This is a genomic window from Drouetiella sp. (genome assembly GCF_059504425.1).
This window is the reverse complement of sequence record NZ_JCACIN010000036.1, coordinates 1-57,671: the sequence shown is the minus strand read 5'-3', so window position 1 is coordinate 57,671 and position 57,671 is coordinate 1. Positions and strand designations below refer to the sequence as shown.

Below are 57,671 nucleotides of genomic sequence, written 5' to 3'. Positions count from 1 at the left end.
CACCGTAATGCCATTTTGGCTGCTCGTCTGATGACCTGCCCGACGATATTCACCGACGATCGCCTTTTCGCGCTCGGTGCGAAAGATCGCTCGAAATACGGCTACGTGAACTTCGTAGCCCAAGGCAATCAACATTTGGGCGATGCGATGAACCGATTCGCCAACGCCTCCGACATCGGGTGGAAATTCTAACGTGGTGATGCAAACTTTTAGTTTCATAGGGTTTCTGGGCAGTGAGTGTTTCTGGATAGTGAATTTGTATGTGGATTAGGCATTGCTGATTGTAGCTATGAAATTTATTTTGGGAGGCGCACTCCGCCCGCCTCCCAAAATAAATTTCATAGCCGGATTAAGCAGTACCGTGGGTTAGACCCCATGAGTGATCTCTAATTTTGCGACAAGAGAAGCCTTCTGGTTCAGCATCTGCGATCGCTGTTTCTGATAGCGGTAATAGACGTAGCGGTTGACCTGTCGTTCCAAAGCAATCAGCAAATTTTCTAGAAAAATGCTGCCTTTGCCAAAGGTAAAGCGCTGCACCAAAGGCTTGATCAGCAGCTCATGTCGCCTTGCGCCGATTTTCTGATAACGCTTCTTAAAATAGTCGTCTTCAGTCAGCTTCCATTTGTCGCGGATGTGATGCAGGCTAGCAAGATCCCAAGCGTCATTCCAGCGCAGCATGAAGTAGGGCAAATCAGACCATTCAAAATCAGGGAGTTGTGCGGCTCCAAACCATTCTGTCAAGCCCGTTTTATTGCTGTCTATACCGATGGTATCAGTGGTCACTACGGCTTCTCTTTCACTGTAAATTTTGCCACCTGCCTGCGTCACCATGAAACAGAAATCAATATGTTCGCGGGTTGCCAACATTCCTTCATCCAGCAGTCCCGTTTTGTCGAACGTTTCCGTTCGCACCAGCATACAGTGGAATTCTACATAGTCTGTTCGCTTGCGATGCAGGCGATCGCTCACCTCCGAAACAGCCTTACCCGTTAGGGCAGCGCTTTGGTGGATGTAGCGTCGCGTCTGTTGCTCTTTGACTTCGGTCGTAATGTAGGACTTACCACCCGCATTATGAATCACCTGATGAACCGGATTGCCGATACAGGTTAGTGGACCAACAACTGCCGCACCTGTTGCTTCAGCGCACTCTACTAGCTTCGTGAGCCAGCCTCGCTTCACAATCACATCGTTCTCAATGAAGACGACATATTTGTACTCAGTCTTGGCATGATTTAGCACATATTTCAAGCCTACGTTCTTCGCCTGAGTGGGAGAGACATAGTAGTCTGTGTGCAAAAGCTGAAATTGTCGCTGTTCCGCCTGCTGTTCCAAATACTGACGAATCGGCTTTGGCGTACAGACATCAACATAGATTAAATCAAAGGGATAGTCGGTATCGGCATAGATACTTTCGAGCGAGGTTTGCGTACAGCTAAATCGTTCGCGCGGTCCGACAATCAACACCACTTTAGGCTGAGTCGTCATGAGTTTCTCCTGTTCTCTTTTACAGCGCTTTGCGCTTGGTTAGGTGCAGGTTATTTTTTAGAAGCCGCGCTCCGCGCGGCTTCTAAAAAATAACTGTGGTTTACGCAATTAAAAATTGCTGTAAGATTGAGCTACCGCCAATTGACCATACAGTAGAGCTTTGAGCCGAACTGCAGAGCGGTCTGCCCCCTGTAAATTGAACGAGTGAGGAACAGGCGGCTGTTGCAGAGCGATCTGCACCCTTTGAGCCAAACGGGTGCCGTCAAGATCATCGATCGACAGCACGCTCAGCACGCCTTTTTCGGCCAGTTTTTCGGCTCTGATCGTTTGCTCTCCAGTCTGTTCTTCAGCAGCGCCCGGAAAGATCAGCGATCGCACTCCGGTACGGAGAATATTCATCGTGGTGTTGTATCCGCCCAAGCTGATAGAGAGATCGGCTTGTGCCATGTAATCAAGTAAGTGGGGCGTGTACTGACGCAGGGTCACGTTGGGTCTGTCCTGTGCCGCAGCCTCCAGTCTGGAGGCTTGCTCCTCTGGCATGAATGGCCCGGTAAAGGCATAAATATGGTGGGGAATCTGCTGCTCTAAAATGACGCTTGCCTGCACCACGGCATTGAGCAAATCGTAACCAAACCGCCCACCGCCCGCGCTAACAACGATCGTGGGAACCTTCTGATGCAGGGCAGCGTGATCCTCTGGCAAAGGGGACTGTTGGGGCGGTGACTGCGCTACGTAACCCGTGTAGTGAACTTCGCAGGTGAGCCGATCAATCTGAGGAAACTGTTCATCTAATCGCAGCAATTGCGAATCGCCGTGAACCAAAACGAGATCATAGTAATGATTAATCCATTCACACACTTTGTCATATCGCTTCGCCCAAAATTGAGGAGAGCGTGATTGCGTCATGATCAAATCTCTGAGGCTGCAAACCACTTTCACCGAATGGGGTGCAGCTTTAGCCCGCTCCAGCAGCGGCAGCAGTTCATACTTAAGCTTGTGTTTGCTGAACGGAAAACATTCGGTGATGATGCAATCTGGCTGAAACTGCTCAAAAGCAGCTAACAGCATTTGGCAGCGTATCGCCTTCACGGTTTCGATCGGCAGGGACGAATCCACTGACTTTAGTTCACCCGCTTCCTCAATGATGGACGGCAAGTGAACAATTTCCAGGTCGGCAGGCATTTCAAAGTCGGCGATCGGTATGCCGCCGCTCACAAAGCACACCTGAAACTCTTTCACTAGGCTCCGAATAATCTCAGTGCTTCTCACTAGATGCCCCATACCTGCTAGGTACTGGCAATAAAAAAGAATTTTTTTCATAGGATGTTCAGTCGATGGGAGATGCTGTCTTACGCGGTTGGGCAAACCTAAACAGCAATTTGCTGATGCTGAGCGATCGCCTTTACCCAATATGCCGTTGTCTCAACGCCACTTACGTTGAAGCTGGTGGGCGCAGGCGGCTGCTGAAGACAAGCCACAATCTTTTGGGCAAGGCGTTCCGGCTGAAGTTCTTCGGGTTGAATAACGCTGACAACACCGAGTTCCTGCAACCGCTCAGAACGGATGCGCTGCTCTTGATCATCATTTCCAGTAAATGGTAACAGCATTGCCCGCACGCCAGTCGTCAGCACATTCATGGTGGTGTTGTAGCCTGCCATGCTAATGGAAAGATCAGCTTGCCGCATATAGTGCAGCAACCTGGGCGTGTACCGCTCTACCGTTAGGTTTCGGCGCTGGGCGGCGATCGCCTGGAGCGGCTTGAGCACATCATCCGGGGAAAAAGGGCCTGTGAACATTTGGATATGATGGGGAATCTGATCTTCCAAGAGCGCACTGGCTTGGGCAACACAATTGAGTAGCTCATGTCCAAACCGTCCACCGCCGACAGTGGTGAGAATCAGCGGATGGGGCACATGAAAAGCTGGAAGATTCTCAAGGTCTTGCTGCACCACGTAGCCCGTGTAGTGAACCGGGCAGGTGAGATCGGCTACGCGGGAAAAGCTGACTTCCAGCGGCATGAACTGCGAATCGCCATGAATCAACAGCAGATCAAAGTAGCGATTCATCAGGGTACAAATCTTTTCCTCATGGCGATCGCGATCCTGTTTTGTCACCACAATATCGCGCAGGCTGCACACAATCTGAGTTCCAGCTATCTTAGCGGTTTCCAGCAGCGGAATTAGCTCTGGTGAGAACTTGCGTCTACCAAAGGGGAACAGCTCTACCATGAGAACATCAGGTTGATGGCGATCGAAGACCTCCAACAGCCGTTGTTTTCGCACCTCAAACACCGCCTCTAAACTGGTAAAACCACCAGGAATGAGAAGGGATTGAAACTCGGCATCCGTCTTGATCGGCGGCAGGTTAATCACATCAATCTCAGAGGGAATCTGCAATCCCTCTATCACTTCACCTCCATTGATCAAACAGATTTGAAAGTCAGAAGTCAAGCCCCGCAAAATCTCCAGGCTTCGGATCATATGTCCAATTCCCAGGATATGCTGGCAATAAAACATCAAGCGTTTCATTTAACAGATACCTCTAGCGTAAATTTAGGAGAATCTAAAGGTGAATAAGCTGAGACTGGAGAAGAACCATAGAGGAGTCCAGTCAGAAGCTGAGCAATTCGCGGCAGCGCATTCATCTCTAAACCAGGCTGTAACGGCGTGGAGTGGTTGCAGCACAGCTCATCAAACACAGACTCCATGAGCAACTCTGGCGTGAGGCGATCGGGGCAAATGGTTTTGAAGGCACCCAACTGCGCCATGCGCTGCGCTCTAATCCACTGTTCCAGCACAGGCTGCGTCCGGGGAATTACGATCGCCTTTTTTCGCAGCGTCAGAATTTCGCCAATGGTGTTGTAGCCCCCCATCGCCACCACCACATCCGCTGCATCCATGTAGCTCATCAAATCATCGGTAAATTCTTCAACCCAAATGTCAGGATTGCCCGCCGATCGCTGAAGAATCTCAGTTCGCTGGGCTACAGACATTTCTGGCCCTGAAATAATTACGCTCTTGAGCTGCCGCTGAGGAAAAGTTGCCAATCCTCTCAGGTAGGTGTCTACCAATCGGTATCCGTCGCCGCCGCCGCCCGGAGTCACCAACACCAACGACTCGTCAGGTTTGATGCCCAACGTCTGGCGAAGTTGCGATCGCGACTTTAGCCCCCGCTCCCGCAGGATATAGCCACAAAAGTGGGTTTTACGAACGAGCGCCTCTGAAAATTGATACTCACGGCACAGATCAAAGACTTCAGGCGTTCCCACGACCCAGGCTTGGTCATATAGCGTTTCCAGAGTGCGGTAGTAGTCATGCCTCTGCCATTGAGCGATCGTCACTTCAGCACGATCGAGAATATCCCGCAGCAGGAGGACTAGCTTCGTCTGAGGAAGATGAGCTTTGAGAAATTTTATGGTGCTCTTAAGCTCACCCTGTAAGCCATCAGGCTTTTTGTCTACCAAAAATGCATCGGGCTGGAAGTTCATCGTCGCTGTCAAAATCAAATCCGATCGCAGCTTTACCGTATCTTCCATCTTGCTGCCAAGATACTTAGCTGACATATCACCTGCTTCATCGCGTCCCATACAGGGCAGCTTGATATAATCTAATCCAGCTGGCAGCCGTAAGCTGTGTAGCACAGGTGAACCTGAGACGACCAAGATAGAAACCTTAGGAAATACTTTCAGAAGATATTGACAGATTGCCAACATTCGACGAATGTTACCCAGCCCAAATGCATCGTGAGAATAAACCATTAATCTCATGGGGAAGGCTCCGATGCGGTTGAATAGAATCGTGAGTGAATACTGTGAGCCATCAAAAGAGAACAGCTAAGCGACTTGCACGACCTTGATGTGGGAGGTAGAACGGCTGGGAGACTGCTTCACGGTCAATGGGCTACTAAACATGGGGCGACCGATGCCAATGTAATAGAATCCAGCCTTGCTGAGGGATTTCGGATCTAAGAAATTTCGTCCATCAATCATGACCGCTTGCTCCATGCGATCGGCCAGCTTTGCGTAATCGAGCTGCTGAAACTGCTTCCACTCGGTCAAAAGGACTAGGGCATCACAGTCAGTTGCCAGATCTTCGGGTGTTGCCGTCAGGGTCACCTGATCGGGCAGCGTATGAAATCCAGTGTTGACCTCGGTATACATTGGATCGTAGGCTTTGACTTTCGCGCCTAGCCGATTGAGTTCTTCAATCAGGTCGATCGCCGGGGCATCGCGTAGATCATCCGTATCAGGCTTGAAGGTAAGACCCAATAGCCCGATCGTTTTTCCATTGAGGATCTTCAACACCTGCTGAAGTTTTTCCAAGGGCAGCAGCTTTTGCTGGGCGTTTGTCTGGACTGCGGCTTGCAGCAGGGTGGCCTCATAGCCATAGTCTTGAGCGGTATGTACCAGCGCCGCAACATCCTTGGGAAAGCAGGAGCCGCCCCAGCCGATGCCTGCTTGCAGAAACTTGCTGCCGATGCGAGAATCTAGCCCGATGCCCTGAGCCACCTGCGTCACATCTGCCCCAACGCGATCGCAGATATTTGCCACTTCGTTAATGAAGCTGATTTTTGTGGCTAAAAACGCATTGGCGGCATACTTAATCATCTCCGCCGAAGTCAGATCGGTAACAACAACTGGAACGGGCGGAAGACAGGGGTTTTCAGCAAACTGACGGGCGACAATTGGGGCGTAAAGATCTTCCATCTGGGCGATCGCCTGCGGGCTGCTGCTGCCCAGTACGATCCGGTCAGGATTGAAAGTATCATGGATAGCCGAGCCTTCTCGCAAAAACTCAGGATTGCTCACCACATCAAATTCCACTGCCCCCATCTGCCGCTGAGCCATCTCTTCAAGAATCAGGTGACGCACCCAATCTCCAGAGCCGATCGGCACGGTCGATTTATTGACCACAACTTTGTAGCCCCCGCTCCAGAATTGCCCGATGCCGCGCGCCACGGCCTCTACATAGCGGGTGTCGCTCTCGCCGCTGGGCAGAGGCGGTGTGCCAACTGCAATGAACAGCACCTCTCCATGAGCCACGCCTGCGGCTAAATCCGTCGTAAAAGTGAGGCGATCGGCCTGCATAGCAGTTTGCATTAATGCCGATAGTCCTGGCTCATAAATCGGCGATTCTCCGGACTGCATCAAGCGAACCTTCGCCTCGTTGTTATCGACACAAATAACATCATGTCCGCTATGAGCTAAGCAAACCCCAGTCACTAAGCCAACGTATCCCGTTCCAATTACGCAGACTCTCATAGAGTTCCTCCAATTATTGCCAGGGGGTCAAGGGTAGTGGTACTTAGGTAAGGACTACCGGGTCAAGAACGACAAGAACAGTGTCAATCAACCTGCTGCAATAGGCTTTTCACCTGTCCTTGTTTCATACATTAAGGTGGCTCAATGAAGTAAGCATGAACGATAGATGAGATAAATTTCATGAGAAAATCTCATGAAAATCGGGCTTGAAATATAGCCATACAGCCATCTACCTTATTTTTCTATTTACCGATGCGATACAATGCACCATGAATGGCATCGTTATGTAAGAGAAATCCTGTGAACCAGTTCTCTGATCTAGATCAACCACAAGCAGCGGGACTACTGGCTTCTGGATCTCGCTGGCGCGCGCTTTGGCGGCAGACGCGAACTCGTATCCTATTACTCTACTTATTTTTGATGCTGCTGCTGGCGATCGGCGCTACGCCAATTTTTCGCTGGCTGTTGTTTAGCAACGTTGACAGTCGCGTTCGTCAAGATCTAGCAGATGAAATGGCGGATTTTCAGCAAGATTATCTAGCCTGGGAAGATGCTCCAGAGCAGTCTGTGGATGACTTGAAGCGATTCATTAGCAGGTTCTTGGCTGACAAGTTGCCAGAAGACGACAATTTTTACATCGCAGTGGTTGAAGGACGGTTTTATCAGTCAAATCCCGCAGCGCTGGTGGAACCGCTCCTGCCTGACTCGGATCTGGTTGCTTTTTGGTCAGGAGTGACGCAGCCCACCTCTGGAGAAAGAGAGATTAAAAACACGAACATCGGCAAAGTTCTCTACCTGATCCAGCCGCTAATGGTTGATGGACGAATTGAAGGCGTTTTTGTGACAGCCCATCTGACAGCGGGCGAACAGAACGAGGCGCTAGTTGGAGTCTACTTGTTTGCAGGGCTGGCGACAGGCGTGGTGCTGTTGTCCTTTGCGGGAACATGGCTGCTGACTGGACGAATGTTTACCCCTATTCGTAGATTAGCTGGTATTGCCCGCTCGATCGTCAGCGAATCTGATTTAAACCAGCGGATTGAACCGATGCGTGGTGATAGTGAGATGACGGAGTTGACCAATGTATTCAACCAGATGATGGAGCGGATTCAAAAAGCTTTTGATTCCCAGCGCGACTTTATTAATGACGCTGGACATGAGCTGCGAACTCCAATTACCATTATTCAGGGACATCTAGAGTTGATGAATGATATCACTCCAGAGCAACAGGTAACTATCGATCTCGCGATGGACGAACTCGATCGAATGAATCGATTTGTTAACGATCTGATTCTGTTGGCAAAGGCAGAAAGAGCTGATTTTCTCCAGATGGAATCGATCGATGCGGCTGCATTTGTGGATGAATTGTCCTCCAAAGCCTCTAGCCTTGCCGAGCGCAAATGGCATTTGGTCAACCGCTGTAGTAATACCTTTAAGGGCGATCGCCAGCGATTGACGGGAGCCTTGCTCAACCTAGCGCAAAATGCCATACAGCACACGCGACCCAATGACTTAATTGAGGTGGGTGCGGTGTCCGATGGCAGTACGGTTCGCTTCTGGGTGCGGGATACCGGAGATGGCATTTCCCTAGATGACCAAAAGCGAATTTTCGATCGCTTTGCGCGGGCAGCCAACAGCTATCGCCGCTCGGAAGGGGTGGGGTTGGGGCTGGCGATTGTGAAGGCGATCATCACAGCCCACCACGGCAAGATTGAGCTGGTCAGTCAACTGGGCGCAGGCTCAACCTTTACGCTTATTATTCCGCAGGAGCCGCCAATACCCATGCGCCAAGCCGTACTGCCAGTAATTGACGCTGTGCCCAGAGTTGCTCCACCCGTAGAAATGAAATAAGGCAATGCTATGGGTCGTATCCTGATAGTTGAGGACGAGTCTCGGATTAGCGCGTTTTTGGAGAAAGGCTTGCAGGCAAACGGTTTTACCACAACTGTTTTGCGAGACGGTCGAGATGCAGCACAAATGATCTTGGGCAACGATTTTGATCTGGTTATTCTTGATTTGGGCTTGCCCGGTAAAGATGGATTCATGGTGCTGGAGGAGCTGCGCGGGCAGGGAGCAACAACGCCTGTGATTATTTTGACTGCCAGAGATGAGGTGACTGATAAAGTTGCTGGGCTTGAAAGCGGTGCAGATGATTATGTCACAAAGCCCTTTCGATTTGAGGAACTGCTGGCGCGGGTGCGGGCAAGGCTGCGGACGGTCGGTGCGGCTGTAGATACTGAAGCGCTGCTGAAGTGCCGGGAGGTGACCCTAAATCTGCGGACACGTCGGGCACAAGTGGATGATCATGTTGTTGAACTCTCGTCGCGCGAATTCATCCTAGCCGAAACTTTTTTCCGTCATCCCGATCAGGTGATGAGTCGGGAGCAGTTGCTCAATCATGTCTGGGGGTACGACTACGATCCAGGCTCTAACATCGTTGATGTGTATGTGGGGTACCTGCGAAAAAAGTTGGGTGAAGGGCTGATTGAGACGGTGCGCGGCATAGGCTACCGCTTAAAAATATAAGAAGATTTTCATCTTGAATCTATGTTCACTTTATCCTATGCTGTGATGTTAATTAGCGAGTTCGCTCGCAATAATGAAGAGATTTTAGTGCTGCTTAGCGGGATGGTTTTTGGTGGGAGTGGGGGGCAGAGCGCCCCACTCCCACCAAAAACCATCCCAAGTGTCGGTAATGCCAATATCTTTGAGCAAAAGGCTCAATAGCACCTTACTGGGTTAAGGTAGCTGTCACGCAACAGACTCTGGTGAATCAGTGAGTCAAGGAAAGCATGTATCGCATTCTCATCGTTGAAGATGAACCTCGCATTGCAGAGTTTTTAGAGAAAGGTTTACAGAGATACGGTTTTGAAACTGCAACGGTGAGTAACGGCAATGATGTCTTTCCCGGCATCCAGCGCGATCGTTTCGACCTAATTTTACTAGACTTAGGTCTGCCTGGAAAAGACGGTTGGATGGTGCTAGATGAACTACGCCATGGTGGTACAACCCTACCAATCGTGATTGTCACGGCTCGTGAAGGGGAAGACAATAAGGTAGAGAGCTTTAAGCGAGGAGCCAATGACTACATCATGAAGCCCTTCCGATTCAAGGAGCTTTTGACCAAAGTGAATATGCTACTGCGCTAATGCAAGGTATAGGCGTAGCTCCAGCTCATCCTGACTTTATCGATGCAACGATTCGTGGCTTCACAGACTGTTGAGGGCGGAGCCTACATACGCTAAGCATCTTTATCAACATAAGAAATTTTCAACATAAGAAATCTTTCATCGAAACTTCATCTTAATCTCACATAGTCTTATTAATATAGGCTTATTGCTTAAGTGAAGGGATACAGATGTTTCAAAGAATTAATCTTACCTCACAGCTTGATGCAGTGAGATGGCGATCGCTAAAATCTGAGCTGCGATTGGGAAAAGGCTGAGATTAGGTGACGAGCGCAAAGTAGCCCATTCGAGTAACCCTGCAAGAGATTAATTTCTGCTTTCACGATGCAGTGTTTTCCACAGTGAATGAGGTATGAATTAGCTTCTCGGAGCGCAAAATTTTCGCTCTCAATCTTGCCTAATTAATTCTGCTTGAATCGTCTGGGTAGATTTTTCCAGCCGTCCTAAAGTAATATAATGATATAGGGGAGATCTGACGGATTCTTATTAGGAAGACGAGATCTGGGGTTATAGAGTTCCTAACCTCGCAGGCACTATCATTTCGAACATCTTTTACGTTGTCTTTACCTGAATCGATCGCACTCCTGTAAATCCTGTCAATCCGTTGCCTTTGAAAATCGCGCTCTGGAAAGCTAGACTCGCTATTGCACACAGCCTGTCCATTTAAGGGCTATTGTGATAATTTAAGCCCATAGCTAGATAGCGATTCGGAGTATCTCTCATACCATGTTTGTATCAGAGAGGCACTAAAGCGTCTTGCACGGCTCCGATTTCCGGCGCGCTTTGTTTGTGGTCAAAAAGTTTGTGGTCAAAAATATTTTAGAGGCAGCGATCGTCACTCAAAATACATTTCGAGTCCTCAATCTTTAGGGCTTTAGACTAACATTTGAATCGGGAATTTAACAAGATTAGGGAGGGTAAAAGCGAAACATCTGATACTTTTCAACCGTCTTTTAGATATCGGTCAGTTTTGAAGCGGTTTGTGGGACAGCTCTTGTAGGCATATCCAATTCTTAGCTATTGAAATTGTAATTCTTTTTGCAGACTGTTAACAGCGCTACTTTTATTCGAACATTGCTATTATGACTATTCTGGTGGCATCAGGAAACGATGAGTTGGCTAAGGAGAAGTTAGCTCAGCTCATTAAAGAGTTAAGGGGTCACACAACGCAGCGAGAGTTTGCCAAACTACTTGGAACCTCCTATACTTCAGTTCAGGATTGGGAAAAACAAATTCGTCTTCCCAAGGAAGATAACCTTAAGCGCATTGCTCAGCTTAAGGGGTGGACTCAAGAAGAACTTTTGCGCCACCTATTTTTTCTGGATGATCAAGCTGAAGTCATTTCGACCAATCCGATGGAGGTGCTTATTCCTCAAATCCAGACCTTATCTCTGCCCCAGATGCAGCAGTTGAGCGATTATCTCACTGCCCAGTTAACCCAAGCTAAAGTGACCCAAGCTCAATTGCCCCAAGATCAGAGCACCCAGAAGAGTGACAAAAGCCGTTTGCTGAGCGAAATGCAGAAGCACAATCTGCATCTGCTGTTGAGAGCTTCCCTCAAGAACCAAAGCCCAACGGAAGCTATGGCAAAGGTTAGAGTTAAACCTGATGTATTCACCAACATTTTTCTGAGGAATTATACGAAACAAGTAGTTTCATATAACGATTTACAGAAACTCAGCAGTCTATGTTGTCGCGTCATTCAGTGGAGAGCCGTTCAACCACCAGAAATAGACTGTCGTGAAACCTATCTGGGTGAAACGGAGTTACTCTTCCAGGTGTTAGCTGAAAGCCTTGACGGTTAGTAATGTGAAAAATTATTTTCTATGGGCTAGCTGGCTGCTCCATCTGCTGCTGTAGGTCTGCTGCCATAGGTGAAGTGAAATAGGGTGAACTCCACCTGTAAGCTTCCAGGCATTTCAGGAACTTTGCTAATTTCCCGATTTTGCCGGATAGGTGACAAAGTTCAGGGCTGTGCCTGATTAACCTCAAGTCCCAAGATCGCCCATCCAGAGTAACCGGGAGCGCTCTTAGCATTTACTTTGCATGTTATCCGGCATCCATCAGCATTGTGGAGTAGCACTGGCTGACGAGACTTTTCTGCTGTCTGGATCTGCTGATCGATCCACCTGTGAATCTCCTGGTCAACACTAAAGTCAAGTAGACGAAGACCTACAGCATCGATTGCCAGCAGTTCAAACGCAGGTAAGTTAATTGACAAAATAGAGCCTGATGGGCGATCGACAATGATTGCAGGAAGCCGTTTTTTGTCTAAGACTGCGCGAAGGTGGAAGAAGTAAGCTGACAGGTAAACTGCTGCTTCTGCGGCGCAAGTTGGCTGGTTTCTCCAATGCCGATCAAACGCTTTTGGAGTAATGCTTAGAGACTTGTAATACATTTTTCCGTGGTAGAGGCACAAAAAATTTGCTGTTCAACAGGATCTCGAATTAAGTAACTCTCAGATGCTGTCTCATCCTATATCTTTAGCGAAAGGCAGAGGAAATAGTTCAGTGGAAGTTTTGCTGAAGCTTACCGAACGATCGTACACCTAAGGTATGCTTTTAATCAGAGCATTTTATTTGCCAAATGATAGTGTATTCTCTGTGACTTCTTCAAAAGTTTATAAAGCTGATGCGGGTTCTACTGACTATTGCTCATTTCTTTAAGCCAAATGGCGGGCAACATGGCTCTCAGCGAAAAGATCCCAGACCGCGCTTGCAGGCATTAACCCTAAGCCTTAGTGCCTTGCATCAGCTTTTTAGCAAGTCTCAGGGAATGATTGACATTGCTCAACGGTCAACGCTGCCCGTTAATCAATCGCAATCCTGTGATCTAGATATTGTCATTTGCACAACTCAGAATCATCACCTGCTAAATCACCTTTCCGTTCCATACCATTTTTATAAGCATCACCCAACCCAAGCAGATCCCCTAGCATTGGGATTTGAATGTCAGGCAGTCCTGCAGAATTGTCTCGGACAGTATGATTATTATTGTTTTTTAGAAGACGATTTAATTCTTCATGATCCTTGGTTCTTCGTCAAATTGGACTGGTTTACTAAGCAAGCAGGGGACTTGAGCCTGCTCCAGCCGAACCGATATGAAGTTTCTGCTCATGCTCTAACTTGTAAAACTTACATTGATGGCAATCTAGCTCCACAAGTCACTGCACCCTTTCAAAATGTGCAAGAGCAATCACAAATTCAGGGAACTTTCCTAGGGCTTCCGATTCGTTTCCAACGTGCCCTCAACCCCCACTCTGGCTGCTATTTTCTCAATGCGAACCAAATGGAGCATTGGGCAAAACAGCCTGATTTCATGAACAAAGACTCCCAATTTGTCGGGCCACTAGAAAGCGCTGCCACATTAGGAATCATGAAAGCTTTTCGAGTTTACAAAACGGCACCAGAGCAAGCAAACTTTCTAGAAATTCAGCACTTTGGGAAGGTTTTTTTGAGCCTTGTTGGACAGAAGGTTGATCTGGTATCGCCCTCTCCAAAAAGTTAACTGCTGATTTATGGTGGTTCTACTTGACCAACAAGGCTTCCTTGGTAAGTCATGGATTGAACATCGCAAAACCAAACGCTAGAACTGGTTTTGCTGAATAATGCTGACGATAGTTTGAGAGACATCCAGCTTTTCAGGAGTTTTTGAGGTTCAGCAATAGTTCTTTTTTGAGCTTACTACATCTGAGTTAAGTCCAGAAAATTGTATCAGCAAAAGGTATCCCAGCCGTTCTCCTACCGATTTAAACGAATTTGTGGGCACATTGAAGTCAGAAGGGGCTTGGCATTGCCAAGCCCGTACCGGGATCTGTCGTAGTTCCAATTCAAATTGGTATCATTTTATTCCCCAAAAAATAGGTTTGATCCTAAAAATCATCAGAGCTATTTTTCGATCTGTTTTTTTGGTGAGACGTTTTCATCCCTATAGTTTCCTAATCTTTTCCTAGAGAATGCTTGGGAGTAGCCTCAAGGTATGGTCAACCTTATCATGAGAAAACTCTTATATTGCTTGACAGATATAGTCTGTCAGTCTTAAATCTTGAACAGGAGCAAAAACAGCGTCGTTGCCGATCGCAGAGATAGGTTTTAGGTAGGAAGATCGCAAGCGGTATTCTCACATAAAAGTTTATTTCCTGACTGAGCAACCCTATAACAGTTTACTGAGCTTATTTTATGTAAGCCTGGTGAACTGCTGAGTTTCTTGAGAATTTATAAAGATGGCCTTCCGAAGATATTTCTGCGGAAAACTTCTTACCTAAGATTTTCTCAAATCTTTGACTTTCAGAGGTGTACATCCAATCAAACTGAAGGCGATCGAGTATCTAAACTAATCCCATTTTTGGTTTCAATTCACTTCCCAGACTATATTTTGAAGAGTTAGAGCCTCTTCCAGAAATTTACTAAACTTTTCCAGGAAAGTGCGAGATTGCATCTTGTAAAAAGTTGCTGTGCTCTCATCCTCAGTAGCGATGCGGTTTTCATGACCGCACCCCTGTTTTGCCATGCAAAGGCATTGGTAAAGCCATAGTTTTTGGGCGATCGCGATCGCTTAATTTTGCATGGAAACAAATGGAGCTGAGTAACGCCTGAAGCGCAGCTTCTAGCCTTACTCAACAAAAAAGCTTTCACAACTATTTCAGCCCAATATCTAAGGAGTTAAAGAGATCTAATGGTGGCATATAACTACAGCGAGCAATACTTAATCGGCAATGACTTTGGTGGTCAAAACCTGAACGGTTCGACGTTTTTTAAGGCAAAATTGGAAGGCGTTCGTTTTAACGGGGCGCAGCTCAGAGGCACTAACTTTGAAGAAGCGTCGCTACTCAATATCACCGCAACAAATGCAATCTTTGCCGCCAATTCCAACTTTGGGCCTGCCAATTTTTACAAAGCAACTTTAGAAAATGTCAACTTCAGAGGTGCGAACCTAACAGGTGCAAATCTATCGCTGGTTAATACAAAATTTATTAACCTATCCAATACCAATCTGACTAACGCTATTCTGCGGGAAACTAACCTCAGTGGCGAACAGTCTGAGCGTCCAAACCTCTCAGGCGCTAACTTTACGGGCGCTGATTTCTATAAAGCAAAGCTAAAAGCGGCTGACTTTTCAGGAGCTATACTCAGAGATGCCAAGTTTGAAGAGGCTGATCTAGAAGCTGCCCTGCTGGTGAACATGGATGCTACAGGAGCTGATTTTAGACTAGCGAAATTCGTTGATATTACTTTGCAAAACGCGATTTTCGACCTGGCTAACTTCAGCAATGTCGTTTTGAGCGATGCTCCGCTAGAGCCAGGTCAGGTGGGCAATGTCAAGTTTCGGGGAGCAAATCTCAGCGGTTTTCTGGCAGATGATGCGACTTTGACGGGAGCAGATTTTAGTGCCCATGTGGCCGCGAATGGAACTGTGACAGCCACACGCCTGACAGGAGCAAAATTTGACGACACTGATTTGAGTGGAGCAAACTTCACTCAAGCCAATGCAGAAGGCATCTTCTTTAATGGACTGGCTGTTGGCGCAAATTTCACCAATGCCAACCTGAGAAACGCCAACCTATCTAAAGCTGACTTTACGAATGCGACGTTCATTGGCGCAGATTTGACCGGAGCGATCGCCGTAGATGCAATTGGCTTAACGTTGGGAACCTCTGGCGCTGATACCCTCACCGGAACTGAAGCCAAAGATAACATCTTCGGTTTGGATGGCAATGACAGCTTCAGCGGGCTGGGGGGAGATGACTATCTAGATGGGGGATCTGGCAGCGACAACCTTAGCGGCGGCGGCGGCAGCGATTACCTCAATGGTGGGGCAGGCAATGATGCGCTGAATGGCGGAGCCGCAAACGATACTCTAGCAGGCGGCGCGGGCAACGATAGCTACACCGTCAACAGCAGCGATGATGCCATTATTGAAGCCGCCAACCAGGGGACGGACACTGTGCAGTCGAGTGTTGACTACATCCTGAGCAACAATGTGGAACGGCTGACGCTAACGGGTACGGCGATCGCAGGCACAGGCAACCAACTCGCCAACACCCTCATTGGCAACGGCAGCAACAATAGCCTCAGCGGCGATGGCGGCAACGATAGCCTCAGTGGTGAGGCGGGGGATGACACGCTCAACGGCGGATTGGGGAACGATACGCTCATTGGCGGATTGGGCAACGACACCTATGGAATTGATGGGGCTGGGGATGTCATTACCGAAAATGCTGACGAAGGCACAGATACGGTAGAGTCGAGCTTTGATTACACCTTGGGAGCAACCCTAGAAAACTTAATTCTGACGGGTGGCGCATCAGTGGGTACGGGCAATGACTCCGCAAACAGCATCATCGGCAACGGTAACAACAATACCCTGAACGGTGGATTGGGCAACGACAGCCTTCTCGGCAATGGCGGTGCCGATCTCCTTCAGGGCGCAGGTGGCAACGACAGCCTAGAGGGTGGAGAAGGCGATGACAGTCTCAACGGCGGCTTCGGAATGGATACCCTAATCGGCGGTGCAGGAGCTGACACGCTGACCGGAGGGGATGGCAACGATCTGTTAACGGGTGGTGCAGGCAACGATATCCTCAACGGAGGGGATGGCAGCGATACCCTTATCTTTACATCAGACTTTGGAGCCGATCGCATCAACAATTTCGCCAATGGTGCAGATCGGATTGATCTGAAAGCATTTGCGACTAGCTTTAGCGCTTTAACAGTCACCCAAAGCGGCGCAAATACCGTTCTTTCCGGTTCGGTGTTTGGGGCAGGCAACACTATTACTTTGGCAGGTTTCACGGCCAGCAACGTGGATGCTAGTGATTTTATCTTCGCCTGATAGCCTCATAGCCTTCTTGTATCGCCTTAATCATCAGGTTTAGGACATTTAGGGCGCGGAGCGCGCCCTAAATGTCCCCGTCCTAACCGCCTTGGCGGTTGCTGTAACAGTAAGTAATTGAGTTAGGGCGAGTTATTTTTTGAGAGCCGCGCTCCGCGCGGCTCTCAAAAAATAACTCATTGAATCTAGGCGCGCAGCGCTGTAATGATTTTGATTGGGTGGGCTTTGCTCACCCAATCAAAATCATTACATGAAGACTACCGAATAATGTAGCCACGTCAAACAATGGCAGCGTTGAGAACTCTAGACATTTGCGCCACCTCAGCTTGAATAGCGTCTAAAAGGTGAGGCAATTCAGTTTTGAGAGATTCTAAGTCTTGCTGAGTCACAGAGTCTTGAATGAAGCGATCGGTTTCTGGATAACGTTGCTGATATTGTCTGAGCATCTCCAACAGCATATAGCTGTAATCAGTGACATGACTCAGATGATTACCCATAGAGTTAAAGAGAAGGCTAAACTCAGAGATAGCTTCAGCAACAGTGGGTTCAGGGCTGGGTCTCTTTTCAGTTTGAATGAGCTTGGTCTGGGTTTGGTGCAAATCTTCCAGGGTTTGCTGCAAAGACTGATTTTTTTCCTTAAGCTCCTGGGTGCGTTCCTGTACCTTTCTCTCTAGGATCTGGCTGTACACCTCCAATTGCTCATTGCTGTCTTTTTGGACTTCTAAGAGCTGCTGCACTTCTTGAATCAGGCGGTTGAGTGACGTGGCTAGAATGCCAATTTCATCTCGGCTAGTGACGGGTGCGCGTAGGTCAAAGTTGGCTTTTTCAGTCACTTGTTGAGCAACATAGGTCACTGCCTGGATAGGGCGGGCGATCGCCCGACTCATATAAAGCACCAAGAGAGTGGCGATCGCAGCCGATATCAATAGGCTGATGGTAATAATCTGCAATCTCAATTCTTCTGCTCTTTTCAGCTCAACCTTGGCTTGACTGTACTCCGCTGCCGTTACATCTACAAGGCTGGCAATATCATCCAGAAATTCATCCAATGTGAACACTTGAGGGCTGTGCATGAAACTGAACAGCCGCGATTGGGTGGCGCTGATGGCAGTCGGAGATAAGTTTCTGGGATTGCTGTCTGCAAATAGAACTTCCGACTGGTTCAGGTAGTCATCAAAATCATTCTTTGTCAGCATCAATTGGTCATAGGCCGCTTTTTCCGGGAGCGTATCTTTTAGCTGCCGCTGTGGGTTTCTAAAAGTTGCCTTAAAATCTATCCACTCATGGCGGACATCAGCAACAGCTTCCAGCAGCTGGGGATACTTTTCCTGCCACAGATTGGGTTGTCCCATGTAGAAAATCAGCTTATGCTGCTGAGTGCGAACCCGAAAAATACTGCTTTGTAAACGGTAGACCTGGTAGAGTTCTTCAACGGCATCTATTTCCTCGTGAAGTGCGTCTTCATGGTAGCGATCGGCCACTATAAACCCCAGCGCAGTTCCCAGCATGGCAGCACCGAGAACAAACGCGTATCCCAGGGTTAGCTTTTGTCCGACTTTTAGATCTCCCAACCAATTTCCCAGCCCACCCGAAGGCGGAAGCTGCGAATCACTCAAGAGGAAGTTGGCCATACTATCTCCAGACAGTTATGAAAGCTGTAATTTATGAAAGCTGTAGTGGTTCAATCCTTCAATGGCAGAGGAGGAGGATGCAGCTTAGGATTTTATAATCTTTTATTCTCTCACAAGTTTCTTGGGGTAGCTGCCGCCATTTTGCTGATGACATCTGGGGTAGCGCGTGGGGGCTTAATCCGGCTTAGAATCTTGGTCAGGGTCGCAGACGATAGCCCATGCCCCGTACAGTTTCAATCAAATCACTGCCAAGCTTTTTGCGGAGATAGCCCACGTAAACATCCACGACGTTAGAACCTGGGTTGTAGTCATAGCCCCAAACGCGATCTAATAATTGTTCCCGGCTAAATACCTGTCCGGGTTGGCGAAAGAACATTTCTGCCATCGTGAATTCACGAGCGGGCAGATCCACGTTACACCCGTTGACCGTGGCTCTCCGGGTTCGTAAGTTGAGCATTACTCCCCCGGCCTCCAAGATATGAATTTCTTCGATCTTTGCCTGCGTCGAATGCCGCAGTTGCACCCGCACCCTTGCCAGCAATTCTTCAAATCGAAAGGGTTTCGTGACATAGTCATTGGCTCCGCCTTCTAGCCCTGCAACTTTGTCATAAATGTCGTCTCTAGCCGTGAGAATAATGATGGGCAAAGTTTGGCCCTGCTCACGCAAGTTTTCTAGAACCTCCAAACCATCTTTTTTGGGTAAGCCTAGGTCTAGAATCAGCAAATCGAATTGGTTGGCTTGAGCCAGATCCAGCGCCTCCAAGCCATCACTGGCAATCATGGTCGTAAACCCCCGCGATTTAAATCCCTTTTCGAGAAACACCGTAATGCGAGGATCATCTTCGGCGATGAGGATATGCGACATGGACAACAGCCTCCTGCGGCGGATCTAAGGGTAAAACAAGGGTAAACATTGAGCCGGAGCCGAGCTTGCTCCGCAACAGAACCTGTCCACTATGAGCTTCTGCGATCGCTTTCACAATGGACAGTCCTAAGCCGCAGCCCTCCAGACGCTGACGGCTATTGGCAGCGCGGGTAAATCGGTCAAAAATGCGCTTTTGGTCGGGTAGCGGTATGCCTTCGCCTGTATCCCTGACCCAAAACCGAACTTTGCCTTTGGCAATCGTTGAGCCAATAGCGATCGTATCTTTCGCCTGAGTATGCTGGGCAGCATTTTGTGCCAAATTCATCAGGGCTTCTGTAATTCGCTCGCGATCGACCACAATTTGCCCGCGCGCAGTTTCATCCAGCTGCCAGTCGCGCCCTGCCAGCGCTTTGGCTTTGGTAAACAGCTCTTTCGTCAACTCTGCTGCATTCACTACAGTCAGATGCAGAAAATCGCTGCGCTCTGCTTTGGCTAACACAATCATGTCATTCACCATGCGGCTCATGCGATCCAACTCGCCCATGACCAATGACAGCGTTGCCCGTTGCTCATCGGGATCATTTCCCATAAGCTCCAAGTTTCCCTGAATGATAGTAATGGGAGTCCGCAATTCATGTCCAGCATCATTGACAAACTCTCGCTGCGTATCAAAGGCGGTCTCCAGGCGATCCATCATACTGTTAAAGGTGGCTGCCATTTCAGCGAGTTCTCCGCTCCCCTGCACGGGCAACCGCTTAGATAAGTCCGTTTCGCTAATCGTTTGAGCCGTTACCGTCATTATTCTTAGGGGAGCCAGCACATGACCTGCGGCTAACCAAGTTAGCACTAGAGAAATCGCAAATAGCGCCAGCGACACTTGGATAATCACGACCACCGCTTCCAGAATTTCTGCCCGCTCTCCTGCGGTGGTATGCGCGATTACAAGCACCCCTCGTGTCTGCCCATGCATCTGGACTGGCTCAAGCATATAAAGAATAGCGCCCGTCTCAAAACCTTTGGTTTCTGCGACTCCTTGAGACGGACGGGTCTGGCTGCCCCAATCCTGCATTAGGGTTGAGTCTCTGCTAAGGATTTGAGGGCGACCTCTGGGGCTAGATTTGAAAAATTTACCGTCCATAAATGTGATGAAAAACGTATCATCTACCGGGACGCGATAGCGCAGATATTGTTCAAAAAACTCCTCTAATTCTTCTTCTGATGCAGGCGGAATCATATGGCGAGTCTCAATGGGAAAGGATTCTTTGAGCCGCTCCAGATCCTCTGGATCATATTTTTCGGGGTTTTGTGGAAACGACTGACCTTGGGCAACCAACTCTCGAAATGTTTCCATTTCTTCTACCATGTTCTGGCGAACGCGCTCGTCCACCCGCTGAAACAGCAAATATCGGAACGCCGGGATGCCCAGCAGAAAAATGAGTCCCAAAATGAGCAAATACCACTGAAGAATGCGTGTCCGGGTTTCTCCAAAAATATGCTGATAGCCGCGATCGAACGAGCCAATACCAGAAGAGGGAATACCAGGAGGAGATGGAGCGCGCTTAGAAACGAGGTTTTCCGCGAGGCTCCTACTCTGAGCTTTCAATGGCTTTACCGATGATCTTTTCCCGCCTATATCCATATGCTATATCCCTATATGTAGCAGTTCTAAATGGTTGGTGAGATGGGTTGCAAGGTGAGAGAGCCATAGTATCTGCCTACCTTGCAATTCACTGATGGGTAGTCCTCAAAATGTAATGATTTTTTGTGGTGTAGGCAAAGCTCACATTACAAAAAATCATTACCTGTATGCCGCCCATCTATGATTACTATATGTAATTGCTATAGAAGTCCTCTACCACTTTCTATGCGAGGCTTTGTCGCAAAAATTAATAATTGGAATGAACAAGTATAACCAGATGCCTCAGCTATTTCTCCAAGCACTTTACTACTCTATATCCTGCTCTGACTGCATTTCAAGAATGTATTCACTCATGGAGATTTCTAAAATAGGACTGACGCCGCTTTGCGCGGGGTTAGTGTAGTTTCTTGGAAGCCGCGCTCCGCAAAACTTCTAAAATAACTGTGGCTCACGCAATTAGAAGTGTAAATGGTTGCTCTTACGAATGTATTCCAGTTGTTATCCCAGCGATAGAGTGGGTCGCTAGGTGTTGCCGTTGCCTCCGAAGGATGACGCTTCGTATCTCAACCCAGACTATTGGTGGAAGCCTCGTCGAGGGCGCTGCATATCAAACTTATATATCGATCTAATATCGATTAAGTAAGGCTGATAGTCATAAAGTCTGAGATTGATGAGAATTCTCTTAGATTAAAGACACCCGTATTAGAGTTTTCTTAGATTTGTTGACAGGTAAATTCTGTCAGGATTAAATCACTATTGTTGACAGGAAAAGCCTGTCAGCCTAAATCACTGCCCCATTGAAACTGGTCTGTGTTTTAGAAAGTGTAATTAAGGGAATGAAAGCAGAGATTGAGTCGAGCTTAATTTCAGTTTTCAGATTAGAAAATTTCTTCAGGGAATGAGTTGTTTTTGATTGCGATCGCTGTTGTCGCACGGATTTTCTATGGAAGAAATGTGCAGATTTAGCGGCGATCGACTTTAGGGCAGCTTTAGGGATGACACATGAATGCACTACCGGAGATTTAAATGGTTGTACTAAATTATGAAGGTCAAAACCTCGTTGGGAATAGCTTTCGGGGTCGCAATCTTAACGGTTCTACATTCTTTAAAGCTAGGCTGGAAAACGTTCGCTTTGATCCTAATGGTCAAGGAGTTGCAACCCAGCTAAGAGGCACTAACTTTAGTGAATCGACTTGGATTAATGTTAATGCAACCAACGCTATCTTTGCCCCAAGCGGCAGCTTTGGCATCGCAAACTTTTTTAAGGCAACTCTAGAGGGCGCTAACTTCACAGGGGCAAATCTGACGCAGGCAGACCTGTCATTTATCAATGCGAAGGCTATCAATTTCTCGAATGCCAATTTGACTAATGCCAATTTACAGGAAGCTAATATCAATGGTGAGCAATCCGAGCCACCTAACTTTACGGGCGCTAACTTTACGGGCGCTAACCTGTTTAAGGCAAATCTCAAAAGTGCTGACTTTACTGGCGCAACGCTAGTCAATACCAGTTTTGAAGATGCCAACATTGAAAATGTGATCTTCGTCAATATCAACGCAACTGGAGCCAATTTTCAACTGGCAAACTTCACGGATGCCACGCTGCAAAATGCAGTTTTTGACCTAGCCAACTTGAGTGGCGTCACCCTGACAGATAGCAGTCCGGCTGCTCCGGGTACTATCAGTGCTAGCAGCTATCGGGGAGCCAATCTCAGCGGGCTGCTTTCAGAAGATGTAAATTTCACCGGAGCAAACTTTAGCCCGTTTGTTGCCGCCGACGGCGCTGTTACCATCACGAACCTGACTGGAACTCAGCTAAATGATAGCGATGTCAGTGGCGCAAACTTTACCGAAGCCAATGCTGAAGGGGTGTCGATCAACGGGCTGGCGATCGGCGCTAACTTCACTAACGCCAATCTAAGAAACGCCGATTTATCTAAAGGAAACTTCGCCAGCGCCAACTTTTTTGGAGCCGATTTGACCGGGGCATTCGCTACAGATGCCATCGGTCTTTACATTGGTGATGCCACCGACAACGTCTTGAACAGCAGCGCTGATGCCAGCCCCAACGACAACCTGTTTGGCAATGAGGGGAATGACACCCTGAGCGGCGGCGGTGGCAATGACTACCTGGATGGCGGTGCGGGGAGCGATCGCATGAACGGTGGGGGGGGCAATGACACTTATGTCCTCACAGCAGGTGATTTGATCATTGAAAATGCCAACGCAGGCACCGACACAGTTCGGGCTTCAGCTAACTATACCCTAGCTGCCAATCTAGAAAATTTGGTGCTGCTCGGTAACGTGTCAAACGGTACGGGCAACGGTTTGGACAACACGATCACAGGCAACGGTGCCAACAACACGCTCAACGGCGCTGCGGGCAACGATGTCTTGGTGGGAGACGCAGGGAATGACACTTTAATTGGCGGCATCGGTAACGATACGCTCACGGGCGGAGTGGGTGTTGACACAATTCGCTACAGCAGCGGTGACGGCAGCGATACCATTAATGGATTCACTCGCGGAGCTGGCGGAGACATCCTCTCCTTTACCGGAATTACCGCTATTGATGTTCGACCTGTCAACGGCAGCGCCCAATTCTATATTGGCGATGGGATTGCAGGTAACGCAGGTTTTGCCACAGGCGAGCTGTTACTCACCCTCTCCAATACTCTCTTTGGATCAGGCAATGTAGCCGCAAATATTGATGCCGTTAACCGTCCAACTGTGCGGTTCTCATAGTCTTTTGGGATGGGGCTGCTGAGCGATCGCACCCCCATTTCTTCGATACAGGCTTTCTAGATCCAGCCAAATAGCAATTGGTTTACGGCAGTGAATAGCCGTAGCACATCCGCGCAGGCTGGATACGCCAAAAATTCATCTAATCATCAGGACTAAGAACATGGCAATTAGGAACGGCACTGAGCTAAACGATACGCTCAACGGCACCAATAACCTCGACACGCTACGGGGCTTTGGTGGAGATGACATTCTCAATGGTTTAGGCAACAATGACCTGATTCTGGGCGGAGAAGGTGCTGATCAGCTGTATGGTGGGGCTGGCAATGACAGGCTATTTGGTGAATTAGGCAGCGATACCCTGGACGGTGGTTTAGGGAATGACACCCTGGATGGTACAGGCGATGAAAGCGGTGACACCCTCCTGGGTGGAGTGGGCAATGATTTCCTCTTCGGCAGCACCGACGATGAGCTGCGGGGCGGAGAAGGCAACGACGTTCTGTTGGGTGAAGGGGAACTCTACGGCGAAATAGGTTTAGATACGATCACAGGCAGCTTTTTTGAGGATGTTCTGGAAGGCGGTGGCGATAGTGATTTCCTGGATGGCAGCCTCGGCAATGACTTCCTCTTGGGTGATGACTCCCTCAGCGCCTTTGGCAATGACACGCTTCTAGGCGGCGATGGTAACGACACGCTGGAGGGCGATGCGGACAGCTTGAGCGGCGGCGGCAGCGACTCGCTCTTGGGTGAATCTGGCGATGATCAGCTCTTCGGCTTTGCAGGCAACGACATCCTTGACGGCGGCGATGGGTTTGACACCCTGGAGGGCGGCGATGGCAACGACATCCTCGGAGGCGGATTAGACTCTAATCTACTTTTGGGTGGTTTGGGCTTGGACACGATCACGGGTGGTTTGGATGCCGACACGATCGAAGGACAAGAAGGGGCTGACAGCCTCTTGGGTGGAGGTGGCAACGATACCCTATATGGCGACGGTGACGGCATCGATACGCTGTCTGGCAACGACTACCTCAATGGTCAAGATGGCGATGACGAGCTTGATGGCGGTGCTGGAGTCGATAACATTTTGGGCGGGAACGGCAGCGATACCCTATACGGCGGCGATGACCTGACCAACCAAACCCAACGTGACACCCTGACAGGCGGTGGCGGGGTTGACTACTTTGTCCTGGAAGATTCTGGCTTGGCTGGGCAAAATGGCGACTTCATCAGCGCCTTCCAGAATAATGTGGACTTTCTGCAAACGGGGTACAGCTTTGAAGCGCTCACGGTCAGCCGCATTAATCTCAACATTGGTGGAGTGTCAACAGGCAGCACCCGCGTTAGCGTCACGGCAACAGGCGAAGAATTAGCGGTTTTGGCTGCGGTTCTTCCCGGACAAATTAACGCCGCAGACTTTGTACCTCTCTGATTCTAAAGTCATTCGCATGGCGATCGCCCTCTCTTCCATGAAAAAAGCAGATTAATGCACAGCGATCGCCATCCCTTAGCAATCAATTTAGCCTCTAAATGAAGTGAATCGAGTTTGTTTTTCAGAGAGACAAAATGTTTAGACATTGGCTGGTAGTAATTTCGTCAGGATATCTTCCTAGACTGCTCATCTTTAATGTTCTTTCCCTCTTCTAAAGATACGGAGAGGGGGACAACAAGATGAACAGATGAAAGATAAAAATGCTTTAGATGAGGAGATGCATCTATCATCCTCAGTTTCTAGGCAAACCACATCAATTTAGTAAAGCACTGAGGTAAATCATGGCTACTAGAAATGGAACCGCTCTTGGCGACACATTAAACGGAACCAACCAAGCCGATACCTTTAACGGCTTTGGCGGAGATGATATCTTGTATGGTTTAGGCGGTGCTGACACCATGCGGGGTGGACTAGATAAGGATCAAATCTACGGTGGTGAGGGCGCTGACCGCCTGTTTGGTGATTCCGGCGAAGATTCTTTATTTGGTGAGGGGGGCAACGACATTCTGTCCGGTGGCTCAAGCATCAACGATACCGATAATGGCTTCAAAGACTATCTGGATGGTGGCGAGGGCGCTGACCGGATCTATATTGGGCTTGATGATACTGGACTGGGTGGCGCTGGTAACGACACCCTCTATGGCAGTTTCACTAATGACTTACTCTATGGTGACGATGACGAAGGCTTAGTGTTTGGCGGAGCCGATTCTCTGAATGGTGGCGATGGCAATGACACCCTGTTTGGAGAAGCTAGTACTCTGTCGGGTGGCGGCAGTGACACTCTCAACGGTGAGGGAGGAGATGATAGCCTCTTTGGTTATGCCGGAAATGACTATCTCTATGGTGGCGACGGCGTTGACTATCTCGATGGTGGCGATGGCAACGATATCTTAGACGGTGGCGCTGGCTTCAGCACATTGCTCGGCGGCGCTGGCTTAGAAACCATCACGGGCGGTGCTGAAGGCGACTACATTGATGGCGGCGAGGGCGCTGATAACCTCAGCGGTTTGGGTGGTAATGACACCATCTACGGCGATGCCGACGCCGCTGAATCTCTAGCGGGCAATGATGTCCTCAACGGTGGCGCAGGCGATGACTTCCTTGATGGCGGTGCAGGCACCGATCGCCTCATTGGTAGTGCAGGTTTTGATGTGCTATTTGGTGGTGAAGACTTAGAAACCCAAACGACCCGCGACACGCTGACTGGTGGTACAGAAACCGATTACTTCCAGCTGTTGTTCACCGATTTTGTACCAGAGCCGATTCAGCCCGGTGAGCCAATTATCTCTCCGCCTGTTGGTGACTATATCACCGACTTCCAGAATGGCACTGACTTCTTTGTCATTGAAGGCACTGACTTCGCATCTCTTGGGTTCCAGAACACCACTATTAATGGTGTGACGGGTACTCGGATCTATGTTGTTCCCGATGTAGGCATTCCAATTGCGCAGGCAGAAACTCTAGCCTTCGTGGCAGGGGTAAACCGAGGAGCATTTGATACCTCAGACTTCCTGACTTCTATTTAGGCAGGAATTATGGCATTACGTAATTGAGTTAGGACGAGTTTTTTTTGAGAGCCGCGCTCCGCGCGGCTCTCAAAAAAAACTAATTGGATCTAAGCGCGTAGCGCTATACCTAGATATCAACTGAGCAGTCTGGCAGATATTTTCCGATCAGATGCTCTAGCCATTACCTCCTGTTGTCCTAATTTTTTAGGACAACAGGAGCTTCTCCCTTAGAGGATGTCTGAGAAGTGTAATTTGCTACCCGAACCGCCCCCTAAATCCCCCAATTCTGGGGGACTTTGAATAAGAACTGGTTTGAAAGTCCCCCAGAATTGGGGGGTTGGGGAGCGAATGCAGAACATTTGATACTTTTCAGATATCCTCTTACTTAGATTGCATGACCTGGACTTAAAAAGTTAGCAGTAGTCTCAAGCCTTCTCAACACCATGCGAATCTTATTTTTACATCCTAATTTCCCGGCTCAGTTTCGTCATGTGGCAACCGCGATCGCCAAAGATAAGCGTCACCAAGTTGTCTTTGGCACCACACGCCGCGAAGGTCATTTACCGGGTGTTTACAAAGCGCTGTACAAACCCTCACGAGAAGCTCACCCTGGAACTCATCACTATGTTCACACGCTAGAGAATGCCGTTATTCAAGGGCAAGCCGTCTACCGCATGGCGCAGCAGCTCAAGACGCGAGGATTTGTCCCCGATGTGGTCTATGGTCATTCGGGCTGGGGACCAACGTTATTCTGCAAAGATATTTTTCCAAAGGCTAAATTGCTCTGCTATTTTGAGTGGTTTTATCACGCCCACGGCTCAGATGCCGACTTTGACCCCAGCGACCCGATCGATGCCAACGCTGAAGCCCGCATTCGGATGAAGAATTCGCCGATTTTGACGGATCTCTATAGCTGCGATCGCGGACTTTCCCCCACCTACTGGCAACGTCAGCAGTTTCCCAGTGAGTATCACAGCAAAATCTCTGTCCTACACGACGGCGTAGACACGCAATATCTCTGCCCCAATCCAGGTGCAAAGCTGGTGCTACCGCGCATCAATCTCGATCTCTCTCACGTTGAAGAGTTGGTCACCTATGTGGGTCGCGGCATGGAACCTTACCGGGGCTTTCCTCAGTTCATGGAGGCAGTTGCGTTACTTCAGCAGCGACGTCCCAAGTGTCATGTCGTGGTTGTAGGGAGCGATCGCGTTGCCTATGGTAAACAGCTCCCGGACGGCAAAACTTACAAGCAGCAGATGCTCGAAAAACTGCCGCTCGACTTGTCCAGAATCCATTTCACAGGTTCACTTCCCTATCCCGAATATCTGCAAGTTCTCCAGGCTTCCACAGCCCACATTTACCTCACCCGCCCGTTTGTGTTGTCCTGGTCAATGATAGAAGCCATGTCCGCGGGCTGTCTCGTTGTGGGTTCCAATACCGCCCCAGTCACGGAGGTGATTCGAGATGGAGTGAACGGATTACTCGCAGATTTCTTCTCACCTGAAGACATTGCCGATCGCGTTGAGGAAGTTCTCAACCACCCCGATCGTATGGCTGAAATCCGATTGAAGGCACGAGAGACAGTTCTAAAACGATATGACCTGGCTAAATTACTGCCCCAACACTTGCAATGGATTCAGCAAGATCTAAGCGGTAGCCAAGTGCCGATTTGGGCTGGATCTCAGTCTCAATCTGCTCCTCCAACACAAAGTCACAGGCTAGATGAGATCAGTCTGGGCGAAGAAACTTCTGCTATGCCAGAATCAGCCATGTCCCTCAGTAATCGATCTCAAGAAACCCAAAAATTACCCGTAAAAACTCATTCTGCTAAAGTTGCCGTCACTTCAGGAAATCGATCACATGGAAAGCGTAAGAAGCATCAATAAGGTACCGACTGCGAATACAGCAATACTACAAATTGATGACCGGACGGTAACGGCTCCAGAATTGCTGTCACTCTTGAGTCAATACCAGCTATTGCCAAAGCTGCGGCAAGAAATTTTGATTGATCGGGCGATCGCTCCATTTAGCTGCACCTTGGAAGAACAAGAGCAAGGTTGCCTCAATTTCTATGCCCAGCAGAAGTTAACATCTGACACAGCACGTCAAGCATGGTTGCAACAGCAGAGTATGACAGAAGCTCAACTCATTGAGCAGGTAACTCGGCAGTTGAGAATTGAGCAATTTAAACAGGCAACCTGGGGCAGCAAGTTACAATCCTACTTTTTGCAGCGAAAGTCTCAGCTGGATCAGGTGGTCTATTCCCTGATTCGAGTTGGGGATGCCAATATTGCTAGGGAACTGTACTTCCGCTTGCAGGGTGACGAACAGCCTTTTGCAGAACTCGCACAGCAATACTCCCAAGGAGCAGAATCCCGGACAGGCGGATTAATCGGTCCCGCACCACTTAGCACTCCTCATCCCAGGCTTGCTCAGATTCTCCGCTCTAGTCAACCCGGACATCTGATGCCTCCAACTCGCATTGAAGACTTATGGATCATCGTGCGGCTAGAGCAGCTTTTGCCAGCGCAATTAGATGAACCCATGCGACAACGGTTACTGGACGAGCTGTTTGCCAACTGGCTTAAAGAACAACTTAAACCCCTTGAGACGGTTAAGATTGCGATCGCTGATCCTTGGTAGGTTAATAAACATCAGGTTATCAAAGCTGAAAGATAATCTGATCGGGCGTTAAATTTCTGTGGGTTTGGATAAAGTAAAAACCAGTTGCTTTGCTGCTCAACCTACAGGATGTCCCGCATTCTTTCGTTTCACCGATTAAAGTCTCTGTTCAAAAGAGCGATCGTCATGAGCTAAACCAGGACTTTTGGCGGCAGCAATTTCAGAGCCTTCGTATTGCTTACGGTGGCGCGCAGCTAATTGCAGATACTCTGGATCAGTCTTAGCCAACTGCCACTTTTCATAGAAAATCCTGGCAGATTGGGCTTTGATCGGATCTTCTTCACGGGGCAGAACCGTTTTAGAGCCTGCTGCATACTTGTGCCCCGACTTGTGATTGGCATACCGACGCGATCGGGTGTAGCCCATCTGCAAAAACTTTCGTGCCATGTCCATGCCAACAAAATCGTCTTGGGTTTTGTATCGGAGAAACAGGCTGTAGATTTTGTCAGCAGATTGATGGGCAATTTCTGGAGTTTTGAATTTCCAGTCGGGCAAAATTTCGCTCTTGTAGGGTTCAACTAGCAAAACTCCCTGTTCGCCACGACCGATTCGGTACAGTTCTGGGTGCTGGCGAAAGTCGATCGCCTTGAAATCGAGCGAGTAATCAAATTTTTGCATCTGCAAAAGCTCAGCTAAATCTAAGATGACCGATTTTGAGTCAGCTTTTTTATCTTGACCGAATCTATTGCCAATGGAATCGTCCTGCTGACATATGGCGTTACATAATTGAGTTAGGACGAGTTATTTTTTGAGAGCCGCACGGAGCGAGGCTCTCAAAAAATAACTCATTGGATCTAAGCGCGTAGCGCCATAGAGCACACCCATTACGGTGATAAGAATTTACAGTTCAATGCATACTTTGGCTAACTTCGCGCAGCCGATGTTCTAGGAAGCGTCGCTCACTGTCGTTTGTAACCCACTCTAGTGCTCGCCTGTAGCTCTGGGTCGCTTCCTCTAAAGCGCCAATACGCCGTAATAAGTCTGCGCGGGTAGCGTGAAAGAGATGATAGCTGTCCAGTTCCGGGGCAAGCCGATCGATCAGCCCAAATGCCGCTTGAGGGCTGTCTGCCATCGCGATCGCCACCGCTCGATTCAAGGTGACAATGGGTGAAGGCTGCAAGCGTTCCAGCACCTCATAGAGCTGCACAATCTGCGCCCAGTCTGTTGCTTCGGCTCGTGCTGCCTGACAGTGGAGGGCGGCGATCGCTGCCTGCAGGGCATATACTCCCGTTCCGCCACGCAACGCTTCTTCCACCAGAGATAACGCCCCAGCAATTTGTGGGTGATTCCAACGGCTCCGATCCTGGTCTTCTAGCAGAATCAGATCCCCTGCCTCGTCTAAACGGGCATCGCGCCGCGAGTCGTGTAACAACATCAGCGCCACCAGTGCCGTAACTTCAGAGGGTGTTTCAGGTGCCATCAATTGTCGCAGCAGTTGCCCCAGTCGAATGGCTTCGGTACAGAGGTCAGCCCGCGCCATCAAATCTCCCTTTGTGGCGGCATAGCCTTCGTTAAAGATGAGATAGATTACGGTCAGCACTGCTGCTATCCGAGGAGAGAGAACAGTCGTCTCTGGCACTTTGTAGGGAATGCCTGCATCTCGAATTTTGCGTTTAGCCCGCACCAGTCGTTGAGCCATCGTGGCGGTCGGTACGAGAAAGGCGCGGGCAATTTCGTCGGTTTCTAGCCCCCCCAGCATTCGCAATGTCAATGCGACCTGCGTCTCGATCGCTAGCGCTGGATGGCAGCAAGTGAAGATTAACCGCAGGCGATCGTCTGGAATTTCATCACTGTCGTAGCTTGGTTCTTCGCTGGATGGAATTAACCCAGATGCCGCGTACCATTCCAGTTTTTCGGTCAGTCGCGTTCGTCGTCGGAGGCGATCGATCGCCTTGTATCGGGCAGTTCGGATAATCCAGGCGCGAGGAAGATCGGGAATACCGATTTGCCACTGATTCACTGCCGCTGCAAAGGCTTCTTGGGCAGCTTCTTCAGCCAGATCAAAATCTCCCACTAGCCGAATCAGGATAGCGACAATGCGCCCCCATTCAGTGCGATAAAGGTCGGCGATCGCCTGAGCAACATCTGATTTTGAGGTTGGAGCCATACCTGTCATAAAACGACATAAAGAATTTTGGGCAAGTTGTCGATTTGAGTCATTCTCGTTCGACTGACTGATAAGCAACCGCCAAGGCGGTTGGGACGGGGACATTTAGGGTGGGGCGCTTCGCGCCCCACCCTAAATGTCCGAAGCAAACTGGCAACAGCTATAAAGGAAGCTAAAGTTCAATTGTACTAAATAAGATTTTTTCAACAAGATGTCGATCTGAGCGATCGCTATTCGACTTAACTACAAAGGAGGCAACCGAGTGAAATATTTGCTGCTGATCTATATGGACGAAAACGTCCTGAGTGAAACTGAGCGAGAGCATTGCTATGGAGAATCTGCCCAACTCGCCCAGGAATTGCATACCAAGGGGCAATTTCTGGCAACGGCTCCACTCCATCCCGTCGCAACGGCAACCAGTGTCCAAGTCCGTGACGGCAAATCTCTAGTGACGGATGGCCCGTTTGCCGAAACCCGCGAACAATTGGGCGGCTTTTTTCTCATCAATGCTCAGGATTTGGATGAAGCCATTGCGATCGCTACCCGCATTCCCGGTGCGCGAGTTGGCACCGTCGAGATTCGTCCCGTACTTGAGGTCGCGGGCTTGCCGGAGAATTAATGTCTGCTCATTCACAAACTTACAGCAATTTTTAATTGCATAACCCACACCTAGCCCAGCGCAAAGCGCTGTAACCACAAGGAGATACTGCAATGCGATTTATGATGCTCATGATTCCCAAAGGCTACGAGAGTGCGGCTCCAGGAGCAATGCCTGATGCGAAAGCGGTTGAAGGCATGATGAAGTACAACGAATCACTTCAACAAGCTGGCGTGCTGATTACCCTGGATGGACTTCACCCACCCTCAGCGGGGGCGCGGGTGACCTTCAGTGGAGGGAAGCCACAAGTCACTGAAGGAGTTTCTCCAGGGGTGAAAGAAGTGCTGGGTGGCTACTGGATGATTCAAGTGAACTCAAAAGAGGAGGCGATCGAATGGGCTTCTCGCTGTCCTGCCTCAGCCAACGAGACGATCGAAATCCGTCAGGTGCAGGAATTCGAGGATTTTCCTGAGGATGTTCAGCAAGTTGTAGACAAGTTCCCAGAAGTTGCCAATACCACAACAGCAGGAAATACCCATGCAACCCATGAAGCTCAAATTCGCCAATTGATTGGTAATCAACAACGTGCCATTTGCACAAAAGACGTCGATCAAATCATGTCTCACTATGCCGATGAGGTGATTCTCTTTGATGTCAAGCCTCCATTCCAAACCATAGGCAAAGAAGCAGTTCGCCAACTGTGGAAAGACTGTTTGCCTTACTTTCCAAACTCTTTCGAGATGGAAACACGCGACCTCACCATTGCGGTTAATGACAGCTTGGCGACTGCTCACTGGTTATTTCACTTCAAGGGCGAACCGGATCATCCGGCGATGCAGATGTGGATGCGTGCCACTGCCATTTGCCAGAAACATCAGGGCGAATGGCAGATCTTACATGAACACATCTCGGTGCCATTCAATCCAGAAACCTCTCAAGCAGTTTTAACCCTCAATTCCTAACATGGGCTGCCAAGGAGGGTTGGGCAGACTCGTGGAAACTCCACAGCAATCGATATAAACCCGCCCCTACAAGAACAAATTTACAAAAGGAGTACGTCATGAAAATCAGTTCCTATCTCATGTTCGGTGGCAACTGTGAGGCAGCGTTTAAGTTCTACGAGCAATGTCTTGGCGGCAAGATCACGATGATGATGACCCACAAAGAGGCACCTTCGGCAGAAAATGTCTCCCCAGAGTGGCAGGACAAAATCATGCATGCCTGTCTTGAGGTGGAAGATCGCCTCCTCATGGGATCTGACTGTCCACCGGGATATTTTGAAACTCCGCAAGGCTTTTATGTGCAGGTGAGCGTAACCGAACCCGCTGAAGCAGAACGGATTTTTCACGCCCTTGCAGAAGACGGCAAGGTAGAAATGGCGATCGCTCAAACCTTCTGGGCTGTTCGCTTTGGCATGTTGATTGATCAGTTTGGTACACCGTGGATGGTCAACTGTGAGGCGGTAGCCTGAGCTTTTTTATTATTTATGGAGATTCACTATGATTCAGAACACGATTGCACATCCCAATATTGTCGGAAAAGACGAGTGGCTAACTGCTCGTAAAACATTGCTTGAACAAGAGAAGGAGTTGACCCAGCATCGCGATCGCATCAATGCTGAACGACGCAGACTACCCATGGTCAAGCTCGCAAAGGAATACACCTTTGAAGGAGCGGATGGCTCCATCAAACTAACCGATTTGTTTGAGGAACGAACCCAACTGATCATCTACCACTTCATGTTTGCACCAGAGTGGGAGAAGGGCTGTATGGGTTGCACAGGCTATGTCAATGCATTAGGTGATCTATCTACGCTGAATGAACGTGACACAACCTTCGTGCTAGTCTCCCGTGCCCCGCTCCTTAAGCTGGAAACTTATAAGACGCTCAAGGGGTGGACGGTTCCCTGGTATTCCTCCTTTGGCAGCGATTTTAACTACGATTTCCATGTCACCCTAGACGAAAACATTGCGCCCATCGAGTACAACTATCAAGACAAAGCTGAGTTAGAAGAACGAAACGGACCTAATGTGATGCAGGGCGAGAGTCATGGACTCAGCGTTTTCTTTCGCCTAGGTGAAGATGTTCTCCACACCTACTCAACCTATGCTCGCGGCGTTGAATCCCTCACCGATACCTACAGCCTGCTTGATATGACTCCCTACGGGCGACAAGAAGACTTTGAAGATTCGCCATTTGGATATCCGCAAAAGCCGACCTATGGGTAGAAATTTGGCGCTTCAATTCACTGGAATGCGATCGCATTCCTCTATCACTCATTACAAGGAGATAAAAATGGAAACCATCCAAACCGAACAAACTTCACCCCTGCCTACTCAACCTCAAAAAGAACATCAATGGCTCCAGAAACTCGTCGGTGAGTGGACGTATGAAACCGAAGCTCTAATGGAACCCGATCAGTCTCCCGTCATATCAACGGGAACGGAGACTGTGCGATCGCTGGGTGGATTCTGGATTCTGGCGGAAGGAGAGGGTGAGATGCCTGGATGTGGTCTTGCAACGACACTGATGACCCTTGGCTATGACCCGCAGAAACAGCGCTATGTGGGCACCTGGGTCGGCTCAATGATGACGTATCTCTGGCAATACGATGGCGAATTGGATGCAGGCGAAACTGTGCTGACGCTTAATTCTGAGGGCCCTGTCATGACAGGGGAGGAGAAAATAGGAAAGTACAAGGACGTGATTGAGGTCAAGAGCGACAATCATCGAGTCTTGACCTCCCATATGTTGAGAGATGACGGGCAGTGGCAGCACTTTATGACTGCCCATTATTGGCGCAAGCCATAGGACGCATCGTTCCGTTGATGAAACCGACACTGCTTAATCCGGCTATGAAATTTAATTGAGAGGAGTGCGGAGCGCTCCTCTCAATTAAATTTCATAGATAAAATCAGCAACGTTGATGAGACCAAGCCCTGCACAAAGACTGAGCCAAAGCATGACATCCCGCAAGTTTCGCAAGAACTGCGGGTAGTTGACGATGCGATCGCTTGCTATTCCCACTAGCCAGGGTATAGCAAGCAATACAGCTACAGGGAAAAACACCTATCAGGCGTAAAACTTTACCTTATCTGCCCAACCTGCGGCTCTGATGATGAGATGAAAAATGGCACCACTCGTCGAGGTAAACAAAACTACAAATGGCGATTGTCTAATACAGCCTAGCTTCAGACCTTACGCTCCAGAAGCCTTACACCCCAGAAACCGCTACAGCTCTGGAAAGGTATAAACTACAACTCCCGATCGCGCATCGTTCTGAATGTCTACATGACCTTTTTTCGCCAGTCCCATTAGAGCTGTTTCAACCTCTGGAAAATCTGCGCCTGTATCAAGCACACCCTGTGTCACCGAAATTTTGCCACCGCGTGCCTGTGCAGCCTTGATTAGCTGAAGCTGAAGCTGTTTATCAGTCAATTTGGCTACCACAGGCTGCGAGATCGTTGGCTGTCCAGGCAAATAAAGTGAGCTACTCCGCCGCCGATTATGTGAATCTACCATGTCTGGAATGAGCAGCAGATCGATTAGCTGACCTACACCAAACAGACCCCCCGTCAGCAGCCAAAGCAATCCGGTCAACATTTTGCCGTTATAGAATCGGTGCAGTCCACCAATTCCCAAAAATATTGACAGCCAGAGCAGATAAGCGGTTCCTTTGGTATTCATCTCTTCGCCCTCACAGTACTTTGAGTTCTGGGTTATGACTACAAGATACCCTCAGGGCTTTTAGGATGCCGCTGAGGCGAGAAATCCGAATCGTTGCAGAGGGTTTTCTCTTCTGGTGAAATTAGAGGCAGCCCTAGCGCGATCGCATCATCCAGTCAACTAAGGGTTTGAGCACACTGGGCATTGCTGTTTCTCCGAAGCATAGGGTATGCCTCTGCCCCTTATCTTCAATGACTAACTCATACCGAAAGCGATCGGTCTGATTGCCAGGTGAGGGGATGTGGGCAGGGAGTCGATCGATGTTTGCGGCATCAACCCACTTCCGAAGCTGAATCACCTCTGCCATGGGCAAAGCATCAGTATCAATGGTCATCGTCATCGGAATTCCGATGAATCCACCGCTTCGCTCTAGAGATATCCGCATGGCGCTGTTCCCTGGTTCTTTGAGAAGATTCACCCCTTTAGAATAGATCGAGTCCCTTCAAAGATCTCTTTTCCGCCGATCGCATCCCTGGAATTTGGTCAGCATGAGCGATCGCAGCAGCATTACCTTCACTAATCGCCTCCCAAAATCTTTCAGAAGACCGATCGACTCCCAAAAATCTGGGCAACATGAGCGATCGCCCCCTGAAACCTTTCAGAAAACCGATCGCCCCTCTCCTCTATAGATCTCTTGCAGATTAGGATTTTTAGATTGGATTGGGTGGGGGCACAGCCCCCACCCAATCCAATTTGCAAGAGGTTTTATGATAGCCTTCACAATTTGGTCAGCCTGTAGGGTGTGTTGCGATCGAGCAAAAGCACCGTCAACGGTCATATCGCTTCTACGCACGAGGAGTGAAGTTAGAATTCCCATAAAAATGGTGCGTTTGCTATGTCGCAACGCACCCTACCCGATCTTTACCAGATTTATGGCGATTGTAATGGCTGAAATCCTCGTCAACTTTAGCTTCTAGCTAGATCGCGTTTGTATGGCGGCAGAGCCTTTTTCCAACTCTCATTCATACCCAGATTCAGCAATGCTGTCGAGTGAATGAATGGGTGTTGCTAAATCAGAGTAGGAATCGTTCGCTAAATTCCCTGAGAGATCGTTGGGAGTTCTCGTTGGGATTTTTGCAAAACCATACCGTGATTCAGCAACGCCGCCATAAGCCTACTCTGGCTTTAGAGCCTGAAACAATTTCTTGGGAATTACGCCGTGAATGCCCTTAACGATATCTACGACTTGAGACACTTCAAAGTCGATCGCAGCACTGCCTAGCAATAGAGCATCGGGCTTGGTCATCCCGTATTCTTCGTTAGCAATTCGCAGATACTCCCGTACCGAATCTTTCATCGCTTCGTTGAGATCTGTATTCAGACCGATCGCAATCCATGATTCTTCCGTTTCACCCATGGGAGTCGATAGCGGCATATCCTTATGTAGCACTAATTGAAACGTAGGAGTCAGAGAGCACTCGATCGCCGTGAGCGCTACTTCTCCGTTGGCTTGAGCACAGTGAGGATCGCCTGAGTAAAATAGAGCGCCAGGAACTTGAACGGGCAAATAGAGGCTGCTGCCCTCGCCTAGCCACTTAATATCAATATTCCCACCATAGATACCAGGGGGTACTGAGTTAACCGCTTGCTCTACATCAGCCGGGACAACGCCCATAATTCCCATAAACGGATTGAGCGGAATATCAATCTCTGGCAAACCGTTAGTAGGTTTGAACACGCCGATCGATTCTTCGGCTTTGATCGGAATCACCTTGGTGTAAATCGGCGCATTGTTCTCTGGATATTCCCCTGGCAATGCCCCTCTGCCATGTCGGTTGGAGATAACGCCATAGGGCACCCGGTAATCAATATTCAGGGTTTTGATCTCTAGGACATCCCCTGGTTCGGCGCCTTCGACATAGATAGGACCCGTAATCACGTGCGGCCCTGGCCCAGTCTTCTCAACCTGCGACTTAATCGTGAGCTGATCCGCAAGAATGTCTTCCTGCTTAATTCCTCCACCCGTCAAAAATTGAACCGTGTCTCCCTGATCAGCCAAAATCCCTTCATGGGATACCGTTTGCATGACAATGCGATCGCCCGATTGGACGGTGAGAATGGGCTGACTGTCAGGCTTAAACAGTTCTCCCCAAATGACGTTTTCAGGGCTTGACGTGACTTCATACAGTTTTCCAACGGTTGCAGGGGTTGACCAGGCAACTCCAACCCATCCGGCGATGACCAAGAGGATAGCGGTATTGATGCTTACCCAAATAGGCCAGTGGCGGCGCGACTGATAAACCGGATGCCCATTGATCTGACTCAGTGACCTCATCCAGTGAGCCATGCTTGAGAGCAAGCCCTTCATCCGATGCTTCAACGAAAACCTGCTCATATCTCTGCGCTTTGCTCCTAAGGGATCTCACACCGATGTTGCATTGAAATTATTAGACCTCTTGCAGATTAAAGTTTTGGGATCAGGTTTAGTGGGGGCACAGCCCCCACTAAACCTAATTTGCAAGAGGTCTATTCAATGACCGATGAATTAGTGAACAACTTTTCATCGGTCAGAACTGTAACGGAAAGTACAGGAAATGGCTGGTTAAGACTCAAAGGTTGTGCGTCAGAGGTTGTGCATCAGAGAACAAGGGTCTGGGTACATTTTCAGGATCTCCGGTTGGTAAATTCTTCTGCTTCGCAATGGAGACTCACCAGTTGCTCTGGTCAACGCTGACCCATAAATTGTGGCGCCACTGAAGCACAACCTAATTTATTCGCTATACTGTGAGATACGATACGCGGGGCTGTAACGGTTTCGACGTTTTGGCGAACGCCACTTCGTGATGCAGGTCGAGAGTGAGTCTCCTCTCGAAAATCAAAGGCTCAAAACACGTACATGCGAACAACATCGTACCCTTTGCTCGTAAAGCAGCAGCTGTTGCCTAACAAAAACCTCTCATAGGTTCGAGCGTCCACGATTCGACTCCGTTAAGGATTGTGGTCTTAACCCCCAACGGATGCTCCAACTAGCTGCCTCTGGTCAATAGTTGGCTAAGACTTTACTAGAGAATCCCATCGTCCGGGATAAAGGACGGTTCCCGCTTCGAGGATTAGAGAAGCTAAACCTGTGAACGATCGGAGTGCTAATACCCATGGCGGACACGGGTTCGACTCCCGTCAGCTCCATCATAATGCGACCTAATTGGGTCAGGGCGTCACGCCTTGACCCAATTTTGTTGAGTCTGGCAACAGATTATCCCAAAGATCGGCAGCGCCTCAAAATCTTACACAGCCTATCTTTAGGCGAACGTTGCCCTGTAGATTCTTTGCTCTGATTGCAGCAACAGTCGGAGTAAACTCCGTAGTTTAGCAAGGCTTACTACAGTTAGATTGTGCCAATGTGCGTATGATGACGCTCTCAACCATTGGTAATGTTGTGGGACAGCTGATTTTTATCAGCACATCAACCCCTTTTTAGCCGCTAGAAGGCATAACTGGATGATTAGGGATATGGCAACCGCCAAGGCGGTTAGGGCAGGGACATTTTTGGTGGGGCGCGAAGCGCCCCACCAAAAATGTCCTAAGCAAACTGGTAAAGCTATAATTGGAGAAGAGCATGAAGGTAATTTATGACGCAGCCACCGATGTTCTGCGAATCGTTTTTCGAGAAGCGATCGTTGAGGACTTTAGCGGCGATCGCCCTGATGTGCAGATAGACTATGACATCAACGACAAGATTGTGGCGCTAGAGATCCGCAATGCCTCAAAAATCATCGAAGATCCGCGATCGGTTGAACACATTGTCTTCAATGAGCGCACCTAATGCTGACCCATATACCGAGCCAAGTTGGCTCCAGTGCTGCCAGTTGCCACCCAGAGCGCGGCTCTCGCACCGTCCCGCAGGACTTTATTCAGCGGCTCAGGCGCTCGCTCAGACGGAACGGTGACGGTCTGAAAGTCAATGCCCCGACTCCCTAAAACAATTTCGCCAATCACTGAGGCGCGCGCCATGTGGTAGTCAGAGGTGATCACGTACAGGCTAGTAATTCCCTCAGCCTTAAACTGCTCGACTAGCGTTGTGAAGTTGGTAACGGTATCGACTGCCTGATAGTCTAAATGCAGCCGATCCTGGGGAATGCCTGCCTCTGTAAACACCCATTCAGCATATTCTTGCGGGCTACCCGAAGAAATCCAGATGGGCAAATCGGGATGGTTTTGAGCAAAGGTGGCAGCATATTTTTCGCGATCGGGTGAGCCGCCTAGCACCAGCACCGCCTGGGGCTTGTGTAAAAAACTTTCCAGCTGACGATAGCCCAGCCCCAGCAACAGCAGCAAAACCAGCCCCGTCGGCACATTCTGTATCAGCCGGAATAGGGGTTGACGCTTCTTGACCGATTTTTTACGGTTTCTTTTGTGGGAGAAGGGCGATCGGATTACTGAAGTCATTCAGCTAAATTCACTTGATGAGGAGCAAATGCAAACATATCAGCAATAGCTTACAGCACTCCTCCAGATTTAACCGCATGATTTTTGCCGGAATTTTTCACCAAGGGCTAAATTTTTTACAAATTACGGAAGACTGGGCTAATTTTCTGTGGGGATTGCTTCATCAAACGCCACAATCACAACGGTAATGTTGTCCCGTCCCCCTTTGTCTTTTGCCGCATTCACCAGCGCCGTAGCAGCCCGATCGCAAGAACGAATGGTTTTTAGATGTTGGGCAATCAGGTGGTCAGACAGCTCCTCCGTTAAACCATCGCTGCATAGGAGAAGACGATCGTTAGATTGCAGGTCAAAATTTTGCACCTCTACCTGACGCAGGTCTTCTCGTCCCAAGCATTTGGATAAAATGTGTCGCCAGGGATGAATCCGCGCCTGATCGGGCGTAATCTCACCAATCCGCATGGCTCGTGCCACCCAGGTATGATCTTCCGTAATCTGGCTAAGCTTAGCTCCCCTGAGGCGATACAGCCGCGAGTCGCCGATGTGAGCGCACCAAGATTGATTGGCCCGCAGCAGCAAGGCGACAGCCGTAGTGCCCATGTCCGATCGCTCTGGATGCCTGGATTGATCTAGCAGAATTGCCTGATTCGCCTTCAAGAAAGCGTTTTCCAGCAGCGCCCCAGAAGACTCGTCTGAATCCCAATATTCCTCTAGGCACTCTCGAATCGCCTCTGTGGCAATCCGGCTCGCTTCCTGCCCCCCAGCATGGCCACCCATGCCGTCAGCCACCACAAAAAATCGACCTCGTGGATCTAGGTAGTAGTCATCCTGATTAACTGTTCGCAGAAGCCCCGGATCAGTCAGACCCGTGAAAAAACGTTTCATGATGTTGCCGTTGGCATCGGAAACAGAGTGATATCAACCAGGGCGCTAAGACATGCGATCGAGCCGATCAATCCGCACCATGAGGCGAATTAATGCAATCAATGCAATGCCTGCTGCTGCCGCTGCCGCAATCGCTAGCCAGAGGTAGTGATTAACTAGCAGAATCGTAGCAGATAAGGTAAACGCCCCTATCAGTAAAGTATAGTTAGTCCCCATGTTTACGCTACTGATTCGGCGCAAAACGCGATCGGTTTCAGTCGATCGTACTCGTACCCGAATGTCGCCCCGCTCCAGCTTATCTAGCGTATCCTCAATGCGGCGGGGCAAACCCAGCGCCGTGCTGCTAACCTGAGCGGCCTGCCGTCCGAGTTCGCCCAGCAGACTGTCAGATAAGCCGCTGGGATTGGAGCCATTACCATTTGCCATAAGTTCTGTTGCAAAAGGTCTTGCGACCTCCATGAAGTTAAATTCCGGGTCTAATCCTTTTCCGACTCCCTCTAGAGTAGAAAAGGCTCGCATCACAAACGTAAAGGTTGCTGGAAAGCGAAAGGGCTGATCGTATGCTAGCTCATACAAATCGTCGCTAATCGCCGCCACCGACTGGTTTTCAAACGGCTGATCCATAAAGTGATCGAGCATATACTGGATCGATCGCCGTACAGGCCCCATGTCATCGGTGGGAGCCAGCGCCCCCAGCGCAATTAGGGAGCTAACGACGCGATCGGCGTTCTTTTGAGCAATGCCAAAAAAAGTGTCGAGCAACTTTTCGCGGGTGATTGCCTGCACCTGCCCCATCATGCCAAAGTCGTAAAAAATCAGGGAGCCATCGGTAGCAACCGCCAGGTTTCCGGGGTGAGGATCGGCATGGAAAAAGCCGTCTGTCAAAAGCTGATGCAGGTAGGCTTTTGCCCCTAGCTTTGCCAGATGGGTACGGTCGAGTCCTGCTGCTTCGATCGCCTCATAATGGCTGATCTTGATTCCCGGCATATACTCCAGGGTTAGCACTCTAGGAGAGCTGTAGCGCCAGTAGACGCGAGGCACCTTGACCCAGCTTTCCTGGCGAAAATTGCGCCGAAACGTGTCCGCATTGCGCCCTTCGTTGAGATACTCGATTTCTTCCCAGAGAATCTTGCAGCACTCGGCATAGATGCCCATCCAGTCGCGTCCTCGCCCCCACTCTCGATGACTTTGGAAGTACCGAGCAATACCCTTGAGAATCTGCAAGTCAATAGCGAAAAGCCTTTTCAGCCCTGGCCGCTGAATTTTAACGACCACCTCTTCGCCCGAAAACAGCTGCGCTCGATGCACCTGTCCTAGACTAGCTGCGGCTAATGGAATAGGGTCAAAATTTTGATACAGCTCTGGAATGGATTTACCAAAATCTCGCTGAATCGTGGTTTCTACCTGCTCGTAGCCAAAGGCAGGCACTTTGTCTTGAAGTTTGGAAAGCTCCTCGACATACTCGATCGGAAAGAGGTCAGCACGAGTGGAGAAAAGCTGCCCCAGCTTGATAAAAGTAGGCCCCAGATCTAACAGCGTTTCCCGAATCCAGATTGCCAAAGAGCGGCGGCGCTTTGCCTTTGCCTCATCGCTGATGCCGTCCCGATAAGCCCAAGACTTGTTGTACGACCACCGTGCCGCCAGCAGCTTTAGAACAAACGTCCAAATATCGACATAGCGACGCTGTCGAGAGTAATTCTCACGACTCCAACGGTAGGCTTTATGCCTTTGAACCTTAGTGGGACGATCGCTAGCTAAGTCATTCTCTAGCATGGGTGGCAAGTGGCTACTGCCTAAATCGGGCTGAGCCGGGTCTAACTGGGGCGATCGCGCATCCTCTTCAGGCAGGGGAACAGAGTCGTTGAAAGGAACAGTCACTTGCAGCCTTTTGAGAGAGGGGCAATGGATCTAGTCTAACCGCCGCTAAAGACTAGCGACCTACATTTTGAGAGGTCATAGACAGGAAAGCACAAGACAAATAATCTCGTGCTTGAAATCACTTTGGGCACCTTCTAGGCTCAGTCTAATCAAATAGGCTCAGACTAGGCGACTTTAGGCTAGATAGAACGGTTACGATACCGCTGAACCTCAGCGCGCAAGTGAGCAATTTCTGCCCGTAGATCATCAATCATTGCCTGTAGGTCTTCCGACTTAGAGCCTGTCGGAACGATCGCCGAGGTCTGTCCCTGGGTCGATAGGGCTTCGGCTCGGTTCGCCCGCTCTAAAACCTCATCTGTGAATTGGCGCAGCCGTTCGCGCTGCTCAGCATCAAATTTTCCTAACTCACTCAAGGCATTGGTAAGCGTATTTTCGAGCTGTTCGCCTAGTGCTTCGGCGATCGCCCGTCCCACAAAAAATGCGTGAACTAAAGGATCATTCATAAATTAAGCTGCCAATTAAGCTCTAGGGTTGCCTATAAAGAATTATAACGTGCTTAGGGATAGCCTCATCAGCGAGAAATCTCACGAACCTGAAGCTAAACGGGTACCCTGAGTCAAAGCCCGCAAATCCAAAATCTAACATCCTATGCTTTCCCGCCTCACCCAATGGCTCGAAACACGCTGGGTCATTCCTGCCTATAGCGGCTGGCTGATGGCCGGACTGGCAATATTTTTCTTTGCTGCCGCCACCAACACTATGGCAGGATGGCTCTACGTTATTAGCGGCGTGATGCTTGCTCTACTCGCGATCGCAGCCCTATTACCCATACGCTCCCTGAAGGATATTTGCGTGAGGCGATCGCCCATTTCTCCGGTCAGCACGGGCGATCGCCTCACCCTGGAGGTCTGGTTAGAAAACCGAAGTTCGCAATCTAAGACGCTAATTCTAGTGCAGGATATGCTGCCAATTGGGCTAAGTCAGCCGACCAAAACAGCGATCGAGCGAATTGCGGCAGGTGAACCCTATCAGTGGAGCTATGAGATCTTGACCGAGCGGCGGGGGATTTACCGCTGGCAGACCCTTCAGCTCAGAACCGCCACGCCTCTGGGTTTGTTTTGGTGTCGGCGCGATCGCTCAATCCCAGCCAGGGCGATCGTTTACCCCACCGTCTTGCCCTTGAGCCAGTGTCCGCTGATTGATTCTATGGGGCTAGATCCCAACACACAGCGGTTAAGCGATCGTCAAACCCATGCGGCAACCACAGGGCTAACCCGTACTCTGCGCCCTTACCGATGGGGAGATTCGATTCGCATGGTGCATTGGCGCACTAGCGCCCGATATGGCGAACTGCGGGTGCGTGAACTGGAAACTTACACAGGCGGAGAGGCGATCGTGATTGCGTTGGACAGCGGCGCGGTGTGGCAACCTGAAGACTTTGAGCAGGCTGTGATTGCGGCAGCATCGCTGTACTTTTATGCCCGTCAGCATCAGATTCAAGTGAGCCTCTGGACGGCCGCTACAGGGCAGATTCAGGGAGAGACGATCGTTCTAGAGGCTCTAGCTGCCACTCAACCTGAAGAGCTCCCAACCCTTCAAAGAGCCGATCTACCCCTTGTTTGGTTAACTCCAAATGCTCAGAGTGTCAGTACTTTGCCGCTTGGGAGCCGTTGGCTACTGTGGCAAGGAGATCGCGTTAACCTAGCTTTTGGTGACAACACTGAATTATTGGGTCTTACCGTTCAGCCAGAGGCTTTACAAAGTCAGCTTCAAGCCTCGCTCTCCCTCAGCTAGCCCGTACTTGTGCAGGCTTAGCCAATGTGCCTTAACCAATGCCTGAAAGAATGCCTGAAATGATTCCCCCAGAGCCAGAAATTCCGTCAGAACCAGAAATCCATCTTGGGCTGGCTGTGGAGCAATTTAATAGTCAACAGTTCTATGCCTGTCACGATACCCTAGAGGCAATGTGGATGGAAGCAGTCGAGCCTGAAAAAACTTTTTATCAAGGAATTTTGCAGATTGCGGTAGCGCTCTACCATTTGAGCAACCATAATTTGCGGGGAGCCGTAATTCTTTTAGGGGAAGGCAGCAATCGTTTACGCCGCTATGAGCCAGACTACGCCGAGATCGACGTGAGTGCTTTGGCAGCTTGCAGTAGGGCACTCTTGGCGGTGCTGCAACATACAGAGCCGGAGCAAGTGGAAGCGATCGCCACACAGGTCTTGCGGACTGCCTCTGGCGATCGCCTGACCTCTGATCTTTTACCTGTAATCACCCGCTTTTCAGAGGGTTAGATGCATGATCTAAATTGAGCGCTCTTAGGCTCCAGCTAGACACTGCGACAACTCCTATGCCAGGATAGAGGCTTAAATTTGTGCATAAAGTTCATGGGGGTCACAGTTTGACTGGCTCATGAGTCCAAGGCTCATAGGTCTGGGATTTCAAGTCTGGGATTTCAAGTCTAGGATTCCAAGCCTAGGATTCCAAGCCTAGGATTCCAAGTCTAAGGTTCATGAATCGGCCTTGTGCAGAATGGGAACTGTACAAGATGGGAACAGTAGTTGAAGAACATCAGTTGAGGGACATCCGCCAGGAACCTAAGCTATGTGAGTTGCGTCGCTCCTACCAGAATCGTTGCTTTACCTAGATTTTCTCTGTCCACCTCTTAAGGGCTTCTCACCACATTCTTCATCCTTTTTTTGTTGACTCGCACAGATTTATTTACTCATAAAATATTAAATTAAAGCCTTGAACCTAAACCACCTTTTCAACTTGAGTAAGGTCATGAAGCCTCCCGCTCGATCGCTCCCCATTTCGCTGCACCACAATCCCTCACGCCAGATGCACAATCCGCTACGCCACTTAGGATGGACGGCGTTTTCTCTCTCGACATTAGTTTGGATAGGTGCGATCGCCTTTCCAACAGATCGCCCTGCTCTGGCGGAAACCCTAGCTCCGGGTCAGGCTCTGACGATGCGATCGGATGTACAGGAAGCTAACTCCATCACAGGCGTTATCACTGCGCGGGGCAATGTGCAAATTAACTATCCGGCACGTCAGATTCAGGCAACCTCTGTTCAGGCGCAATACTACAGCCGCGAAAAGCGAATTATCCTGACGGGCAATGTCTATGTCCTGCAAGAAGGAAACAGCTTGCGAGGCGAAACGATCACCTATCTCATTGACGAGGGGCGGTTTCTGGCATTGCCTGATAGCGGCAGGCAAGTCGAATCTATTTATCTGGTTCAAGATGCCGCTCCTACGCCCACCCCGGCTGCCCCGACCGAAGCAGACCCTTTTAACCCTAAGCCTGAGTTTAAGACTCCAATTAGCCCCTGATGGCGCAACATCCTCCTTGCCTGTCTGCAAGCTTATCCACAATCATTGCCCTCCAGCATTGCCCTCCAGAGCGTTGCCCATCTAGAGTTTTGATGGGTGCTGGAAAGATCGGTTGTTAGCCTAGAGAGCAAACCCTTGAAAATTGTTTTGGAGAACGTTCACAAATCCTACGGCAAGCGCGTTGTGGTCAATCGCGTTCATCTTTCGGTAGCGAGGGGTGAAGTGGTCGGGCTGCTGGGGCCTAACGGAGCAGGAAAAACCAGCACGTTTTATATTGCAACAGGGCTGGAAAAGCCTGACCAGGGAAAGGTTTGGCTAGACGATCAGGAGATTACGACGCTACCCATGTCCAAACGGGCAAGGCTGGGTATTAGCTATCTGGCGCAGGAGCCGAGTGTCTTTCGGAATTTGAGCGTTCGGGATAATCTGCTGCTAGTCATGCAGCAAACGGACGTGCCGCGCCAGGAATATCAGAAACGGCTGCATCAGCTTTTGCAGGAATTTCGGCTAGAGAAAGTGGCGAAAACGATCGCCGTTCGGGTTTCGGGGGGCGAGCGGCGGCGGACGGAAATCGCGCGGGCTTTGGCTTCTGGGGCTGAGGGACCTAAATTTCTCTTCTTAGATGAGCCGTTTGCTGGAATTGATCCGATCGCCGTTGCCGAAATTCAGGCTATCATTTCTAGCCTGCGCGATCGCCACATGGGCATTTTGGTGACCGATCACAATGTGCGGGAGACTCTGGCAATTATCGATCGCGGCTACATCATGCGAGATGGACAAATTCTCGCCTCTGGCAGCGCTGCCGAACTCTACGAGAATCCCCTAGTCCGGCAATATTATCTGGGAGATGCCTTCCGACTATGACTGCGAGTTCTTCTAAAGCACCGAGTTTCTGGGGCGGTCTGCCCGGAATTTCGGTTATGGATCGCTACATTGCCACAGAGCTAATTCTGCCCTTTTTGTTTGGGGTAGGGGCATTTTCGTCTCTGGGTGTCTCGGTAGGAGCGCTGTTTGATCTCATCCGACAGGTGACGGAATCTGGTTTGGCTGCTTCGATCGCGGCTCAGGTCTTCCTGCTAAAGTTTCCTGAATTCGTCGTTTACGCTTTCCCGATGTCAACGCTGTTGGCAAATTTGATGGCCTATAGCCGCCTTTCCAGCGACAGCGAACTGACGGCGCTCAAAGCCTGCGGTATTAGCCTCTACCGAATGCTGGTGCCTGCTCTAGCACTCTGTCTGGTTGTTACAGGTCTTACTTTTGCTTTTAATGAGCTAATTGTGCCAAAGGCAAACTACCAGGCAACGCAGATTTTAGAGAAGGCTCTAAATGAGGAAAAACCCTCCTTTCAAGAGCAGAACATTCTCTATCAGGAGTATAAGAAGGTCGAGCAGGAGAATGGCGACTCGATCGATCAAATGTCTCGGCTGTTTTATGCCAAGCGGTTTGATGGTCAGCAAATGCAGGGGCTGACTATCCTGGACTTCTCTCAGGAGGGGCTGAGTCAGATTGTTAGCGCCAAATCAGCCGCCTGGAACGGCAATAAAAACATCTGGGATTTCTTTGACGGCACCATCTATGTCGTTGCAGCAGATGGCTCCTACCGCAATATTGTCACCTTCAAAAATCAGCAGCTCCAGCTCCCGCGTGAGCCGTTAGATCTGGCATCTAAGCGCCGTGACTACAATGAGATGAATATTGCCCAAGCTGAGGAATATTTGACGCTGTTGCAGAAGGGCGGTAGCGAAGACAAAATTCAAAAGCTCAAAGTCCGCATTCAGCAAAAGTATGCTTTGCCTTTTGTTTGCCTTTCCTTTGGGTTAGTGGGTGCAGCCTTGGGCGCAAAGCTGAGCCGACGCACGGGCAGAGCAACAGGTTTTGCCATCAGCATTATTATTATTTTTGCCTATTACCTACTGGCATTTATTAGTGGCGCGATCGCTCAGCGCGGGCTGATACCTCCCTTCTTGGGGGCATGGCTACCCAACTTCTTTGGACTCAGCGCTGCCGCCCTACTGATCTTCCGTTCCTCTCGCTAGGACTCAATCTTCCCCTCTGTCTGTGTATAGATGCTCTAGGCTATTGATGTTTTTGAAACACTTGATGTTTTTAAAACACTTGATGTTTTTAAAATACTACCCATGCGCAATGACTAGAATGGGGGCAATGCAATAGGAGCAATCGCTATGTCTCCCTCTCAAAAATTCTCCAGACACAACTCTGGCTCAAAGCCTCCCAGCTCAACACGTTATCTGCAAACAAGGCTGAAGATTTTGGGTCGCCCCGGAGTGTGGGGAGCGGTGTCAATCCTGTTGCTGGCAAGCTATGGACTGTTTCAATATTGGGGCAGTTTAGATCAAAGCGTTGACTCTGGTCAGGATGCGATCGACAATCCGGCTCGACGCGATTCCCTGAACTCTGGGTCTGATTTTGACAGCTCTGATTTTGGTAACTTGCCGATATCCAATACACCGCAACCCTACGTAACTCCTGGATTAACGTCCCCTGGATTACCTTCTACAAGTCCAAGGGCGGCTGGCTTACCCACAAAACCCAATACGTTTAATCCTTTTGCGACTCACTCTGTGGTCGCAAGCCCATCTGGCGGCGATGGGCTCGCTTTGCCTAGCGCGGTCTCTGAAGTATCCGGCAATCCTGATAGCGTCGGCTCTGGAACGGCTCGTCCTATCAGCCCACTTCAGTCAGGGCTAGATCGAAATTTGGCTCCTAAGCAGGATCTCTATTCATCTAACCCCATGGATAAAAATTCTGCCTCCCCGCCAGGAAATTCTGGAGGTTCTAGAGGAGATAGTCTTGGAGGCAGCAATCCGACTGAAACGATGCTGGCTCCAACGATGCTGGCTCCCATGGGCGCAGCTCAATTCCAGCCTTATGTACCGCGAACTTCTCCGCCACCGGGTTCAACAGGTTACACTCTACCTCCCGCCTTTAGGACACCCTCTAATAGCGGGTTAAATGATGCCTCGGATTTTAACAATTTCTCTAGACCTCAGCCTTTACCTGGATTTACATCAACTCAGCCCCGTCAATCTATAGGCTCTCAAATGACAGGCTCTCAAACAGCCGGATCTCAAGTCCCGCAATATCAATTGCCGCAATATCAATTGCCTCAGTATTTATCTCCCCCCAATGATCCGTTCTCAGTTCCGCGTACGACACCAGGGCGATCGATCGGCGGTGGGCAGATCAATACTTTCTCGAATCCTTGAGCGGGCATCGCTTTACTTCATTGCTCTACTTGAGAGAAGGCCAGACTGCCAGCTTGGTTTTTACGCGCTTGATCACCTCATCCGTAAATTCAGTTGTGGTGGCATGTCCTTGCAAGTCGGCAGTGCGAATGCCTTCGTAAACTGCCTCAAAAACAGACTCCGAGATAGCACGACCCACCATGGGCGCAGAGCCTTCCATATAGGAAAATAGGGAAGCTGCCGCCAGAATCATTGCCATGGGGTTTGCCAGATTTTTACCAAATAGCGAAGGAGCGGTACCGTGGGGGGCTTCTGCCATTACCACTCGCGGATTCCAGCTTGCGTCAAAGCCAATCAAAAGCGACTCAGACCCAGCGATTGATCCAAACATTTGCAGCACTAAGTCGCTAAGGCAGTCGCCGTCGCGGTTTAATGCCGGAATCACCATGGCATCGCCAGGATTGTTCATTAGCAGGGCATAGGTAGCGTCGATCAACTGAGGCTCGTAGCGTACTTCAGGGTAGCGCTTCGCCGCATCGTCCATTTCTTCTTTCAACATGCCTTCATAAACGGCGCTGACGGTGAATTTAGGGCCGCCAAATACCTTGCTGCCTGTCTTTTTGGCGTGTAGGAAAGAATATTCTGCAACGGCTTTGCAGTGCGATCGCGTAATGCGTTCCGTCCGATAGGCAACTTCGCTATCGCCTTCGCCTTCCCGCCATTCTTTTGCGCCATAGGCATCGCCAACTGCCATACGGATGACGGAAATAGGCGCATTCACCCCGGCTACCGGAATCACGCCCGGAATTCGTCGTCCGGTACGCACAATCACGGTGCCATCGACTTTTTCCCGCAGAATGGCATTGGGGCTGCCCACGTCTCCCTTGATCTCTGGCGTAATTGTGGCAGCTTTTAGCCCCAAGCCCGATGCCACCATGGCTTCAGCAGACTCGATGACGACTGCATTTTGGGTCGATCGCCGATTTTCTAGACTCAGATCAAATCGCTCAAATTTCAAATCAATGCCTGTGACGGCAGAATCCATTACCCGTAGAGACTCCTCAAGCAACTCCTGCCCCGTTTGATCTCCTTCAAGAACGACGATCGTTTTGCTCATAGCTCTCGCTTTTGTAACGGTTGTTCTGTTCATTACCCCAGCAAGTCCAGAACGATTCTGTAGCCTTTGCCACCAACAGGCTTTGAAGCCTGCATATGTATAGCAATCGCCAAGGCGGTTAGGACGGGGACATTTTTGGTGGGAAGCGAAGCTTCCCACCAAAAATGTCCCCAGCAAACTGGCGACAGCTATAAATTATGGGCAGTATTGTGTCCCTAGCGCTTTCGTGGTCTGGTGCTGCTGCTGTACAGTGTACTTGATTAAAAATTGGCAGATCGCGGGATAGATTGCTGTGTGGGCAGTTGTTGCATTCCAGATCGAAAAAATTAAGCCATGCCGAATCTTAAACTAGGGGTTGAGTGTTCTGCAAATTTTACAGTGCATCGTTTTGTTCCCGAACTTGACTGCCTCAGTCAGCCGCTGCATATCGAGTATTGGTTATCTCTGTATACTAATGGCTGGTGGCGATGCGGTTCTGTCCATGAATGTAGAGTCCAGCACAACAAACGGCGCGATCAACGGCGCGACCAGTGGGGCAATCGGTGGCACGATTAATGGCGCAGTAAACAACACTACATTTGTCACCGTTAAGGCTGACATTGCAACTAGCCCGCCCGTCGCATCCGTCACGACTCAGCTTGTCGGACGTGCCGTGCTACCTGCCGCAACTTTTGCCCCCGGAGTCACTTCTGGACAATTTCTCGCTCTCAATAATGACGGCACCGTTGGCACGGTCAATGCTAACGGACAGCCTGTTCCTTTCCTGGGAGTCAATGGACAGCCTGTGCAGGGTTTTTCTGGTGTCTTGCCAGGAGCGAAGTTAGGCACTTACCTGGTCATGGTCGATAACGGCTATGGTGCGAAGGCAAACTCTGCGGATGCGCTGCTGCGGTTTTATGCGGTAGAGCCAGACTTTAGCACGGGAGAAGTTTACCCCGTTGATGTGCAAACAGGCGATCGCCTCGACAGTTTCACCGACAAGAGCCTACTCCAGCTCAACGACAAAAACGGCAAGCTGAAGGGCATCCAGACGATCGTTGCTGATTTAGACATCTATCCCGGCAGCGACAAGCTGAAGCCCGGTGGCACAGACGTTGACGCTAGCATCAAGCAGGGTCGTCTGCTGACAGGATTTGATTTTGATCCAGAGTCTTTCAGAAAGGCGGCAGACGGCACCTACTGGATTGGCGATGAGTTTGGCCCTTACCTGCTGCATGTGGGCGCAGACGGAACGCTGATCTCGGCTCCTATCCCGACTCCCAACGCCGTCCCGTTAAACACCCTCAACGGACAGGCTCCGATCGTGATTGGGCATCGTGGCGCAAGTGGGTTGCGACCTGAACACACCTTAGCTGCCTATCAGTTGGCGATCGACCTAGGGGCAGACTTTATTGAACCTGACCTGGTTTCTACCCAGGACGGCGTGCTGATTGCCCGTCACGAGATCAATATCAAAGACACGACAGATGTGGCGGAGCGTCCAGAATTTGCCGATCGCTTCACCACCAAAATCATTGACGGCACGGCTGAAAGCGGCTGGTTTGCCGACGACTTTACCTTGGCTGAAATTAAGACGCTACGGGCAAAAGAGCGGCTAGCTTTCCGCGATCAGTCCTACAACGGACAGTTTGAAATTCCGACCTTCCAGGAAATTATTGACTTGGTGAAGGGTGTAGAAGCAACAGGCAAGAAGATTGGTATCTATCCTGAAACTAAACATCCCAGCTACCACGCTGCTGAAGGGCTGGCGTTGGAAGAGTCACTGGTTAACATTCTCAATCAAAACAATTTTACTGACCCTAGCCGCTTCTACATTCAGTCGTTTGAGGTGAGCAACCTCAAGAAGCTGAAGACGCTGATTGATGTGCCGCTAGTGCAGTTGCTGGATGCCACCGATACAGCGCTGGATGGTAGCCTGATTGAGACAAAGCCCTACGACTTTGTAGTGAGCGGCGACCCTCGCACCTATGGGGATTTGCAATCGCCCGCAGGGCTTCAAGAAATCGCGACTTACGCGGATGGCATTGGGCCTTGGAAGCGGATGATTCTTTCTGTCAAAGGCGTAGATGCTGATGGCGATGGCAATGCGGATGATGTGAATGGCGATGGGGTAGTTGATGATGCCGATAAGATGCTGACCGCACCGACGACGCTGGTGCAAGATGCTCACGCAGCGGGTCTGCTGGTGCATCCTTACACCTTCCGCAACGAATCTCGATATCTCGCCTCTGACTACAAGGTTGATCCTAAGTCTGAAGCCCGTCCCTATCCTTACACTTTTCGCAGCGATTCTCGAAACTTGGCAGATGAAAACCAGGACAGCGCTGAGCAGGAGATTCGTCAGTTTATTCAGCTTGGCGTAGATGGCTTTTTTACTGACTTTGCCGGGACGGGTAAAGCGGCTAAGGACTATGCTACTCAGGCGTTTGTGCGATCGCCTGACAATGCAGATTTTGCCAATCTCCCAGAAGCTGACCGGATCAGAGCTGCGAATCTGGGTCGCTCTAGAGGATTTGAGGGGATGGCGCTCAGTGCGGACGGCACAAAGCTCTACACTCTGCTGGAAGGAGCCGTAATTACCGATCTCAATCAAAACCGTCTGCTCATTAGCGAGTTTGACCTGAAAACCGAGACTTACACGGGCAAGACTTTCTTTTATCAACTGGATGCGGCAGGTAGGGCGATCGGTGATATGACTGCCATCAACGATCACGAGTTCATTATTATTGAGCGCGATAACGGACAGGGCGATGCTAGGAATCCGGCGTTCACTAACCCGGCACTCTCTAAGAAATTGTACAAAATTGACCTGAACAAGGTGGATGAAGGCGGCTTCGTCGAGAAAGAGCTGATAGCAGACTTGCTGAATATCTCCGATCCCCAGGGGCTAGGGGGCAACGGCACAATCAACGGTATATTTACCTTCCCTTTTGTGACGATCGAGGATGTTTTGCCGATCGATAGTCAGACGCTCTTAATCATCAATGATAATAACTATCCCTTCAGCATCGGTCGTACCCCTGGACAGCCAGATAACATTGAGTTCATTAAAATCAAGCTGGGCACTCCGCTTAATCTGCAAGAGGTCTATTCATTAGAGCCTGTTTAGACAGAAAGGTACACTTTAGTCAACGCTTGAAGCGCAACTGGTTGCCATTGATGGCAAAACCGTGAAAGGTTCCTACGATCAGGAAGGGAGTATTAAAGCCCTTCAACTGGTGAGTGCCTAAGCCAGTGAGCATCGACTTGTGCTGAGTCAGTGTGCTGTTGCCTCGAAGTCCAGCGAAATCACGGCAATTCCTGTGTTGCTCAAACAGCTAGCTCTGGCGGGTTGCATTATCGAGCAGCGTTAGACGCCCAGTTTATGCTGAAAATTCTCAGCGCCAATACTCCCCAGTCTGATGCACATTCTCAACCACTTTGATGCGTTTACCCTGCTATGGCTATCATTCCAAAAAGACTTACCAAACTGTATTTCTACGGGAACAATAATCGACAGAGGTTGCTACTTTCGTAAAAATGCCGTTGGTTCCAGATCGAGAAGTTGTTATGTTTTGAACAACGCGAATGGTTGATTGACTAAGTTTCATGGAGACAAAGGAGCAATCCCTCCGTCGCACTACAGATTGTCATACCGTTCGTAACTCGTTCCATAATATATTCCTGAGGCAATCTCATCTGATGCGTCAATTTTTAGTTGAACCAAAAGTCTTTTTGTTAATTGCGGTAGCAACTTCTACCGTCTTTGGCTTGGCTCCCATTAGCTCGGTACAAGCTGCGATCGGGCAAGCTCAACCTAATTCGACGGTTCAAACCTCTGGCACATTGGTGGCCTATGATAATTCTTGCGAAAGTGAAGATCTGACAGTTGGCGATGAAGTTACTGTTGATGGTGAAACTTATAGCCTTGAAGGAGATGGTAACGGGCTGTTCATCGAATATGTTTTAGAGGGTGACGAAGAAGCGGGAGTCGGAACCTATTCCGTAGTCGGCTTCGGTGGTGATTGTGAAACAGTTGAGCTTCAGCAAATTGACGGAACTGATTCTTTGGTGGGCAGCGATATAGACGAGTGATAGTTCTGCACTGAAGATGCAGAAAATCCCAGAACATTTAGGATGTAATGATTCGGGGAGGAACGCGCAAAGTGCGTTCCTCCCCGAATCGTTTTGATGAGAGACGATCTGCATTAGCTCAGTATTTAGCTTTTTCGGAACCTCGAAAACCTTCTGACTGGGGCTGGTTTAAGCTGTAGCAAATGGTGACATTACCGAAGACATCAATCGAGGGGAAGGTTAGGACAATTATCTCAAGGCATTATCCCAAAGGTTCTGAAATTGATTCAATGTCTTGAGAAAGTAATGCTTCACCCAAAACGAGACGTTCTCAATCTTGTTCAAGTCCAGAGAATAAGGAGGCAAAAACAGAAGGGTGTAACCTGCTTGCTTAATCTACTCACGAATCAGGGTTGATTTGTGAAAGCTGACATTATCTATGACGACGACTTGCCTTGGCTTCAACTGCCTCACCAGACACTGTTGTACTCTTTCTGAGCCATCCTCAATCGCCATCAAACGCTCATTTAGGGTACGCTCAAAGCCTTGAAAAGCCTGATGTCAAAGGATTTATCGCCCGAAAAAGTACCCTAAATAGACAATTGCAGTGAAATCAGGCAGTAGTCTAGAATGCAGACCTCGACAGAGCGATATGGTACATTTGCACTGCTTACAAGACCACCCTCCTGCCTGCCGGAAACGGTGGGCTTTTTGGCAGGGAGAGTTGCTAGGCGTGAGACTAATCACGGGTGGACTAAAAGCCCTGGCTTATGATTGCAGCAGCACTTTACATATTCTGATCCATGCCCATCCACCCGCAATGGGCTTTTGCTTGGACGCATTATGCGGTCACTTATGAGCATAAAACGCTTGTCACATCTGGTTGATGTTTTCACAAAGGCGATGAGCTAGCTCAGAAGTGGCACAAGGGCTGAAACCCTCATTCTCTCGTTTTGAGTAGTTGCGGTTCACGCAACTACTCAAAAGATTAAAAGTCTCTACTTAAGGCAGTTTTGAGGCTTAGCATTTTAATCTGGACTAGATTTGGACTAGATTTTACTGAGCTTTGCTGTCGATATAATTTCCTCTACCAATTTCGGCACTTGCTCCATTTGTGTCTGTGTTACCATCAAGCTGGTTACAGCTCGGACTGAATGTGTCCCAACGGCTAGCATCGCCACTCCTTTTTCTCGAAGCCGATCGACCAAGATCTGAGCAGGCAATTCTAGAGTATGAAACACCACAAGATTAGTCTCGACATATTCTGGACTGATCTCTACGCCCTCAATTTGGCTTAAGTTTTCCGCCAAGTTTTTCGCGTTTGCGTGATCTTCTGACAGCCGCGCAAGCTGATATTGCAGTCCATAGAGCGCCCCTGCTGCCATCATTCCTGCTTGCCGCATCCCGCCGCCAAACATCTTGCGAAACCGCCGCGCCCGCGCCATCATCTCCCGTGATCCTGCCAGCGCTGATCCCACAGGGGCACCCAGCCCTTTGGAGAAGCACACGCTCACAGTATCAAAAGGCTTTGCATAAGCTGCCTCAGAAATTCCGGTTGCCACGCAAGCATTCCAAAATCTTGCCCCATCCAGATGCAGCGGTAAGTCCTGCTCTCGGCAGACTTGGGCGATCGACTCCACCTCCGCTAACGGAAAAATTCTGCCGCCCCCCCGATTATGCGTATTTTCCAGGCACACCAGCTTTGTTTTAGGAAAATGTGAATCAATGGGGCGCAACACCTGCCGCACATCCGCAGCCGTAAAAATACCGCGATCGCCCTTCACCAAACGACATGATACTCCCGACAAAGCTGCCGGAGCGCCTCCCTCGTAATAGTAAATATGCGCCTCCGACTCCAAAATTACCTCATCTCCTGGCTCAGTATGCACCCGGAGCGCAATCTGATTCGTCATTGTGCCTGAAGGCATAAACACTGCTGCTTCTTTACCTAACAGCGCCGCCACATACTCCTCCAGCGCATTCACTGTCGGATCATCGCCAAACACATCATCCCCAACTGCCGCAGTCGCGATCGCCTCTCGCATTGCCGCCGTAGGTTGAGTAATCGTATCGCTACGCAAATCGATCATAGAGTTCCTCAAGTAGCACAAGTTACAACATATACCTCTACAGCAATCCTAGATTCGACTGTGCTTTTTAAATGTTGCAACCACAACTTGTTCAAAGGTCAAATTTTGCATCAAATTGAGACTCATTAATCTTAATTCAAGTCTTACACTAAGTCTCAATTATATTGCGATTAGTCCTTAAAAAAGACGTGTGAGTCTCATTTGAGAAGAAAAATTCATGCATCAGACGTTCTGCAAGTGTGAACTCAATTTCAGGCAAAAATAGCTTCAGGGAGCAAGAGACATGCAATTACCAACATTGCTCGCCCTCCTCAATGAAAAGTTATGGATAAGATATTAATTAGAACTAGGTATCGTACCTATGCCTCATACGAGAACTACAGCAATACTTAAAACGTGTCTAATTTCATGATGTGCTGCTCTAGCAGAAGTCCTAGCATTTGCACTTTTTAAGGACATGCTGATTTCCATGTCTCTATCCCGAAACACAGCGGTAGGATGGGCACTGCCCACATAAATCCTACTAAAACATCCTTTCCACATTCTTTGTCCATTCACCAATTAATCTAATCGCTTGTGATGGACAATGCTTACCCTACCTGTCTGCTCATTTTACTTATCTTTCAAGTGGAAAGTTTGATAATGAGTATCCTCAGGTCTAAGCACATGTCAACTAAAGAAAATGACCACACCTAATCCTTTCACAGCCGAAGAACGTCAGCAACTTCTTCAAGAGTCTTTTGAAGTCATCGAGTGGCTCGATAACTTTACAACCCGCTACACGCAGTTGCGTCTTGAACCCGGATTTATACAGTTGCTAGAACAAGAGCGCACTCAACAGGAGCGGCTAGTTGACTTACGCAAGCAATATAGCGACAGGGTTCCGATCATCCCCCTTTGCCGCTGTCCCTATTCGCCTTCATTTAGCAACGGATGTTGTTGGCGAATTGTACTATCAAAGTTTGGGTG

50 protein-coding genes, 1 other RNA gene and 2 pseudogenes (1 of these 53 running past the window's edge) are annotated in these 57,671 nt (G+C 49.4%); 29 read left to right on the top strand and 24 right to left on the bottom strand.

Features of this window, described 5'->3' with window-relative positions; genetic code table 11:
* The 6 genes from AC5JMP_RS08510 to AC5JMP_RS08485 all read right to left on the bottom strand — a co-directional run.
* A protein-coding gene (locus AC5JMP_RS08510) for a glycosyltransferase (protein WP_495851016.1) crosses the window boundary here: on the bottom strand, positions 1–219 show its 5' end (the start). It extends 990 nt beyond the left edge of the window; 219 of the gene's 1,209 nt are visible here — the first part of the coding sequence; its start codon is at positions 217–219; its stop codon lies beyond the left edge, outside the window.
* Positions 220–366: 147 nt separating this feature from the next.
* A complete protein-coding gene (locus AC5JMP_RS08505; protein ID WP_495851015.1) occupies positions 367–1,485 on the bottom strand; it encodes a glycosyltransferase family 2 protein in 1,119 nt (372 codons plus the stop codon).
* Between the two features lie 108 nt (positions 1,486–1,593).
* Positions 1,594–2,805, bottom strand: a complete 1,212-nt coding sequence (locus AC5JMP_RS08500) for a glycosyltransferase family protein (RefSeq protein WP_495851014.1) — start codon at positions 2,803–2,805, stop codon at positions 1,594–1,596.
* Positions 2,806–2,852: 47 nt separating this feature from the next.
* A complete protein-coding gene (locus AC5JMP_RS08495) occupies positions 2,853–4,013 on the bottom strand; it encodes a glycosyltransferase family protein (RefSeq protein ID WP_495851013.1) in 1,161 nt (386 codons plus the stop codon).
* The gene (locus AC5JMP_RS08490; protein WP_495851012.1) at positions 4,010–5,251 is read right to left on the bottom strand and encodes a glycosyltransferase family protein; all 1,242 of its coding nucleotides are present in this window, start codon (positions 5,249–5,251) and stop codon (positions 4,010–4,012) included. The genes AC5JMP_RS08495 and AC5JMP_RS08490 overlap by 4 nt, the downstream gene beginning before the upstream one ends.
* Positions 5,252–5,317: 66 nt before the next feature.
* A complete protein-coding gene (locus AC5JMP_RS08485; protein WP_495851011.1) occupies positions 5,318–6,745 on the bottom strand; it encodes a UDP-glucose dehydrogenase family protein in 1,428 nt (475 codons plus the stop codon).
* Positions 6,746–7,045: 300 nt separating this feature from the next.
* On the opposite strand from AC5JMP_RS08485, the gene AC5JMP_RS08480 reads away from it, so the two are divergent.
* The 4 genes from AC5JMP_RS08480 to AC5JMP_RS08465 all read left to right on the top strand — a co-directional run bounded on the left by AC5JMP_RS08480 (position 7,046) and on the right by AC5JMP_RS08465 (position 11,735).
* Positions 7,046–8,593 (top strand): HAMP domain-containing sensor histidine kinase, encoded by a 1,548-nt coding sequence (locus tag AC5JMP_RS08480; protein WP_495851010.1) that lies wholly within the window; start codon positions 7,046–7,048, stop codon positions 8,591–8,593.
* A 9-nt stretch (positions 8,594–8,602) separates the two neighbouring features.
* The gene (locus tag AC5JMP_RS08475; protein WP_495851009.1) at positions 8,603–9,268 is read left to right on the top strand and encodes a response regulator transcription factor; all 666 of its coding nucleotides are present in this window, start codon (positions 8,603–8,605) and stop codon (positions 9,266–9,268) included.
* A gap of 266 nt (positions 9,269–9,534) precedes the next feature.
* Positions 9,535–9,891 carry a response regulator transcription factor gene (locus tag AC5JMP_RS08470; RefSeq protein ID WP_495851008.1) on the top strand — a complete coding sequence of 119 codons (357 nt, stop codon included), beginning with the start codon at positions 9,535–9,537 and terminating at the stop codon, positions 9,889–9,891.
* A gap of 1,121 nt (positions 9,892–11,012) precedes the next feature.
* Positions 11,013–11,735, top strand: coding sequence for a helix-turn-helix transcriptional regulator (locus AC5JMP_RS08465; protein WP_495851007.1), 723 nt, complete (start codon positions 11,013–11,015; stop codon positions 11,733–11,735).
* 26 nt (positions 11,736–11,761) lie between these two features.
* On the opposite strand, the gene AC5JMP_RS08460 is transcribed toward AC5JMP_RS08465, so the two are convergent.
* Positions 11,762–11,893: a hypothetical protein gene (locus AC5JMP_RS08460; RefSeq protein WP_495851006.1), complete on the bottom strand. Its 132-nt coding sequence runs from the start codon at positions 11,891–11,893 to the stop codon at positions 11,762–11,764.
* A gap of 3 nt (positions 11,894–11,896) precedes the next feature.
* Positions 11,897–12,328: a hypothetical protein gene (locus tag AC5JMP_RS08455; protein WP_495851005.1), complete on the bottom strand. Its 432-nt coding sequence runs from the start codon at positions 12,326–12,328 to the stop codon at positions 11,897–11,899.
* Positions 12,329–12,561: 233 nt separating this feature from the next.
* Between AC5JMP_RS08455 and AC5JMP_RS08450 the strand changes: the two genes are divergently transcribed.
* Entirely contained in the window at positions 12,562–13,437 is an 876-nt protein-coding gene (locus AC5JMP_RS08450) for a calcium-binding protein (protein WP_495851004.1), read from the top strand.
* 1,167 nt (positions 13,438–14,604) lie between these two features.
* Positions 14,605–16,761, top strand: a complete 2,157-nt coding sequence (locus AC5JMP_RS08445; protein ID WP_495851003.1) for a pentapeptide repeat-containing protein — start codon at positions 14,605–14,607, stop codon at positions 16,759–16,761.
* 278 nt (positions 16,762–17,039) lie between these two features.
* Here AC5JMP_RS08445 and AC5JMP_RS08440 read toward each other — a convergent pair whose 3' ends face one another.
* The 3 genes from AC5JMP_RS08440 to AC5JMP_RS08430 form a co-directional block, all read right to left on the bottom strand.
* A complete protein-coding gene (locus AC5JMP_RS08440; RefSeq protein WP_495851002.1) occupies positions 17,040–18,392 on the bottom strand; it encodes a HAMP domain-containing protein in 1,353 nt (450 codons plus the stop codon).
* A gap of 196 nt (positions 18,393–18,588) precedes the next feature.
* Positions 18,589–19,257: a response regulator transcription factor gene (locus AC5JMP_RS08435; RefSeq protein ID WP_495851001.1), complete on the bottom strand. Its 669-nt coding sequence runs from the start codon at positions 19,255–19,257 to the stop codon at positions 18,589–18,591.
* Entirely contained in the window at positions 19,229–20,860 is a 1,632-nt protein-coding gene (locus AC5JMP_RS08430; RefSeq protein ID WP_495851000.1) for a sensor histidine kinase, read from the bottom strand. Before AC5JMP_RS08430 ends, AC5JMP_RS08435 begins: the two co-directional genes overlap by 29 nt.
* Positions 20,861–21,922: 1,062 nt before the next feature.
* Between AC5JMP_RS08430 and AC5JMP_RS08425 the strand changes: the two genes are divergently transcribed.
* The 5 genes from AC5JMP_RS08425 to AC5JMP_RS08405 all read left to right on the top strand — a co-directional run bounded on the left by AC5JMP_RS08425 (position 21,923) and on the right by AC5JMP_RS08405 (position 29,281).
* Positions 21,923–23,641, top strand: a complete 1,719-nt coding sequence (locus AC5JMP_RS08425; protein ID WP_495850999.1) for a pentapeptide repeat-containing protein — start codon at positions 21,923–21,925, stop codon at positions 23,639–23,641.
* Between the two features lie 160 nt (positions 23,642–23,801).
* The gene (locus AC5JMP_RS08420; RefSeq protein WP_495850998.1) at positions 23,802–25,070 is read left to right on the top strand and encodes a calcium-binding protein; all 1,269 of its coding nucleotides are present in this window, start codon (positions 23,802–23,804) and stop codon (positions 25,068–25,070) included.
* A 341-nt stretch (positions 25,071–25,411) separates the two neighbouring features.
* Positions 25,412–26,656 (top strand): calcium-binding protein, encoded by a 1,245-nt coding sequence (locus AC5JMP_RS08415; protein WP_495850997.1) that lies wholly within the window; start codon positions 25,412–25,414, stop codon positions 26,654–26,656.
* 425 nt (positions 26,657–27,081) lie between these two features.
* Entirely contained in the window at positions 27,082–28,524 is a 1,443-nt protein-coding gene (locus AC5JMP_RS08410) for a glycosyltransferase family 4 protein (RefSeq protein ID WP_495850996.1), read from the top strand.
* On the top strand, positions 28,499–29,281 hold the full coding sequence (locus AC5JMP_RS08405) for a peptidylprolyl isomerase (RefSeq protein WP_495850995.1): 783 nt from the start codon (positions 28,499–28,501) through the stop codon (positions 29,279–29,281). Before AC5JMP_RS08410 ends, AC5JMP_RS08405 begins: the two co-directional genes overlap by 26 nt.
* A gap of 135 nt (positions 29,282–29,416) precedes the next feature.
* On the opposite strand, the gene AC5JMP_RS08400 is transcribed toward AC5JMP_RS08405, so the two are convergent.
* Together AC5JMP_RS08400 and AC5JMP_RS08395 are read right to left on the bottom strand one after the other, a co-directional pair.
* Entirely contained in the window at positions 29,417–29,938 is a 522-nt protein-coding gene (locus AC5JMP_RS08400; RefSeq protein ID WP_495850994.1) for a DUF4385 domain-containing protein, read from the bottom strand.
* A gap of 229 nt (positions 29,939–30,167) precedes the next feature.
* Entirely contained in the window at positions 30,168–31,436 is a 1,269-nt protein-coding gene (locus AC5JMP_RS08395) for an RNA polymerase sigma factor (RefSeq protein WP_495851021.1), read from the bottom strand.
* A 253-nt stretch (positions 31,437–31,689) separates the two neighbouring features.
* Here AC5JMP_RS08395 and AC5JMP_RS08390 point away from each other — a divergent pair, with 253 nt between their 5' ends.
* The 6 genes and pseudogenes from AC5JMP_RS08390 to AC5JMP_RS08365 all read left to right on the top strand — a co-directional run.
* Positions 31,690–32,046: a YciI family protein gene (locus tag AC5JMP_RS08390; RefSeq protein WP_495850993.1), complete on the top strand. Its 357-nt coding sequence runs from the start codon at positions 31,690–31,692 to the stop codon at positions 32,044–32,046.
* A 92-nt stretch (positions 32,047–32,138) separates the two neighbouring features.
* A complete protein-coding gene (locus AC5JMP_RS08385; RefSeq protein WP_495850992.1) occupies positions 32,139–32,987 on the top strand; it encodes a YciI family protein in 849 nt (282 codons plus the stop codon).
* Positions 32,988–33,085: 98 nt separating this feature from the next.
* Positions 33,086–33,496 (top strand): VOC family protein, encoded by a 411-nt coding sequence (locus AC5JMP_RS08380; RefSeq protein WP_495850991.1) that lies wholly within the window; start codon positions 33,086–33,088, stop codon positions 33,494–33,496.
* Positions 33,497–33,524: 28 nt separating this feature from the next.
* Positions 33,525–34,253, top strand: coding sequence for a DUF899 domain-containing protein (locus AC5JMP_RS08375; RefSeq protein WP_495850990.1), 729 nt, complete (start codon positions 33,525–33,527; stop codon positions 34,251–34,253).
* Between the two features lie 67 nt (positions 34,254–34,320).
* Positions 34,321–34,836, top strand: coding sequence for a DUF1579 domain-containing protein (locus AC5JMP_RS08370; protein ID WP_495850989.1), 516 nt, complete (start codon positions 34,321–34,323; stop codon positions 34,834–34,836).
* Positions 34,837–35,118: 282 nt separating this feature from the next.
* Positions 35,119–35,196 (top strand): annotated as a pseudogene (locus AC5JMP_RS08365) (IS1/IS1595 family N-terminal zinc-binding domain-containing protein); the annotation flags it as partial.
* Positions 35,197–35,256: 60 nt separating this feature from the next.
* Here AC5JMP_RS08365 and AC5JMP_RS08360 read toward each other — a convergent pair.
* The 4 genes from AC5JMP_RS08360 to AC5JMP_RS08345 all read right to left on the bottom strand — a co-directional run bounded on the left by AC5JMP_RS08360 (position 35,257) and on the right by AC5JMP_RS08345 (position 38,086).
* Positions 35,257–35,712: an NINE protein gene (locus tag AC5JMP_RS08360; protein ID WP_495850988.1), complete on the bottom strand. Its 456-nt coding sequence runs from the start codon at positions 35,710–35,712 to the stop codon at positions 35,257–35,259.
* A 133-nt stretch (positions 35,713–35,845) separates the two neighbouring features.
* A complete protein-coding gene (locus AC5JMP_RS08355) occupies positions 35,846–36,136 on the bottom strand; it encodes a protealysin inhibitor emfourin (RefSeq protein ID WP_495850987.1) in 291 nt (96 codons plus the stop codon).
* 37 nt (positions 36,137–36,173) lie between these two features.
* On the bottom strand, positions 36,174–36,326 hold the full coding sequence (locus AC5JMP_RS08350) for a hypothetical protein (protein ID WP_495850986.1): 153 nt from the start codon (positions 36,324–36,326) through the stop codon (positions 36,174–36,176).
* Between the two features lie 539 nt (positions 36,327–36,865).
* Positions 36,866–38,086, bottom strand: a complete 1,221-nt coding sequence (locus AC5JMP_RS08345; protein WP_495850985.1) for an acetamidase/formamidase family protein — start codon at positions 38,084–38,086, stop codon at positions 36,866–36,868.
* Positions 38,087–38,491: 405 nt separating this feature from the next.
* Here AC5JMP_RS08345 and ssrA point away from each other — a divergent pair.
* Positions 38,492–38,880, top strand: a transfer-messenger RNA (tmRNA) gene (gene ssrA, locus AC5JMP_RS08340).
* A 427-nt stretch (positions 38,881–39,307) separates the two neighbouring features.
* On the top strand, positions 39,308–39,514 hold the full coding sequence (locus tag AC5JMP_RS08335; RefSeq protein WP_495850984.1) for a DUF2283 domain-containing protein: 207 nt from the start codon (positions 39,308–39,310) through the stop codon (positions 39,512–39,514).
* Here the strand turns inward: AC5JMP_RS08335 and AC5JMP_RS08330 are convergent.
* The 4 genes from AC5JMP_RS08330 to AC5JMP_RS08315 form a co-directional block, all read right to left on the bottom strand.
* The gene (locus AC5JMP_RS08330) at positions 39,511–40,137 is read right to left on the bottom strand and encodes a YdcF family protein (RefSeq protein ID WP_495850983.1); all 627 of its coding nucleotides are present in this window, start codon (positions 40,135–40,137) and stop codon (positions 39,511–39,513) included. The genes AC5JMP_RS08335 and AC5JMP_RS08330 overlap by 4 nt on opposite strands.
* A 138-nt stretch (positions 40,138–40,275) precedes the next feature.
* Positions 40,276–41,019 (bottom strand): PP2C family protein-serine/threonine phosphatase, encoded by a 744-nt coding sequence (locus AC5JMP_RS08325; RefSeq protein ID WP_495850982.1) that lies wholly within the window; start codon positions 41,017–41,019, stop codon positions 40,276–40,278.
* 45 nt (positions 41,020–41,064) lie between these two features.
* Positions 41,065–42,792: an ABC1 kinase family protein gene (locus AC5JMP_RS08320; RefSeq protein WP_495851020.1), complete on the bottom strand. Its 1,728-nt coding sequence runs from the start codon at positions 42,790–42,792 to the stop codon at positions 41,065–41,067.
* 284 nt (positions 42,793–43,076) lie between these two features.
* Positions 43,077–43,400 (bottom strand): DUF6825 family protein, encoded by a 324-nt coding sequence (locus tag AC5JMP_RS08315; protein WP_495850981.1) that lies wholly within the window; start codon positions 43,398–43,400, stop codon positions 43,077–43,079.
* 145 nt (positions 43,401–43,545) lie between these two features.
* Between AC5JMP_RS08315 and AC5JMP_RS08310 the strand changes: the two genes are divergently transcribed.
* From AC5JMP_RS08310 to AC5JMP_RS08285, 6 genes are all read left to right on the top strand, one after another.
* Entirely contained in the window at positions 43,546–44,691 is a 1,146-nt protein-coding gene (locus AC5JMP_RS08310; protein WP_495850980.1) for a DUF58 domain-containing protein, read from the top strand.
* 59 nt (positions 44,692–44,750) lie between these two features.
* The gene (locus AC5JMP_RS08305; protein WP_495851019.1) at positions 44,751–45,191 is read left to right on the top strand and encodes a DUF309 domain-containing protein; all 441 of its coding nucleotides are present in this window, start codon (positions 44,751–44,753) and stop codon (positions 45,189–45,191) included.
* A gap of 547 nt (positions 45,192–45,738) precedes the next feature.
* Entirely contained in the window at positions 45,739–46,236 is a 498-nt protein-coding gene (locus tag AC5JMP_RS08300) for an LptA/OstA family protein (RefSeq protein ID WP_495851018.1), read from the top strand.
* A 135-nt stretch (positions 46,237–46,371) separates the two neighbouring features.
* The gene (gene lptB / locus AC5JMP_RS08295) at positions 46,372–47,100 is read left to right on the top strand and encodes an LPS export ABC transporter ATP-binding protein (protein WP_495850979.1); all 729 of its coding nucleotides are present in this window, start codon (positions 46,372–46,374) and stop codon (positions 47,098–47,100) included.
* Positions 47,097–48,272: an LptF/LptG family permease gene (locus AC5JMP_RS08290; RefSeq protein ID WP_495850978.1), complete on the top strand. Its 1,176-nt coding sequence runs from the start codon at positions 47,097–47,099 to the stop codon at positions 48,270–48,272. The genes lptB and AC5JMP_RS08290 overlap by 4 nt, the downstream gene beginning before the upstream one ends.
* Before the next feature lie 147 nt (positions 48,273–48,419).
* Positions 48,420–49,463: a hypothetical protein gene (locus AC5JMP_RS08285; RefSeq protein WP_495850977.1), complete on the top strand. Its 1,044-nt coding sequence runs from the start codon at positions 48,420–48,422 to the stop codon at positions 49,461–49,463.
* A 25-nt stretch (positions 49,464–49,488) separates the two neighbouring features.
* On the opposite strand, the gene AC5JMP_RS08280 is transcribed toward AC5JMP_RS08285, so the two are convergent.
* A complete protein-coding gene (locus AC5JMP_RS08280; RefSeq protein WP_495850976.1) occupies positions 49,489–50,592 on the bottom strand; it encodes an isocitrate/isopropylmalate family dehydrogenase in 1,104 nt (367 codons plus the stop codon).
* Between the two features lie 421 nt (positions 50,593–51,013).
* Here AC5JMP_RS08280 and AC5JMP_RS08275 point away from each other — a divergent pair, with 421 nt between their 5' ends.
* The 3 genes and pseudogenes from AC5JMP_RS08275 (at position 51,014) to AC5JMP_RS08265 (ending at position 54,633) form a co-directional block, all read left to right on the top strand.
* Positions 51,014–53,668, top strand: coding sequence for an esterase-like activity of phytase family protein (locus AC5JMP_RS08275; RefSeq protein WP_495850975.1), 2,655 nt, complete (start codon positions 51,014–51,016; stop codon positions 53,666–53,668).
* Positions 53,669–53,687: 19 nt separating this feature from the next.
* Positions 53,688–53,900: pseudogene (locus tag AC5JMP_RS08270) on the top strand (ISAs1 family transposase); the annotation flags it as partial.
* Positions 53,901–54,147: 247 nt separating this feature from the next.
* Positions 54,148–54,633: a hypothetical protein gene (locus AC5JMP_RS08265; protein ID WP_495850974.1), complete on the top strand. Its 486-nt coding sequence runs from the start codon at positions 54,148–54,150 to the stop codon at positions 54,631–54,633.
* Positions 54,634–54,861: 228 nt separating this feature from the next.
* Here the strand turns inward: AC5JMP_RS08265 and AC5JMP_RS08260 are convergent, their stop codons facing one another.
* Both AC5JMP_RS08260 and ltaE read right to left on the bottom strand, forming a co-directional pair.
* On the bottom strand, positions 54,862–55,008 hold the full coding sequence (locus tag AC5JMP_RS08260) for a transposase (RefSeq protein ID WP_495851017.1): 147 nt from the start codon (positions 55,006–55,008) through the stop codon (positions 54,862–54,864).
* 653 nt (positions 55,009–55,661) lie between these two features.
* On the bottom strand, positions 55,662–56,702 hold the full coding sequence (gene ltaE / locus AC5JMP_RS08255; RefSeq protein WP_495850973.1) for a low-specificity L-threonine aldolase: 1,041 nt from the start codon (positions 56,700–56,702) through the stop codon (positions 55,662–55,664).
* Positions 56,703–57,384: 682 nt separating this feature from the next.
* Here ltaE and AC5JMP_RS08250 point away from each other — a divergent pair.
* On the top strand, positions 57,385–57,671 hold a 287-nt coding region (locus tag AC5JMP_RS08250; protein WP_495850972.1), incomplete at its 3' end, for a hypothetical protein.

Bases quoted from the DNA above. Each gene is read 5' to 3' on its own strand.
- AC5JMP_RS08505 (WP_495851015.1), bottom strand. From the start codon at position 1,485: ATGACGACTCAGCCTAAAGTGGTGTTGATTGTCGGACCGCGCGAACGA.
- AC5JMP_RS08500 (WP_495851014.1), bottom strand. From the start codon at position 2,805: ATGAAAAAAATTCTTTTTTATTGCCAGTACCTAGCAGGTATGGGGCAT.
- AC5JMP_RS08495 (WP_495851013.1), bottom strand. From the start codon at position 4,013: ATGAAACGCTTGATGTTTTATTGCCAGCATATCCTGGGAATTGGACAT.
- AC5JMP_RS08490 (WP_495851012.1), bottom strand. From the start codon at position 5,251: ATGAGATTAATGGTTTATTCTCACGATGCATTTGGGCTGGGTAACATT.
- AC5JMP_RS08485 (WP_495851011.1), bottom strand. From the start codon at position 6,745: ATGAGAGTCTGCGTAATTGGAACGGGATACGTTGGCTTAGTGACTGGG.
- AC5JMP_RS08475 (WP_495851009.1), top strand. From the start codon at position 8,603: ATGGGTCGTATCCTGATAGTTGAGGACGAGTCTCGGATTAGCGCGTTT.
- AC5JMP_RS08470 (WP_495851008.1), top strand. From the start codon at position 9,535: ATGTATCGCATTCTCATCGTTGAAGATGAACCTCGCATTGCAGAGTTT.
- AC5JMP_RS08465 (WP_495851007.1), top strand. From the start codon at position 11,013: ATGACTATTCTGGTGGCATCAGGAAACGATGAGTTGGCTAAGGAGAAG.
- AC5JMP_RS08455 (WP_495851005.1), bottom strand. From the start codon at position 12,328: ATGTATTACAAGTCTCTAAGCATTACTCCAAAAGCGTTTGATCGGCAT.
- AC5JMP_RS08450 (WP_495851004.1), top strand. From the start codon at position 12,562: ATGCGGGTTCTACTGACTATTGCTCATTTCTTTAAGCCAAATGGCGGG.
- AC5JMP_RS08445 (WP_495851003.1), top strand. From the start codon at position 14,605: ATGGTGGCATATAACTACAGCGAGCAATACTTAATCGGCAATGACTTT.
- AC5JMP_RS08440 (WP_495851002.1), bottom strand. From the start codon at position 18,392: ATGGCCAACTTCCTCTTGAGTGATTCGCAGCTTCCGCCTTCGGGTGGG.
- AC5JMP_RS08435 (WP_495851001.1), bottom strand. From the start codon at position 19,257: ATGTCGCATATCCTCATCGCCGAAGATGATCCTCGCATTACGGTGTTT.
- AC5JMP_RS08425 (WP_495850999.1), top strand. From the start codon at position 21,923: ATGGTTGTACTAAATTATGAAGGTCAAAACCTCGTTGGGAATAGCTTT.
- AC5JMP_RS08420 (WP_495850998.1), top strand. From the start codon at position 23,802: ATGGCAATTAGGAACGGCACTGAGCTAAACGATACGCTCAACGGCACC.
- AC5JMP_RS08415 (WP_495850997.1), top strand. From the start codon at position 25,412: ATGGCTACTAGAAATGGAACCGCTCTTGGCGACACATTAAACGGAACC.
- AC5JMP_RS08410 (WP_495850996.1), top strand. From the start codon at position 27,082: ATGCGAATCTTATTTTTACATCCTAATTTCCCGGCTCAGTTTCGTCAT.
- AC5JMP_RS08405 (WP_495850995.1), top strand. From the start codon at position 28,499: ATGGAAAGCGTAAGAAGCATCAATAAGGTACCGACTGCGAATACAGCA.
- AC5JMP_RS08400 (WP_495850994.1), bottom strand. From the start codon at position 29,938: ATGCAAAAATTTGATTACTCGCTCGATTTCAAGGCGATCGACTTTCGC.
- AC5JMP_RS08395 (WP_495851021.1), bottom strand. From the start codon at position 31,436: ATGACAGGTATGGCTCCAACCTCAAAATCAGATGTTGCTCAGGCGATC.
- AC5JMP_RS08385 (WP_495850992.1), top strand. From the start codon at position 32,139: ATGCGATTTATGATGCTCATGATTCCCAAAGGCTACGAGAGTGCGGCT.
- AC5JMP_RS08380 (WP_495850991.1), top strand. From the start codon at position 33,086: ATGAAAATCAGTTCCTATCTCATGTTCGGTGGCAACTGTGAGGCAGCG.
- AC5JMP_RS08375 (WP_495850990.1), top strand. From the start codon at position 33,525: ATGATTCAGAACACGATTGCACATCCCAATATTGTCGGAAAAGACGAG.
- AC5JMP_RS08370 (WP_495850989.1), top strand. From the start codon at position 34,321: ATGGAAACCATCCAAACCGAACAAACTTCACCCCTGCCTACTCAACCT.
- AC5JMP_RS08360 (WP_495850988.1), bottom strand. From the start codon at position 35,712: ATGAATACCAAAGGAACCGCTTATCTGCTCTGGCTGTCAATATTTTTG.
- AC5JMP_RS08355 (WP_495850987.1), bottom strand. From the start codon at position 36,136: ATGCGGATATCTCTAGAGCGAAGCGGTGGATTCATCGGAATTCCGATG.
- AC5JMP_RS08350 (WP_495850986.1), bottom strand. From the start codon at position 36,326: ATGTTGCCCAGATTTTTGGGAGTCGATCGGTCTTCTGAAAGATTTTGG.
- AC5JMP_RS08345 (WP_495850985.1), bottom strand. From the start codon at position 38,086: ATGAGCAGGTTTTCGTTGAAGCATCGGATGAAGGGCTTGCTCTCAAGC.
- AC5JMP_RS08335 (WP_495850984.1), top strand. From the start codon at position 39,308: ATGAAGGTAATTTATGACGCAGCCACCGATGTTCTGCGAATCGTTTTT.
- AC5JMP_RS08330 (WP_495850983.1), bottom strand. From the start codon at position 40,137: ATGACTTCAGTAATCCGATCGCCCTTCTCCCACAAAAGAAACCGTAAA.
- AC5JMP_RS08325 (WP_495850982.1), bottom strand. From the start codon at position 41,019: ATGAAACGTTTTTTCACGGGTCTGACTGATCCGGGGCTTCTGCGAACA.
- AC5JMP_RS08320 (WP_495851020.1), bottom strand. From the start codon at position 42,792: ATGCTAGAGAATGACTTAGCTAGCGATCGTCCCACTAAGGTTCAAAGG.
- AC5JMP_RS08315 (WP_495850981.1), bottom strand. From the start codon at position 43,400: ATGAATGATCCTTTAGTTCACGCATTTTTTGTGGGACGGGCGATCGCC.
- AC5JMP_RS08310 (WP_495850980.1), top strand. From the start codon at position 43,546: ATGCTTTCCCGCCTCACCCAATGGCTCGAAACACGCTGGGTCATTCCT.
- AC5JMP_RS08305 (WP_495851019.1), top strand. From the start codon at position 44,751: ATGATTCCCCCAGAGCCAGAAATTCCGTCAGAACCAGAAATCCATCTT.
- AC5JMP_RS08300 (WP_495851018.1), top strand. From the start codon at position 45,739: ATGCACAATCCGCTACGCCACTTAGGATGGACGGCGTTTTCTCTCTCG.
- AC5JMP_RS08290 (WP_495850978.1), top strand. From the start codon at position 47,097: ATGACTGCGAGTTCTTCTAAAGCACCGAGTTTCTGGGGCGGTCTGCCC.
- AC5JMP_RS08285 (WP_495850977.1), top strand. From the start codon at position 48,420: ATGTCTCCCTCTCAAAAATTCTCCAGACACAACTCTGGCTCAAAGCCT.
- AC5JMP_RS08280 (WP_495850976.1), bottom strand. From the start codon at position 50,592: ATGAACAGAACAACCGTTACAAAAGCGAGAGCTATGAGCAAAACGATC.
- AC5JMP_RS08275 (WP_495850975.1), top strand. From the start codon at position 51,014: ATGGCTGGTGGCGATGCGGTTCTGTCCATGAATGTAGAGTCCAGCACA.
- AC5JMP_RS08265 (WP_495850974.1), top strand. From the start codon at position 54,148: ATGGAGACAAAGGAGCAATCCCTCCGTCGCACTACAGATTGTCATACC.
- ltaE (WP_495850973.1), bottom strand. From the start codon at position 56,702: ATGATCGATTTGCGTAGCGATACGATTACTCAACCTACGGCGGCAATG.